45 protein-coding genes, 1 pseudogene and 1 riboswitch (2 of these 47 running past the window's edge) are annotated in these 57671 nt (G+C 42.3%); of the genes and pseudogenes, 28 read left to right on the top strand and 18 right to left on the bottom strand.

From position 1 onward, the window contains the following. The 5 genes from K8P02_RS11360 to cdd all read right to left on the bottom strand — a co-directional run. On the bottom strand, positions 1-213 hold the 5' end (the start) of the coding sequence (locus tag K8P02_RS11360; RefSeq protein ID WP_025867199.1) for a GNAT family N-acetyltransferase. It extends 324 nt beyond the left edge of the window; only the first 213 of its 537 coding nucleotides appear in the window; it begins with the start codon at positions 211-213; the stop codon falls past the left edge of the window. 75 nt (positions 214-288) lie between these two features. Beyond that, entirely contained in the window at positions 289-1665 is a 1377-nt protein-coding gene (locus tag K8P02_RS11355; protein ID WP_002561375.1) for an FAD-dependent oxidoreductase, read from the bottom strand. Between the two features lie 66 nt (positions 1666-1731). Beyond that, positions 1732-2319 carry a DUF417 family protein gene (locus tag K8P02_RS11350; protein WP_002561376.1) on the bottom strand — a complete coding sequence of 196 codons (588 nt, stop codon included), beginning with the start codon at positions 2317-2319 and terminating at the stop codon, positions 1732-1734. A gap of 88 nt (positions 2320-2407) precedes the next feature. Continuing rightward, the gene (locus tag K8P02_RS11345; RefSeq protein ID WP_025867200.1) at positions 2408-3247 is read right to left on the bottom strand and encodes an AraC family transcriptional regulator; all 840 of its coding nucleotides are present in this window, start codon (positions 3245-3247) and stop codon (positions 2408-2410) included. Further along, positions 3247-3729: a cytidine deaminase gene (gene cdd, locus K8P02_RS11340; protein ID WP_007486568.1), complete on the bottom strand. Its 483-nt coding sequence runs from the start codon at positions 3727-3729 to the stop codon at positions 3247-3249. The genes K8P02_RS11345 and cdd overlap by 1 nt, the downstream gene beginning before the upstream one ends. Positions 3730-4064: 335 nt before the next feature. On the opposite strand from cdd, the gene K8P02_RS11335 reads away from it, so the two are divergent. The 4 genes and pseudogenes from K8P02_RS11335 (at position 4065) to K8P02_RS11320 (ending at position 11182) form a co-directional block, all read left to right on the top strand. Then, on the top strand, positions 4065-4925 hold the full coding sequence (locus K8P02_RS11335) for a glucosaminidase domain-containing protein (protein ID WP_002561379.1): 861 nt from the start codon (positions 4065-4067) through the stop codon (positions 4923-4925). Positions 4926-5083: 158 nt separating this feature from the next. Next, the gene (locus tag K8P02_RS11330) at positions 5084-6331 is read left to right on the top strand and encodes an efflux RND transporter periplasmic adaptor subunit (RefSeq protein ID WP_002561380.1); all 1248 of its coding nucleotides are present in this window, start codon (positions 5084-5086) and stop codon (positions 6329-6331) included. A 270-nt stretch (positions 6332-6601) separates the two neighbouring features. Next, positions 6602-9662: pseudogene (locus K8P02_RS11325) on the top strand (SusC/RagA family TonB-linked outer membrane protein). A 32-nt stretch (positions 9663-9694) separates the two neighbouring features. Further along, complete coding sequence (locus tag K8P02_RS11320) at positions 9695-11182, top strand: RagB/SusD family nutrient uptake outer membrane protein (protein ID WP_007486574.1); 1488 nt, start codon at positions 9695-9697, stop codon at positions 11180-11182. 652 nt (positions 11183-11834) lie between these two features. On the opposite strand, the gene K8P02_RS11315 is transcribed toward K8P02_RS11320, so the two are convergent. Together K8P02_RS11315 and K8P02_RS11310 are read right to left on the bottom strand one after the other, a co-directional pair. Next, complete coding sequence (locus K8P02_RS11315) at positions 11835-13571, bottom strand: T9SS type A sorting domain-containing protein (RefSeq protein ID WP_025867202.1); 1737 nt, start codon at positions 13569-13571, stop codon at positions 11835-11837. Positions 13572-13675: 104 nt separating this feature from the next. Then, positions 13676-15490, bottom strand: coding sequence for a T9SS type A sorting domain-containing protein (locus tag K8P02_RS11310; protein ID WP_025867203.1), 1815 nt, complete (start codon positions 15488-15490; stop codon positions 13676-13678). 500 nt (positions 15491-15990) lie between these two features. Here K8P02_RS11310 and K8P02_RS11305 point away from each other — a divergent pair, with 500 nt between their 5' ends. From K8P02_RS11305 to K8P02_RS11260, 10 genes are all read left to right on the top strand, one after another. Continuing rightward, positions 15991-16656, top strand: a complete 666-nt coding sequence (locus tag K8P02_RS11305) for an ABC transporter ATP-binding protein (RefSeq protein ID WP_002561385.1) — start codon at positions 15991-15993, stop codon at positions 16654-16656. Between the two features lie 77 nt (positions 16657-16733). After that, positions 16734-17342: a GIN domain-containing protein gene (locus K8P02_RS11300; protein WP_025867204.1), complete on the top strand. Its 609-nt coding sequence runs from the start codon at positions 16734-16736 to the stop codon at positions 17340-17342. 158 nt (positions 17343-17500) lie between these two features. Beyond that, positions 17501-18793: an ABC transporter permease gene (locus K8P02_RS11295; protein WP_002561387.1), complete on the top strand. Its 1293-nt coding sequence runs from the start codon at positions 17501-17503 to the stop codon at positions 18791-18793. A 12-nt stretch (positions 18794-18805) separates the two neighbouring features. Beyond that, positions 18806-20047 carry an ABC transporter permease gene (locus K8P02_RS11290; RefSeq protein WP_025867205.1) on the top strand — a complete coding sequence of 414 codons (1242 nt, stop codon included), beginning with the start codon at positions 18806-18808 and terminating at the stop codon, positions 20045-20047. 144 nt (positions 20048-20191) lie between these two features. After that, positions 20192-21481 (top strand): ABC transporter permease, encoded by a 1290-nt coding sequence (locus K8P02_RS11285; RefSeq protein ID WP_223382360.1) that lies wholly within the window; start codon positions 20192-20194, stop codon positions 21479-21481. 5 nt (positions 21482-21486) lie between these two features. Then, on the top strand, positions 21487-22737 hold the full coding sequence (locus K8P02_RS11280) for an ABC transporter permease (protein ID WP_025867206.1): 1251 nt from the start codon (positions 21487-21489) through the stop codon (positions 22735-22737). 85 nt (positions 22738-22822) lie between these two features. Further along, on the top strand, positions 22823-25426 hold the full coding sequence (locus tag K8P02_RS11275) for a sensor histidine kinase (RefSeq protein ID WP_025867207.1): 2604 nt from the start codon (positions 22823-22825) through the stop codon (positions 25424-25426). Between the two features lie 139 nt (positions 25427-25565). Then, entirely contained in the window at positions 25566-27044 is a 1479-nt protein-coding gene (locus K8P02_RS11270) for a TolC family protein (protein WP_025867208.1), read from the top strand. 446 nt (positions 27045-27490) lie between these two features. Next, positions 27491-28837, top strand: a complete 1347-nt coding sequence (locus tag K8P02_RS11265; protein WP_025867210.1) for a sigma-54-dependent transcriptional regulator — start codon at positions 27491-27493, stop codon at positions 28835-28837. Between the two features lie 133 nt (positions 28838-28970). Continuing rightward, positions 28971-30263, top strand: coding sequence for a sensor histidine kinase (locus tag K8P02_RS11260; protein WP_025867211.1), 1293 nt, complete (start codon positions 28971-28973; stop codon positions 30261-30263). A gap of 118 nt (positions 30264-30381) precedes the next feature. Here the strand turns inward: K8P02_RS11260 and aspD are convergent, their stop codons facing one another. After that, complete coding sequence (gene aspD, locus K8P02_RS11255; protein WP_025867212.1) at positions 30382-32022, bottom strand: aspartate 4-decarboxylase; 1641 nt, start codon at positions 32020-32022, stop codon at positions 30382-30384. Positions 32023-32115: 93 nt separating this feature from the next. After that, entirely contained in the window at positions 32116-33810 is a 1695-nt protein-coding gene (gene aspT, locus K8P02_RS11250; RefSeq protein ID WP_195448803.1) for an aspartate-alanine antiporter, read from the bottom strand. Between the two features lie 701 nt (positions 33811-34511). Between aspT and K8P02_RS11245 the strand changes: the two genes are divergently transcribed. The 9 genes from K8P02_RS11245 (at position 34512) to K8P02_RS11205 (ending at position 42367) form a co-directional block, all read left to right on the top strand. After that, positions 34512-35801, top strand: coding sequence for an inositol-3-phosphate synthase (locus K8P02_RS11245; RefSeq protein WP_007486587.1), 1290 nt, complete (start codon positions 34512-34514; stop codon positions 35799-35801). A gap of 129 nt (positions 35802-35930) precedes the next feature. Then, positions 35931-36404 carry a phosphatidylglycerophosphatase A family protein gene (locus tag K8P02_RS11240; protein WP_002561399.1) on the top strand — a complete coding sequence of 158 codons (474 nt, stop codon included), beginning with the start codon at positions 35931-35933 and terminating at the stop codon, positions 36402-36404. After that, complete coding sequence (locus K8P02_RS11235) at positions 36389-36895, top strand: GtrA family protein (protein WP_025867213.1); 507 nt, start codon at positions 36389-36391, stop codon at positions 36893-36895. The genes K8P02_RS11240 and K8P02_RS11235 overlap by 16 nt, the downstream gene beginning before the upstream one ends. Before the next feature lie 21 nt (positions 36896-36916). Beyond that, entirely contained in the window at positions 36917-37570 is a 654-nt protein-coding gene (locus K8P02_RS11230) for a CDP-alcohol phosphatidyltransferase family protein (RefSeq protein ID WP_002561401.1), read from the top strand. A gap of 9 nt (positions 37571-37579) precedes the next feature. After that, the gene (locus tag K8P02_RS11225; RefSeq protein WP_025867214.1) at positions 37580-38515 is read left to right on the top strand and encodes a phosphatase PAP2 family protein; all 936 of its coding nucleotides are present in this window, start codon (positions 37580-37582) and stop codon (positions 38513-38515) included. Between the two features lie 54 nt (positions 38516-38569). Further along, positions 38570-39562: a lysylphosphatidylglycerol synthase transmembrane domain-containing protein gene (locus K8P02_RS11220; RefSeq protein WP_223382358.1), complete on the top strand. Its 993-nt coding sequence runs from the start codon at positions 38570-38572 to the stop codon at positions 39560-39562. 6 nt (positions 39563-39568) lie between these two features. Beyond that, the gene (locus K8P02_RS11215; RefSeq protein ID WP_025867215.1) at positions 39569-40741 is read left to right on the top strand and encodes an iron-containing alcohol dehydrogenase; all 1173 of its coding nucleotides are present in this window, start codon (positions 39569-39571) and stop codon (positions 40739-40741) included. 293 nt (positions 40742-41034) lie between these two features. Further along, the gene (locus K8P02_RS11210; RefSeq protein WP_025867216.1) at positions 41035-41400 is read left to right on the top strand and encodes an MmcQ/YjbR family DNA-binding protein; all 366 of its coding nucleotides are present in this window, start codon (positions 41035-41037) and stop codon (positions 41398-41400) included. A 514-nt stretch (positions 41401-41914) separates the two neighbouring features. Further along, complete coding sequence (locus tag K8P02_RS11205) at positions 41915-42367, top strand: hypothetical protein (protein WP_155921438.1); 453 nt, start codon at positions 41915-41917, stop codon at positions 42365-42367. A gap of 118 nt (positions 42368-42485) precedes the next feature. Here the strand turns inward: K8P02_RS11205 and K8P02_RS11200 are convergent, their stop codons facing one another. Both K8P02_RS11200 and K8P02_RS11195 read right to left on the bottom strand, forming a co-directional pair. Continuing rightward, positions 42486-44060, bottom strand: a complete 1575-nt coding sequence (locus K8P02_RS11200) for an Rne/Rng family ribonuclease (protein WP_002561407.1) — start codon at positions 44058-44060, stop codon at positions 42486-42488. A gap of 274 nt (positions 44061-44334) precedes the next feature. Continuing rightward, complete coding sequence (locus tag K8P02_RS11195; RefSeq protein WP_002561408.1) at positions 44335-44610, bottom strand: HU family DNA-binding protein; 276 nt, start codon at positions 44608-44610, stop codon at positions 44335-44337. A gap of 266 nt (positions 44611-44876) precedes the next feature. Here K8P02_RS11195 and mutY point away from each other — a divergent pair, with 266 nt between their 5' ends. The 5 genes from mutY (at position 44877) to K8P02_RS11170 (ending at position 49442) form a co-directional block, all read left to right on the top strand. Next, a complete protein-coding gene (gene mutY, locus K8P02_RS11190) occupies positions 44877-45917 on the top strand; it encodes an A/G-specific adenine glycosylase (RefSeq protein WP_025867218.1) in 1041 nt (346 codons plus the stop codon). Between the two features lie 63 nt (positions 45918-45980). Continuing rightward, positions 45981-46436, top strand: coding sequence for a single-stranded DNA-binding protein (locus K8P02_RS11185; protein WP_002561410.1), 456 nt, complete (start codon positions 45981-45983; stop codon positions 46434-46436). Between the two features lie 115 nt (positions 46437-46551). Next, a complete protein-coding gene (locus tag K8P02_RS11180) occupies positions 46552-47895 on the top strand; it encodes a gliding motility-associated protein GldE (RefSeq protein ID WP_025867219.1) in 1344 nt (447 codons plus the stop codon). Positions 47896-47897: 2 nt separating this feature from the next. After that, positions 47898-48527, top strand: coding sequence for a 4'-phosphopantetheinyl transferase family protein (locus K8P02_RS11175; protein ID WP_007486604.1), 630 nt, complete (start codon positions 47898-47900; stop codon positions 48525-48527). A gap of 18 nt (positions 48528-48545) precedes the next feature. Beyond that, positions 48546-49442 (top strand): M23 family metallopeptidase, encoded by an 897-nt coding sequence (locus tag K8P02_RS11170; protein ID WP_195570633.1) that lies wholly within the window; start codon positions 48546-48548, stop codon positions 49440-49442. A gap of 158 nt (positions 49443-49600) precedes the next feature. On the opposite strand, the gene K8P02_RS11165 is transcribed toward K8P02_RS11170, so the two are convergent. The 7 genes from K8P02_RS11165 to K8P02_RS11135 form a co-directional block, all read right to left on the bottom strand. Next, on the bottom strand, positions 49601-49822 hold the full coding sequence (locus K8P02_RS11165) for a (4Fe-4S)-binding protein (RefSeq protein ID WP_025867220.1): 222 nt from the start codon (positions 49820-49822) through the stop codon (positions 49601-49603). A gap of 13 nt (positions 49823-49835) precedes the next feature. Continuing rightward, entirely contained in the window at positions 49836-50138 is a 303-nt protein-coding gene (locus K8P02_RS11160; protein ID WP_002561415.1) for a GNAT family N-acetyltransferase, read from the bottom strand. A 112-nt stretch (positions 50139-50250) separates the two neighbouring features. Continuing rightward, positions 50251-51627, bottom strand: coding sequence for a tryptophanase (locus K8P02_RS11155; RefSeq protein WP_025867221.1), 1377 nt, complete (start codon positions 51625-51627; stop codon positions 50251-50253). A gap of 170 nt (positions 51628-51797) precedes the next feature. After that, a complete protein-coding gene (locus K8P02_RS11150) occupies positions 51798-52538 on the bottom strand; it encodes a DUF4465 domain-containing protein (protein ID WP_002561417.1) in 741 nt (246 codons plus the stop codon). A gap of 39 nt (positions 52539-52577) precedes the next feature. After that, entirely contained in the window at positions 52578-54542 is a 1965-nt protein-coding gene (locus K8P02_RS11145; protein ID WP_025867222.1) for a YncE family protein, read from the bottom strand. A gap of 11 nt (positions 54543-54553) precedes the next feature. After that, the gene (locus tag K8P02_RS11140) at positions 54554-56602 is read right to left on the bottom strand and encodes a TonB-dependent receptor plug domain-containing protein (protein ID WP_223382356.1); all 2049 of its coding nucleotides are present in this window, start codon (positions 56600-56602) and stop codon (positions 54554-54556) included. Positions 56603-56772: 170 nt separating this feature from the next. Next, positions 56773-56981: riboswitch (cobalamin riboswitch) on the bottom strand. Positions 56982-57112: 131 nt separating this feature from the next. Beyond that, on the bottom strand, positions 57113-57671 hold the 3' portion of the coding sequence (locus tag K8P02_RS11135; RefSeq protein ID WP_025867223.1) for a DUF5106 domain-containing protein. 371 nt of this gene lie beyond the right edge of the window; 559 of the gene's 930 nt are visible here — the last part of the coding sequence; its start codon lies beyond the right edge, outside the window — the gene reads right to left on this strand; the stop codon is at positions 57113-57115.

Raw genomic sequence — 57671 nt, 5'->3', positions numbered from 1 at the left:
CTCATTACATAATACGAAGGCATAACCGTTCCGAATGTCACTGGCTATATTTTCGGGTAGGGGATAGGTCTCGTCCCATTGTTGCTTTTGTTGCCGAAGCATTTGTTCTTTGGCTTGCAGGATGATTTCCCATATTCTGGCTGCATCATCGGTGGTGGCTTTTCGAAAAGTAAATGGCATAATCTTTGATTGATAAGTTTGATTTTCTTTCATTTTGAATTTTACTCTTTATGGGCAATGTTGTTACAAAAGTAAGAAAAATATAGATAAAAATCAGAACTATCTATTTCAATCAAATGTGAATAACTGGTTTAATACTTCACTCATACTTGGGTGTGTGAAAATAAAGTCCCGTAAGAAGCTGTAATGCTGTCCGGTTTTCATTGCCATATTGACAATGTTTATAATTTCTGATGCTTCGGCACAGAACAGGGTACATCCCATGATTCTTCCGGTATGTGTATCAATGATAGCCTTCAGCATGCCGTCTGTTTGTTGCAAAGTACGGGCACGTGCTACAGCTGTGGCCGGTAAACGGGATACTTTGAAGGAATATCCTCTCTTGATAGCTTCATCTTCCGTCAAACCGACATGGGCAAGTGGCGGGTCAATAAATACGGAGTAAGCTATCGGATCACGGTCTTCGGTGGTGCGCTCTTTATCACCAAACAGTTTATTGCGGATAATTCTGAAATCATCCAGAGATACATAAGTAAACTGCGGTCCTCCCTTTACATCGCCCATTGCCCAGATGTGTGGAGTAGTGGTGTGCAGGTGTACATCCGTAATAATAGCACCGTGTGCATCTACTTTTATGCCTGCTGCTTGTAAGTTCAGGCCCTCTATCATTGGTTTTCGGCCTGTAGCCAGTAGGATAGCATCGCCTTCAACAAAGCAAGGGATGTCATCAGCGGTGTTTGTATATGTCAGAGTCACCCCATCTGCTGTATCATGTATGGACTGTGCACGGGCATTCAGACGAATTTCTATTCCCTTCTTTTCAAGTACCTTACGTACACTGTCTGCTATATCACGGTCTTCACGCGGAATGAACGCACTTCCTCCTTCAAGTATGGTTACCTTACTTCCGAATTCTGCATACATGGAAGCAAATTCCAGTCCGATGTATCCGCCGCCTACAATAATAAGGTGGCGTGGGAGTATGTCCAGATCCAGTAGGTTGGTACTGGTGTACACATGTTTGCTTTCTTTAACTCCATCGATGGCAGGGATAATACTTGTAGCTCCAGTGTTAATAAAAATTTCTTTACCCTGAAGTTCTATCTCTTCGTCGGGAAGAACAACTTTCACCGTGTTGGGTGAAGTGAATGAAGCCATTCCCGTATAGATCGTAACATTGGGCCGACCATCCAGATCGCTGAAGTTCTTTTCTCGGAGAAAAGAGGTCAGTTCATTTTTACGGGCAATAGCCTGTTTATAAAAGTCACTTTGTTGCTTATAGTCTTCCTTGTACATCAGTCCGGATATCCCAGCCTCATGTACCAATGCTTTGGTAGGGATACAGGCTATGTTGATACATGTACCTCCATACATCTTATCAGACCGTTCGATGAGGGCGACTTTCCAGCCACGATTGGATAATTCGGCAGCCAATGTTTTTCCACCTTTGCCGAAACCTATGATAATAGCATCATATTGTTTCATATCTATATTCTTTTTAAAGGGTTATTCTGTAGGTTTATAACATCCGAAGCGGGAGATTTGTTTCGGTTACCGGGTAGTAGCTGTCAAAGATTCCAATACCCGTTGTGAGGAGTCGGATAGTAATACTACTGCGCCAGCCAGGATTACAATGTCTTTAATAACCAGTCTGCCGGCACCCGAGAGCAAGGGAAACCCATATTCGCCACTTCCCAAGTTGGGTACCCATACTTCGGGGGTAGTGACAAGAAAAGATAATGTGCCGAGTGTCATGATAATGGCGAGTGCATCTCCTATAATACCGACTTTAGGGAAGAAGATACCGAGAAAAACCAGGATACCGATACTCATAATGAGCGCACCCAGTCCGTAAGAGAATGTGTATGTATTATTGGCTTCGTGCCATTCGCGATTTTCTGGAACATATGCACCTTCGGCATTTTTATGTTCCTTGTATTCCGGAGCTCCCTTAGCGTAGAAGAAACTCATAAACGGACTGTTTGCCACGAAAGGTACGATGCCGTCTGCCTCGTAGTGAAAATATTTCAATCCGCCAATCCAGACGAATACAACCAGAATGGCTACACGGATAAATATGATACCGAAACTTTTAAGACCGGAGGTGAAGGTCAGAAGAGTGATTAATTTTTCTTTCATTGCTATAACTTTTTATGGGTTTAACTTATAGACGCAAAGGTCGGGGTTTTCCCATTTGCCGGAAATAGCAATTTAGCTTTATCGCTTGTCAATTTTTCCCTTCGGATGAATTTCGGAATTGTACAGTACTTTGTCCGGTCATGTTCTTGAAGAAACGGCTGAAAGAGGACTGGTCTTCAAATCCCAACAGGCCGGCTATTTCTTTAGAACTTTTATTGCTGTATAGTAATAATCGCTTGGCTTCGGCTTCCACACGCTCATGAATGACGCGCAATGGGGAAGGGAGTTTGCAGGCTGAAAAAATATTTGATAATGTTTTAGGAGATTTATGCAGCATATCGGCATAGTCCTGTACTTGTTTTTTCTCCCGGTAATGTGTATCTACCAGAATAAAGAACTGACGAATAATTTCAAAACTGTATTCCTTTTCCTGTGTGATGTTCAGGCGCCGGCGTGCGATACGGGTAGACTGGATTATGAAGCGTTTGAGCTGAATGCGGAGCATCTCTTCCTGTAAATTGTCCGATACGCAGAATTCTTTGCTGAGTGTATCGGTTATGTCGTTTAGTAGTTGCTGTTCGGTGTCATCCAATACGAACCGGATCACATGTGAGGAACCATTGAAGAGGAAACCGCTGCACGATACTTCGTGGTCGTTGCCATAAATACAATAGAAATTACTATTGAACAGTAGTGTCAGGTAGTCTCCGTCAATGGATTTGAATTCCAGATGTTGCAGGTTGGACAAAGAGATAACTTCATTCGGCACAAGTATTACCTCCTGATGATCTATTTCCAGCGTAATACTGCCATTTCGTACCCAGATAAATTTATAAAGGCTCTTTTCCTTTTGCAAGGCTTTGTCTGTATGGTAAGAATCGGTAAGGACGAGCTTTCCTTTTAGTTTGGTATTATATTGTTGTATCATTATTCTTTCATGGCTGAGGCGTCAAATGAGAGCGGTAACAGATCGCAAATACTTTTCACCTCATAAATTTCTTTCTTTCCGTAGAGCAGAATGCGGATGGGCTGTTTGTAGCGTTTCTCCGTTTCGAGTATTACCTGGCGGCAAGCACCGCAAGGAGGGATAGGGAGATCGATGAAGTCCTTTTCCGTACGGGCAGCGATGGCAAGGGTCAGCACCGGCTGGTCGGGATACTGAGAGTTGGCATAGAACAAGGTAGTGCGTTCTGCACATAAACCAGACGGATAAGCGGCATTTTCCTGATTGGTTCCGGTTACCACAATTCCGTTGGCAAGCAAGGCGGCAGCTCCTACTGAGAATTTCGAATAGGGAGCGTAACTACGTGTAGTTGCCTCCATTGCACTTGTCATCAGATCCTGTTCCGCTTTATTAAGTTCATCAAATGTGTATACTTTGATAATGCTGGTAATCGTCAGGTCTTTCATCTTTATCAAGGGTTTTTGTTCTACAATTAATGTTACAAAGTTAGGAAAGAGATTGATAATCCCAATTATTTTTATGATTTTTGTGGCATTTAACTCACATTTGGACAATAATGAATCAAACTCACCACAGAGTACCACTGAGTCTCACAGAGCTTTCTTTATCAGATGAAACGCGGATAAACGCAGATAAACGCAGATTAAAATACTGTTGTTCTTTATCTTATCCTTGTTTTTCTTTGCGAAAATCTGCGTTCATCTGCGTTTCAATTAATCATCTCTTGGTGCACCTCCCTGTGCGGGAAACACTTAGACTTGTCGTAATAACCCTTGCACTTATGCTTTCTGTGGGTACACAGGCTCAACGCAAAAATTCCCGTTATGTAGATTATATTGATAAGTATAAAGATCTTGCCATAGAGCAGATGAAAGAGCATAAGATTCCCGCCAGTATTACGCTGGCACAAGGATTGCTTGAAAGTGGTGCCGGAATGAGTGAACTGGCACGTAAGAGTAACAATCATTTTGGTATCAAGTGCGGGGGAAGCTGGAAGGGGCGTACGGTGCGGCATGATGATGATGCCCGCCAGGAGTGTTTCCGGGCTTATAAAAATCCAAGAGACTCTTATGAGGATCATTCTACGTTTCTGACTCGTGGGGCACGCTATGCTTTTCTGTTCAAGCTCAATATTACCGATTATAAAGGATGGGCACGCGGTTTGAAAAAGGCAGGGTATGCCACAGATCCTTCCTATGCCAACCGTTTGATTACTATTATAGAGGATTATGATTTGTATAAGTACGATTCCAAAGGTATTTATTCGGAACGTAAGTTGCGTAAACATCCGTGGTTGTTGAACCCGCATCCGGTGTATATAGCCAATGACATTGCTTATGTGGTTGCCCGTAACGGAGATACTTTCAAAGAGCTGGGTGATGAGTTCGATATCAGTTGGAAGAAGTTGGTGAAGTATAATGACCTGCAACGCGACTATACTCTGACGCAGGGTGACATCATCTATCTGAAAGCAAAGAAGAAGAAAGCTCCCAAACAATATAACGTGTATATTGTGAAAGATGGTGATTCTATGCATACCATTTCTCAGAAATACGGTATCCGACTGAAGAATCTTTATAAGATGAACCGTAAAGACGGTGATTATATCCCGGAAGTGGGAGATCGTTTACGGTTGAGATAACCTGAGTGTTTGTAACATTTCATTTGCTAAATTCGTACAGGGTGTTCGTTTTCGGACACCCTTCTTTTTTGTCTTATTCCTTGTTTTCAGCACTTTAGTACTTTGGCACAGATTTAGTATCTCCAATCGTAAATCGCTAAATCGTAAATAGAAATAAGATGGACAGAGAAATTCCGAAAGAAGTACGTAACAAAGAACGTAATAAAAAGATTATTCGCTATTCAGCCATTGGGGTTACGGCCGTTGTGGTTATCAGTGTACTTGTTTCCCTGATGCGTACAGGGGTTCAGAAAAAGGATCTTGTACTTTCTACTGTTGACAAAGGTACAATTGAGGTCAGCGTCAGTGCATCGGGAAAGGTGGCACCGGCTTTTGAAGAAATTATAACTTCTCCTATCAATAGTCGCATTGTAGAGGTTTATCGCCGGGGGGGAGACAGTGTGGATGTCGGTACTCCTATTTTGAAACTGGACCTTCAAAGTACTGAGACGGAATACAAGAAATTGCTCGACGAAGAACAAATGCGCCGTTACAAACTGGATCAGCTTCGTGTGAACAACCAGACCAAACTTTCTGACATGGCCATGCAGATAAAGGTGTCGGCTATGAAGCTGAACCGTATGAAGGTGGAACTTCGCAACGAACATTACCTGGATAGCCTTGGTGCAGGTACTACCGATAAAGTACGCCAGGCGGAACTGAGCTATAATGTTGCCCAGTTAGAGTATGAACAACTCAAACAACAATATAATAATGAGAAACAGGTTGCTGCTGCCGAACTACAGGTACAGGAACTTGATTTCAACATTTTCCGTAAGAACCTTGCTGAGATGAAGCGTACATTGGACGATGCACAGATTCGTTCTCCGCGCAAGGCTATTCTTACTTATATTAATAATCAGGTGGGTGCGCAGGTACCGCAAGGCGGGCAATTGGCCATTATTTCCGATTTGAGTCACTTCAAAGTGGAAGGTGAAATTGCCGATACTTACGGTGACCGTGTGGCTGCCGGCGGAAAAGCAATTGTGAAGATTGGTACGGAAAAGCTGGAAGGAGTGGTTAGCAGTGTGACACCGCTGTCAAAGAACGGGGTTATCTCTTTCTCCGTACAATTGGTGGATGATAACAACCGTCGTTTGCGTTCAGGTCTGAAAACAGATGTGTATGTGATGAACGCTGTGAAAGAAGATGTGATGCGGATTGCCAATGCTTCTTATTATGTGGGTCGTGGCGAGTATGAATTATTTGTAATGACTGCAGAGGATGAGATTGTGAAACGGAAAGTACAGTTGGGCGATTCCAATTTTGAATATGCAGAAGTGGTAAGTGGTTTGCAACCGGGTGACAGGGTAGTGGTGAGCGATATGAGCCAATATAAGAACAAAACAAAACTAAAACTAAAATAGTGCTTCCCGCACGGGGAAGTACGGCAGGCGATGTTCGCTATTTTTAGATAGTATTGAATTATTAGCCTTTTACAGAACGGGCTGTAGAATTATTCCACAAATATGTGGACCAATTCTACAGCCCTTTTTTCATTTCTTAGCTTTCCTTGAATAATTAATGTTTTTATTTACTGCTGTTTAGAATTAATTTGTTTCTTCAACGCTTTTAAGGTACGATTATTGGGGTATACAAGTACAAATAGGTATTTGTAGATTTAAAATAATTAACCAATGAGAAACTTTAAAGTAGTATTGTTTGTACTGGGTTGCCTGTGTGGTATACATATTCAGGCACAACAATTGGAAATAAAAGGTGTAGTGACATCATCGGACGACAAACAGCCACTTATCGGAGCTACCGTTTCTGTAAAAGGAGCACCAGGCCGGGGAGTGGTGACAGATATGGATGGCCGTTATTCCTTGCACGTGGAGGCATCGGATAAATTTCTGGTTGTTTCCTATGTCGGGATGAAAACGGTTGAGGTGAAAGTGCCGAAGAACGGTGTTTTAAATGTGATGTTGCGCCCCGAATCATTGAGCTTGGATGAGGTAGTGGTGACCGGATACGGGAACTTTTCAAAGTCATCCTTTACCGGATCGGCCAATACACTTCGGGCTGATATGCTGAAAAACGTTCCGGTACTTTCTGTTGAACAGAAGTTGCAGGGTATGACAACGGGAGTGAACATCACTTCCGGTTCCGGCCAGCCGGGAGCTAATCAGAGTATCCGTATCCGTGGTATGGGTTCGTTCAATGCATCCAATGAACCTCTTTTTGTCATTGATGGTGTACCGGTTACTTCCGGTAGTATGGGGGCCGGTACGGGTGCCGACGCTGCCTATATGAATAATGCCAAAACCAATGTGATGAGTACGCTTAATCCTGCTGATATTGAGAATATCACAGTGATAAAAGATGCTGCCGCCGCTTCTCTTTATGGGTCGCGTGCTGCCAATGGAGTGATCCTGATTACTACTAAGAAAGGAGCAGTAGGACGTACTAAAGTTACTTTGAGTGCCAGCGGAGGTTTTTCGAATGCAGCTGTCAACTTCCGTCCTACATTGAACGGGGAGCAACGTCGCGAAATGATTTACGAAGGTCTGTACAACTCTGCCGTAGACAAAGGGTTGGAATCACCCGGGGAGTATGCCAACGCCAATATTGATACGTATGCAGGGATACCGGAACTGGGATATACCGACTGGCGGAAAGAACTGATGCGTACCGCTCATAATCAGAATTATGAAGTATCTGCTTCAGGAGGTAACGAGCGTACTACTTTCTACGCTTCCCTCGGTTTTAACCGTCAGGAAGGATTGGTGGAGAATTCCAGTCTGGATCGTTATTCTGCCCGTCTGAACATGACGCAGAAGATAGGTAGCCGGGCCGAAATAGGGGGGAATATGATGTTCACTCAGATGAGTCAGGAGATGAATGAAGAACGTGGTTCTAACATTAACCCATTTCTTTGTGTGGCTGTGTCTGCCACGCCTTCTATGCCGGTGCGCGATGCTTCGGGCAATTATGTGGGCTCTTATGCCGGCACCAATGTGAATCCGCTTCGCGACATCCGTACCGATTATAACCGTAGCCGTATGACGCGTATGTTCTCTACCGGATATGCTTCCGTAGATATCATCAAAGGGTTGAAACTGAAAGAGACCCTGAGTTATGATTATACTGTACAGAAAGACTCCCGTTACTTGAATCCTCTTAGCGGAGCAGGACCGAAAAGCGGAAGCGATGCCCAGACTTCAAAGGGATTTACTGAATATGGTAAGCTATTGTCATCTACTTCGTTAAACTATGCCCGTACATTTGCCGCCAAACATCACCTTGATGTGCTGGCAGCTTATGAACTGGAAAGCTATCAGAGTGATAAAGCGATGGGAGAGAAATCCAAGCTCCCTTCGGATGTGTTGCTCGAACCGGACAATGCGGCTGTGCTGAAAAGTTTCGCTTCTTCTACGCAGGCATACAGGATGATTTCTTTATCTCTCCCGTCTGAATTATGATTATGACGACCGTTACTACATTGCAGGCAGTTACCGTCGCGATGGTAGTTCCCGCCTGGCACCGGAAAGTCGTTGGGGAGATTTCTGGTCTGTTTCCGGTATGTGGCATCTGAGCAATGAGTCTTTTATGGATGCTGTGAAGCCGGTATTGAATGATGTGAAAATCCGTGCTTCCTATGGTGTCAATGGTAATCAACCGGGAGCTTTTTACGGATATATGGGGTTGTACAGTTACGGACAGAACTATATGGGAGCCGCAGGTTCGTATGAATCTGCTCAGGCTAATCCCGGTTTGAAGTGGGAAAAGAATTACAATCTCAATATCGGTCTTGATCTGGCTTTTATCAATCGTATTTTTGTGAGCCTCGAATATTACAACCGTGATACTAAAGATCTGCTTTACAATCGACCTATCAGTGCTACCACCGGTTTTCTGAATTATCTGGCAAATATCGGGCAGCTCAACAACAAGGGAGTGGAATTTGAACTGCGTACCATCAACTTTGCCAGTCCGGATTTTAACTGGACATCGGTGTTGAACCTGACGCACAACCGTAATAAGATTGTAACACTGGATGGCGATATGACGCAGTCTATCGAGGGTTCCTGGTTTATCCATAAGATCGGCCTTCCTTACAATAGTTTCTACGTGAAAGAGTTTGCCGGAGTAGATCCGATGACCGGAAAAGCCCTTTACTATCTCAATACGCAAGATGAACAGGGAATTTACAGTAAAGAAAAGACCGATGATGCTTCTAAGGCACAAGCTATTCCGTATAAGTCTGCCGATCCGAAGATTTCGGGAGGATTTACCAATATCATCTCATACAAATGGTTTGACCTGGGACTTACCTTTACCTATTCATTAGGTGGTTATTCTTTTGACAAAGGAGGTACGCTGATAGAGACTGACGGTAGCAAAGAAAAGTCATACAATTTGCCTGTATATGCCTTAGACCGTTGGCAGAAACCGGGAGATGTAACCGACGTACCCCGTTTCGTATTGGAACAAGGTGCCGGTCCGCAAAATTCTTCCCGCTATATTCACAGTACCGATCATATCCGCCTCAAGAACCTGACAATCGGTTTCACACTACCGGGACAGTGGACGCAGAAAGCACTGATAGAGAACGCACGTATCTACTTCTCGGGCAGCAACCTGCTGACGTGGGCCAAATGGAAACAATATGATCCGGAAGTACCGGTCAACGGTGAGGTGTTCTGTGAAGCTCCCGCCATGCGTACCTTCAATTTTGGAGTTGAGATAACTTTCTGATTTTACTCATTTATATTATAATACTCAGATATATGAAACGTACATTGATATATATATTTGCTGCCACATCGCTTCTTTGTTCTTCCTGTTCCGGCGACTGGCTGAACCTGAATCCGTCTACTTCTGTGACTACTCCGCAGGCTATCCGTACACTCGAAGAGGCACAAATAGCCCTGAACGGTATCTATCGTATTGCCGCTTCGCACAGTTACTATGGCGATAATTACCTCTATTATGCCGATTGTCGTGGCGAAGATGTTCAGGCACGTATCAGCAAAGGAGCCGGAAAGCGTGTATCGCCTTATTATGAATTTAACGTTACGGCAGATGATGCCTTGAACATCACGCGTGTATGGAATCAGCCTTACAGTGTGATTCACCAGGCAAATAGTCTGTTGGAAAGAATCGAATCCGGTGCAGTGGCGACGGATGATGTCACTGCCCTCAACTGTATCAAAGCCGAGGCGCTTGCTTTGCGCGGACTGGCTTTGTTCGATCTTACCCGCCTGTTTGCTATGCCCTATACATTGGACAACGGTGCTTCTCTGGGAGTACCTATCGAGATTAAAACGACACTGCCTACCCATCAGCCTGCCCGCAACACCGTAGCCGAGTGCTATCAGCAGGTGATAGACGATATGACGGGGGCGCTGGATCTTTCGGCCCTCTCTACTGACAAGAAGGACGGTTATCTCAATGTGTGGAGTGTCAAAGCATTGCTTTCGCGCGTGTATCTTTATATGAATAATAATGAGCAGGCACTCGCACTGGCCAGAGAAGTGATAGATAACGGAGGGCTTTATAAACTGTTCACACACGAAGAATATCCCACCGTATGGGGAAAAGACTTCAGTTCTGAGTCGCTGTTTGAGTTTTACTATACCCTTTCCGAACCGGATGGCGGAACGGGAGGTGAGGGTGCTCCGATGGTGTATGCCGATAATGTGAAGGATTGGAATAATCTTGTACTCACCAAAGCCTTCCTCGATCTGTTGGGAGAAGACCCGGATGATGTGCGCCACGTGTTGAACCGTTTGCCCGAAAATCCGGCGGAAGATATACTGCCCGAAGGTTCTGCCGGCTATCCTAAGTATCTGAATAAGTATCCCGGCAAGACGGGGGATAATCCGCAGGACAATGACATCTGCATTATCCGTCTCTCCGAAGTATATCTGAATGCTGCCGAAGCTGCCTTTAAGCTGGGTGGGGCAGAAAACCTGAAATTCTCTCTGGATTGCCTCAATGCCATTGTGAGCCGTGCCAATCCCGTGAAGTCGGTGGGAGAATCAGAATTGAGCCTGGAACGTATCCTGAAGGAGCGTCGCAAGGAATTGGTAGGAGAGGGGCATGCTTTCTTTGATGCCATGCGAAATGGTTTGCCGGTGAGTCGTACCGGTGGCTGGCATTTACCTTCCGTATCCGGGGCTGCGGTTATTACTCCGTCTGATCTGCGGGTAGCATTGCCTATTCCGCAAGCAGAGATAGATGCCAATCCGAATATGGTACAGAATCCACGTTAAGTGTTTTCCGTACAGGGGGGAAGATGGTTATGGAGTTAGATGGTTATAGAGTTGTAAGGCTATAAAGTGGTAGGGGAGAAGATTATCTGGTGGAAGTAAAAAGAGTAAGATAGAGATGGAGACTTTTTGGAAGCAAAAAGATAGGAATATCTGAAATCGGCTAACTAAACTTTTTGTTGAAGCCCTCCATCTGAGAATACTTTACACGAAAACACTGCATGAATATGCAGATAAATAGGCTTTTCTGGTAGAATATACGTATATTCTTACCGGAAAAGTTTGTTTTTATTGGTGAGAGATGACCTGTCCGGCACCGGGGAGCAGTGTGCCCGGCTCCGGGGAGCAACATGTTCGGCTCCGGGGAGTGATTTGTCCGGCTCCGGGGGAGGGCTTCGGATGCTCCTTTGATGTGCTTATTTGACTTATTAGGCAACTGGAAATGACCGTGGAGAAAATAGCATAATGAACTGTTCTTTATCTGCTTTTGATCATAAGGGTCATTACAGAGAAAAATAGTGTTTGGCGCTGATACAAAAAACAGTCAAATGCAAACTCTTTGCATTTGACTGATGCGTTTGTGATGCCTTAAATTCTATCAACCGGGGTTGGTTCCGCTATTGCGCCATAAAAAGGGTATAGAAAATACAATTTGTCAATCTGTCAGAATCTTCTTTACGCTTGTAGTATGAGCGGTTGCTACCCGGACAATATAATTTCCCGAAGGCAGACTGAATGACGTATCCGCAGTATTTACCGCTATTTGACGGATCTTTACACCGTTATACGTATACACTTCTATACTGCTCTTTCCTGAAAGCCCGTTCACAATTACAGTATTGCCCGATGTATATACTGTAATTGTATCTTCGGACTCCTTTCCGATACCGGTTCCACTTCCATCAGCGTTTTGCTTCTCTGTGATATCGGCTACAAGGCTGTTGAGGTATACCTCCAGATTGGTGTATCCTTCCTGACTCAAAGTCGTTGCTTTTCCGTCGGTGGCATTGTTCGGGTTGAGGCCATTGGCTATCTCCCATACATCGGGGATACCGTCACCATCCGTATCTTTCAGTTGGTCGGCAGTAACTCCTCCCTTACTTAAATCCGGCCAGGGACTGGAAGCTCCGGCGGGCATTACGTCGGTGGGCAGATCGATAAGACCGGGCTTTTTGGCGGCGTCATTAGATACGCTACCTTTGTAAGTCGCCGTTCCGGTTTCTGTCTCTTTCACGATGCGCTCATCTATAATATCTCTTTCTTTGGAGCAACCGGCATAGAGCAACACTTGTTTGAATGCCTGTTCGGCGGTATGGGTAGTGATGACATCGGTTTCAAGCGGAGCATCCAGTTTCATTTCGGCTTTTACCTGATCATTGAAGGTGTTGTCGCACTCTTTATTATTGATCTGTTCATAGATACCTTTTGTCCAGTTGTCGGCAGTGACGGCTGCATTGCCCTCTATCACATTGCCGTCTACGTAGAACTGTCCCCATACATGTTCCATTGGCTTCCATACATTAGGAGTGCCGTCGGCATTGGTACAATATGCCGTAGTTCTTACGCCGATCTTGGCGATACGGTAACGTACTGCACTCTGAGGGGTTGCGGGACCTGGTTTGTAGTAGTTGTTTACGATGTTTACTTTCATACCTTCACCACCATAACATCCATTGCCTGCCCAGTTGTAGAATACATTGTTGCGCAGGTCCATATACTCCCGTTCCTGTGTTCCCGGACGCGGGCCAAGGCGGGGTACACGGCTTTCGTGGTGAGCCATCAGGTTATGATGATAAGATGCATGGGCACCTCCCCAGTTACCGCCATACCCGTGTTTCCCTTTGCTGTGTCCGGAAGTGCGCAGGCTTTCGGAGATAAGACACCATTGTACCGTTGTGTTTTCAGAACCATATACGGACAGGCATTCGTCAATAGACCAGCTGACCGAACAGTGGTCTACAATGATATTCTTTTTATCCATACCTCCCAGGCCATCCGGTTCTCCACCTGTAGCTATGCTTGCTGTTCCTACCCGGAAGCGCAGGTAACGGAGAATGACGTCATTGGCCGAGATGATAACCGGATAATCCGCCAGGCAGATTCCTTGTCCCGGGGCACTCTGTCCGGCAATGGTAATATTGTCATTAGAGATTTTCAGATCACTCTTCAGGTAGATGGTTCCAGCTACATCGAAGACAATGGTACGTGCTCCTTTCTGCTTTACAGCATAGCGCAAGGTACCTTTTGCCTCACTGTCCTCAAGAGTTGTTACGTGATAGACGTTTCCTCCCCGTCCGCCTGTTGTGTAGCGGCCATGTCCTTCGGCACCGGGAAAAGCAGGAAGCTGTTGTGCAACCAGCCGGGTAGAGACTGGCAGGCATATTAGCAGCATCAGAAGATAGATTACTTTACATGTTTTCATTTTAATATCTATTGAGTAAGTAAGAGTTTGTTTCAACTTTAGTCTATGATAAAGTTGAAAGAGGCTCTCAGGCGTTAGTTTGTAACTATGATTTTCTCGTTTTCTCTGTTTCCGTCGGCCAGGATATAAGTGATAATGTATACGCCTGGTTGTAATGCCGGCAGATTGATTTCATTTTTCTTGGCCTGTGGATGTGAAGAGTATACCTGTGCACCCGTTAGGCTGGTGATATACAGTGCAGTCACTTCACTGTTGGTTGCGTAAGGACGTTCGATAGAAGTACCGCCACCTCCTGTCAGGTTGTTCAGGTAGTTTTCCAGATTGGAGTAGCCATTCGCACTGATTGCGCCTCCGTCTGCGGGATTGTTCTTATCCAACCCGTTGGCATCTTCCCAACTGTCGGGGATACCGTCGCCATCTGTATCTATAGGGGCAGATTCACCGTTCTTTGGAGTAAGATCAGGCCAGGGAGTCCAGTTTTCATCAGCATCGGCAGGTTTCAGATCGTCCTGAGAGTTGATCATACCAACAAATTTTACGGTGGGAGATGCCGGTTCTGTCTTGTTCCATTTGATAGCACCTCTGTCTACGGGTGCCGATTCTCCTGCTGCTTCGGCCAGAATACGTGTGTCTACTGCGTCGAGTTTCGGCAGTTGTGCTCCGGCTTGCTTGATGACTTTATAGTAGGCTTCTTCTGCCGTTTCTATATGGAGGTCGCTGCTTGCCGAGGGGGTAGTCAGCTTTATATCGTTGATAAGGTTTGTACCCGCACGCAGGTTGACTGCTTTCTTTGAGTTGCTTCCGTCTGCATAGATCCAGTTGTCGGCGTTCACCTGCGAGTGGTCTCCTTTGTTCTTATCGTTTTTGTATTCATTGGTCTCAAATAAGTTTCCGTCAATAAACCATTCTCCTAACCCGGTAGCGCTGGAGGCGTCGTGAGAGCAATCGGCAAACCAGCGTTCCTGGAATGTATTGGTGGCAGGCCCTGGCTTATAGTAATTGTTGATGAGATTGGTGCGTGAATAAGCTCCTTCGATAATTGAATGCAGTTGCCCACCGTATAAAGCGCCTTTGTTTCCCCAGTTGAAGTGTACGTTGTTGATAATCTCCGTGTCTACAAAAGCATCGTGTCCGCTGGCAGCTTTGTCACGGGCACCATTCACCAGCGGAGTACGGCCTACACAGTGTGCAAACAGGTTGTGATGAAACGTAGAGTGTTCGCCCCCCCATTGTGCACCGTAACCGCGTGCGCCCTTATCATGTTTGGATACATAGAGCGGTTCGCTCAGGATACACCATTGCATGGTGGTGTACTTGTTATCGTACATCGTCACGTTTTCTTCCATTGACCAGCTAAAGGAACAGTGGTCGATGATAACGTTCTCCGTATTCTCAATTCCTAATGAGGAGTAGTTTTTACCCGACAAATCACCGGCACGGAAGCGTATGTAGCGTACAATAAAGTTTTTGCTGTGAATGTAGATATTGGCTCCCGAGATACAGATACCACCACCCGGAGCAGATTGCCCCGCAATGGTTACATTGGGTTTGGGGCATTTCAACCGCTCTTTCAGGATGATTGTGCCACCTACTTTGAAAAGAATGGTTCGCGGGGTATCGTCTCCTGTACTCAGTGCCCAGCGGAGGGTTCCTTCGATGGGCTCTTCGGTTGATAGATAGTCCTCTAAGCTTGTCACATAATACACCTTACTACCTATGGCAGGATCTGTAGCCCGTCCGCCGGTTGCGAAGCGCCCCCAGCCTTCGGCACCCGGAAAAGCAATTTGTTGTGCACTTGCCTGTAAGCATACAGACGAAAGAGGAAGTAGCATAAGACATCCGAGTAGGGCATGCTGCCGGAGGGTTTTCCTGAGAATAATGTTCTTCATTCTATATTTGGATTAATGATTTAATATTGGCTTTCAATGATAGCGCACATTCCTCTAATCAGTGGATGTTTGCGCTAATATGCGTTTCAATTATTGCTTATCCGAATTTCTTTGCAATATTACGTGCTTTATAATGAACGCGTGTGTAATATCTGTTGTAAGTAGAGAATGACCAATATTTTCCATTCATGATCAATTATTCCACATCCCTTTGTTTGCATATTTATCGGAATCCGAAAACGTTGGTTACATTCTCTGTGTTTCGAAAGATGGAAATCTTGAAAATACAGTCTGCTACAACAAGTACCATGAAACAATCGGTCTGTTTATGTTCGCTTTTGTATCTCCTGATAGTTCGTCTTTGGGCAAAGTGTTCATTTTCGGACAATTGAATTTTTATTTAATTATCAGGAAATAAGTGATTTACTTCTTTGGCATACGATTTGACTATATTCCACTGATAAAATGCGAAATAATTAATACCATTAAATACTTAAGTTATGATAACATTGACTTCTCTTTCCAAAATCTATCGTACGAATGAGATTGAAACGGTAGCCCTTGAAAACGTGAATCTGACCGTGGCCCGTGGTGAGTTTCTTAGCATTATGGGACCTTCCGGATGTGGAAAATCTACACTACTGAACATTATGGGGTTACTTGATACGCCTTCTACCGGTACGATTGAAATTAACGGTACTCATACAGAAGGGATGAAGGATAAAGAACTGGCGGCATTTCGTAACAAGACCCTTGGGTTTGTTTTTCAGTCTTTCCATTTGATAAACTCGTTGAATGTACTGGATAATGTGGAGCTTCCGTTGCTTTATCGCCGCGTCAACAGTAGCGAGCGTAAACGTTTGGCAAAGGAAGTGCTCGAGAAAGTGGGGCTGAGTCATCGTATGAACCATTTTCCTACGCAACTTTCCGGTGGTCAGTGTCAGCGGGTAGCTGTAGCCCGTGCTATAATCGGCAATCCTGAGATTATCCTTGCGGATGAGCCTACCGGTAACCTGGACTCAAAGATGGGAGCTGAAGTCATGGAGCTTCTTCATCGTCTCAACAAAGAAGATGGACGCACCATCGTGATGGTTACTCATAATGAAGAACAAGCTAAACAGACTTCCCGTACGGTTCGCTTCTTTGATGGCAGACAAGTGCAATAGACATTATAATGATATTGAGACTTAACTAAATATTCTGCATTCTCACTTTTTATAACTTAAAGAAATCATATACGACAATGAAAACAAGTCTATCCATATTTACTATCGCACTCATGCTGGGGATTCTTTTTTCTCCTTTACGGGCACAGTCTAATAAAAAAGTGATCCGCAATGAAGCGGTTACCGACTTCTCTTCCATCCGCCTGCAGGCAGTGGGCGATATCTTTTTTACCCAGTCAGATGATTACTCTCTACGTGTTGAAGGCCCGGAGGAGTATGTGAAGAAAGTTACTGTTACAGTAAAGGATGGTAAGCTCGTCCTCAGTTATAAGCAAAAAAACAATGATTCAAAGAAGCTAAAATATTATATCTCTGCTCCGGACTTGTCTCGCGTTGACGTTGAGGGTGTTGGATCTTTCCGCTGCGAGAAGAAACTAAAACTGAAGAATCTGGAGTTGAATATGACTGGTGTTGGTTCTATAAATATAGCTGATCTGGAATGCAAAACCCTTCGTACCCGTCTTGAAGGAGTAGGAAAGGTGAATGTGCATGTAAACTGTGTTAACCTCATAGCCAATGCTGATGGTGTAGGGCATATGATTTTGTCCGGATATGCCAAAACTACTAAAATTACGAAAGACGGTATTGGTGGGGTAAATACCCGGAATCTGGAAACAGGAGAATAAGAGATAAGGAGATTTACGATTGGACGATTGACGATTTACGATTGAAGAGTTACTAAGTAAATGGTCGACTGTCTGATTAATAAAAGTAATTTCAATCGTAAATCGTCAATCGTCCAATCGTAAATCTTTTAATTTGTCTAATCGTAAATATCTTCAAGATGATTAAACTATATTTCAAACAAGCGTTGGCACAATTGCGCCAGCAACCTATTATAAGTCTGGTCAGTGTACTGGGTACGGCGCTTGCTATTTTCCTCATAATGCTGGTGGTGATGATTCAGCAGGTGAAGGTAGCCCCTTTTTCTCCGGAAAGCAACAGGGATCGTTTCCTGCACTTTGCCTTTATGAGTATCAGTAACAAGGAGTGGGGAGACGGTACCAGCAACGGACCTATGAGCGAACAAACTGCAAAAGCTTGCTTTAAGTCACTTACCACCCCCGAGGCAGTTACTGTTTATTGTTGTGCGGCAATAACTACTCCCGCTTCTGTGCCGGGTAGTCCTGCCGTTAGTATTGACTTACGACAGACTGACAATACTTTCTGGCAGGTGTTCGATTTTGCATTTGTTGCCGGTAAGCCTTATGACCAGGCTACTTTTGATTCCGGCCGGCCTGTGGCTGTGTTGACAGAGAGTGTTTCCCGTGCTCTGTTTGGGACAACTGAGTCCGTTGGATATGAATTTCTTTTAAATCATGCTCCCTATAAAGTAGTGGGGATAGTGAAAGATGTTTCTACTTTGGCAAGTTCTTCATACGGACAAGTGTGGATCCCTTATACTTCGACAGATTTGGCCAAAGATACATGGAGTGATAGTCATATGGGAATGATGAGTGTAACGATTCTGGCACAAAGCCGGGATGACTTTGAGCGCATTCGTGAAGAGGTTAAGAAAATGCAGCAGCAGTATAATCATTTGTTGGCCGAAAGTGGTTATGAGTTAATTTATCGCAATCGTCCGTACGATCAGGAGAAGCAGGCTATAGCTTTTGCTGCCAACTGGGAGCCTGATGTAAAGGCTGCCCGCCGACAGCGAATTATTATTTTCGTTATCCTGCTGTTGGTGCCTGCCATTAATCTAAGTAGTATGACTCAAAGCCGTTTGCGTCAGCGTGTTTCTGAAATAGGTGTACGTCGTGCTTTTGGAAGTACACGTACGGAGATGATGGGGCAGATTGTAATGGAGAACCTGATAGTAACTCTGTTTGCCGGTTTGGTAGGTTTACTTTTCAGTGTATTGTTTGCCTATCTGGGAAACAGTTTACTATTTGCCCAAGCTTATAGTACTACGCTCAATCCACCCGAAGTAAATGCCTCTATCCTGCTACAACCTTCTACATTTATGTATGCTTTGCTTTTCTGTTTTATACTTAACTTCCTGAGTACCGGCCTGCCGGCATGGAAAGCGTCACGTACCAGTATTGTAAATGCTTTGGGAGGTAGAAATCATTAAACCGAATGAACGATGAATAAAAAACTATTTACACAAATAAAAAATGAGTGGCATTCCAATCTTTGGATAGCTACAGAGTTACTATTGGTAAGTGTGGTGATGTGGTATGTTGTGGATTATATCTATGTTCAGTATCGTGTGTACAACGAGCCACATGGGTTCGACATCTCTCATTGTTATCTCGTAAGCATGGGCGGACTTACAGATAAAAGTCCTGACTTTATTCCGAATGATACATTGATTGCCGATGAAATAGAAGAGTTGGTGAATCGTATCGCCCGTCGTCCGGAGGTAGAAGCTGTAAGTTTGTCCCAGAATTCTTATCCTTATAATGGAAGCAATAGCGGCATTTATGTAAGGTATGATACACTTCAATCCTACGGATACGTAGTGCGCCGTCTGGTAACTCCGGATTTCCTACGGGTATTCCGCTATGAGGGGACACGCGGAGAAACACCGGAGCAATTGGCAGAAATGCTGACTAAAGAGAACTTTCTGGCATCTGATAATCTATATGAGAGAAAATATAATATTAAATTAACCTCATTGGTAGGTAAACAGTTTTATTTGTGGGGTGATACTACGAAAACTTACAATCTGGCTGCTTCTTTGAAACCGATACGCTACTCGGATCACGATCAGGCTTTATTCTCCTACTGTATGCTTTATCAGTTATCGAGGAGTTGGTATGATACTCATTTAGAAGTATGTATACGTGTAAAGGAAAATCAGGATATAGACTTTATCAATCGTCTTAAAGCTGACAGTGAGAAGCAGTTGCGTGTGGGAAATGTTTTCATAGCCGATATTCGTTCTTTTGCAGACATTCGCCGCAATTTTGAACAGAGCTCTATGAGTGAGTTGCGTAATTATGTTTCTGGTATGGTTTTTCTGCTACTGAATATCTTTCTGGGATTGTTGGGTACCTTCTGGTTCCGTACGCAACAACGCCGGAGTGAGATTGCTTTGCACAAGGCTCTGGGAGGAACAAACCGTACCATCTTTAATCGTCTGCTGACAGAAGGATTGCTGCTGCTTGTGATAGCTACTGTACCTGCCATTGTTATCGACTGGAATTTGGCGCATGCCGAACTGAACTCATGGATGAATGGTACTACCCTTGAAACCGGACGTTTCATAATTACCACAGTTCTTACATTTGTTCTCATTACCTTAATGATTGTGACCGGTATTGGTATTCCGGCGCGTAAAGCGATGAAGATACAGCCGGCAGAGGCACTGAGGGAAGAATAAAGGGATTTACGATTGGACGATTGACAATTTACGATTAAAGTTACTGAATAAATTGTTTAATCGTCTGATTCCCCTCCCTATAACTGAAAGTAATCCCAATTGTAAAATCGTCAATCGTCTAATCGTCTAATCGTCAATTATTTCATGTTTAAACAACATTTCAAACAAGCCTTTCATTTGCTGCTGGAGAATAAGCTGCTCTCTGCAATCAGTATTGCCGGTACGGCACTTGCTATTTCAGTGGTGATGGTGATTATCATTTTGTTGTATGCTAAGACAACAAATTATGAACCGGAAACAAACCGTGATCGTACGTTGTATGTGAAATGGTCCAGTGTTTATGAAAAAGAGAATAAAGATGCACGTAATTATAGCCGGGTATCTCTCTATGATATACAACAACTATTTTATCCGCTGACAACTGCAGAAGCAGTAACAGCTATTTGTGAATATGGACGTATGTTGGCTGCTGTTCCGGGTGGAGGAGAGGAGATTAATTGTCAGTCACTTTATACCGATGCTGCCTTCTGGCGTGTATTTGAATTTGGTTTTCTTGCCGGAAAACCCTATGATGAGGCTGCTTTTAAGTCCGGATTGAAACAAACCGTCATATGTGAAAGTGTAGCCCGCCGTTTGTTTGGTGGAGTAGAAGAAGCTGTGGGACGTCGTCTGGAACTAAACTTTGTAGAGTTCGCCATTTGCGGGGTGGTACGCGATGTGAGCAAGTTTGCTGAGCAGAGCTACTCTGAAATATGGGTACCTTATACTACTAATAGTGATATTAGCCGTATTGATCTTTCGGGATGGACAAAGGGGCATACAGGCGGTTTTCAGTGTTTTATTCTGGCACATTCCTCTGCCGATTTTCCTGAGATACTCAAAGAAGTAGACGTGAACCTGGCTAAGCTGAATAGTAATGATCGGGAGATGCAACTGGATTTATTGGGACAGCCCGATACTTTTTTCGTTCAGATGCTTCATAAGTATGCAAATGGTGGTGTTCCGGGGCAGGAGGTCATAATCCGCTATATTATTATTGTGATTGTCATTCTGCTTGTTCCCGCCATTAATTTGTCAGGACTGACACAGAGCCGGATGCGTAAACGTCTTTCGGAGATTGGAGTACGAAAAGCTTTCGGGGCTACCCGTTCGGGATTGCTCTGGCAAGTTCTTACCGAGAATTTGCTACTTACGCTGATCGGGGGATTAGTAGGATTGTTGTTCTCTTATTTTGCTCTTTGGCTACTGGCAGACTGGTTGTTGGCATCTGAGTTGTCGGATGGTGGAACGGCAACAATGAATGCTTCTATGATAAGTCCGTGGATATTCTTTGTGGCACTTCTTTTCTGTCTGGTTCTCAACTTACTTTCTGCAGGGATTCCGGCAGAGCGGGTGGCTCGTACAACCATTGTCAATGCATTAAATGAAAGGTAATCAATATGTTCAAGCACATCTTTACAATAATATGGAACAATCGGCGGCATAATGGATGGTTGATAGCCGGGTTGTTTGTTATTTCCACTTGCATGTGGTATGCGGTAGATTACGTTTATGTTATTACCGTTAATCAAACCCGTCCTTTGGGATTCAACTGGCACAATGTATATGCTCTCAATATCGGTGTACTCACTCCCGAAAGTGCAAAATTTCTTTCGGACAGTCGCCATACAAAGAATGCTACAGATGATTTTTATGCATTCATAGACCGTTTGGAACACCATCCGGCGGTGGAATCTGTTTGCTATACAAACATGCATAAACACTATGTCTGGATGAACCAAACAGCTTCACTTGTGCATGATACAATTACCTGTAATAGTTATATGCGTGGCGTTAGTTCGGATTATTTCCGGGTATTCGGAGTGAAAGGAGCTGATGGGAGTTCTCCGGAACAATTGTCTGGTAAAGCAAATTTTACGGATATTATTATAACGGATAATCTGGCCAGGAGACTTTTTCCGGATCGTCCTGCTGTGGGCGAATGGGTAAAGAATAATTTGAACGGAGACAGCGTACGTATAGCGGCTGTATGTGAAAGCCAAAAGTACAATGAATTTACTGCCCATCAGTCGGCTACTTATATTCCGTTGATTTACACGAAAAAAAATCCTTTCTATTACCTGAATGCTCCTTATTTAGGTGTTTACATCCGGGTACGTCCTGATTCCGACGGAGAAGATTTTATTCGTAAGTTCCGTAAAGAGATGCGCGAACAATTGATGATAGGAAATTTCTATCTTGGAGATATGCGCTCGATGAGTGATTATAGAAATATACAGTTGAAAGAGCCTCGCAATGATTTGTATACCTACCTTTCAGTGGCTATATTCTTTTTGATGAATGCTTTTCTTACTGTGCTGGGTACTTTTTGGTTCCGTACCCAACAACGCCGTTCGGAACTGGGGTTACGTGTAGCATTAGGCAGTACCAGGGTAAGTCTGCGTAAACTCCTTTTAGGTGAAGGATTGTTTTTATTGACTTTGGCGTTTATTCCGGCAATAATCGTGGGAGCTAATTTAGGCTTTGCGGAAATTGTTTCCGATTATCCTGTAGAGTTTACGTTACTTCGCTTTCTGGCAGGTATGTTTGTTACTTATATCTTGTTGGCTATTACCGTATTTATAGCTGTCTGGCTCCCTGCCCGGCAGGCAATGGGTATTCAACCGGTGGAAGCTTTGCGTGAAGAGTGAAAATTAAATTATATATCTGCGTTGCTTTCAAGATAATAGCGTATATTTGTGCGCACAATCGTGAAACAACGCAGTATTTAATTCTATGACTCAACGATTTTATAACACACTTTTATTCCTGTTATTTACAGTATTTCTACCGATAACTGCTGCCGGACAGAATTATAATGTCCTTTTTATACAGTCTTATACTAATCAGACTCCCTGGCATAGTGAACTAACCCGTGGACTTCGTGATGGCTTTGGTGAAGAAAAGCTGAAGGTTAATATTATTACCGAGTATCTGGATGCTGATTACTGGGCATATCGTTCTGAAAAACTGATTATGAACCGTATTTGTGAACGAGCAAGAAAACGCGGAGTAGACTTAATTGTAACTTCAAGCGATGAGGCTTTTCATACATTGTTTGCTTGTGGTGATTCTTTGCCACATCAGGTTCCGGTTGTTTTTTATGGTATTAAATATCCGGATGAAGCTCTTATGGCTGCTTTACCTAATATTTGCGGTTTCACTTCGAATCCCGATTTTTTTCTTTTACTGGAACAGGTCAATAAAATATTTCCCGAACGTAAAGAGGTTGTTTGTGTGAATGATAACAGCTTTTTAAGTTTGAAAGGAAAAGAAGATTTTATGGATGAGTGGGGACAATTTGTAAAACGTCATCCTGATTATAAATTGCAGACCTACAATGTACAAACCGGAACTACAAATAGCATTATCTCTTCTGTATGTTATCCACGTAATAGTCACGGACGTATTGTGGTAGTACCTAAGTGGTCTCCTTTTATGGCATTTATCGGTAAGAACTCTAAAGCACCTTTCTTTTCCTGTCAGAGTCTGGCGTTGACTAACGGAGTTTTTTGTGCTTATGATGCTGATCCGTATGCTTCTTCGCGAATGGCAGGAGTGAGGGCAGCTAAAGTGCTGAAAGGTACTTCTCCGGCCGATTTAGGCACTACTGAAAGTCCGATTGATTTCTACTATGATTATAAGCAGCTCGATTTTTTTCATGTGGCAAAAGATCGCGTGAAGCCTGGGATTATACTTAATGAGCCACATTGGGAGAAATATAAGTTCTTTTTCATCTTACTTTATGCTTCCATATTGGGGTTATTGGTATTTATTGTTGTTTGGCTGATACGTGCTAACCGTCGGGAGGCACGCCGGAGAATGCATGCACAGACTCGTCTCTTGGTGCAGAACCGTTTGGTGGCCCAGCGTGATGAGTTTGATAATATTTTCCATTCTATTCGCGAAGGAGTGATAACGTATGATACTGATTTTCGTATTCATTTCACTAATCTTTCTTTGCTACGTATGTTGCATCTTCCGGTGGATGTTACTGTCCGGCCTTATGAAGGACTGCCAGCCGGTTCTATCTTCAAAATATATTCTAAGGGTAAAGATGTATTGCACGATATGCTGAAAGAGGTGATTAAAGAAGGTAAAAGCTGTATAATTCCTTCCAACTCTTTTATGCAGGAAGTGCATAGTGGTAATTATTTTCCGGTTTCCGGAGAAATGGTTCCTATTCATTCACGTGGGGAGATAACCGGAGTTGCCCTTTCTTGTCACAATGTATCTGATGAAGAGATGCGGAAACGTTTTTTTGATTTGGCGATAGAGGATAGTTCTATCTATCCGTGGCAATTCAATATTCGTACCCATATTTTTACTTTTCCATTGGGATTCCTCCGGCAATTTGGCTTTGATGAATTGGAAACGACTATTACGCGTGAGGATATGGAAAAAACGGTGTATCCGGAAGAGCTGGAACACATCAGTTCTTTATTTGATGCCGCCCTCACAGGAGTGCGTCAGAATACCCGGATGAGCTTCCGTCAGCGCAATGCAGATGGACATTATGAGTGGTGGGAATATCGTACTTCCGTACTTAATGGATTGACATCAGATGAGCCTTATAGTATTCTTGGTGTTTGTCAGAGTATTCAGCGTTATAAAAGTACAGAGGAAGAGTTGACCATAGCCCGCGATAAGGCATTGCAGGCTGATAAACTCAAATCGGCCTTCCTTGCCAATATGAGTCACGAAATTCGTACGCCTTTGAATGCTATTGTCGGTTTCTCCGACTTGCTGAGTGATACGAGTGCTTTCACAGAAGAAGAGGTTTCACAGTTTATTACTACAATCAATAAGAACTGTAGTCTGTTGCTGGCATTAATCAATGATATTCTTGACTTGTCCCGTATTGAATCGGGAACGATGGACTTCCAGTTTGCTCGTCATAGTCTTCCTTTACTGTTGAAGAATGTGCATGACTCCCAACAATTGAACATGCCACCGGGAGTGGAACTTAAGCTTGAAATCCCGGCAGGTAGTAAAAAATATATGGTGACAGATAATGTACGCTTGCAACAAGTAGTGAATAATCTTATAAACAATGCTGCTAAGTTCACAACAAGCGGATCGATTACTGTGGGATATACTGAAGATGAAGCCGGCTATACTTCTTTATTTGTGGAAGACACCGGTAAGGGAATTTCTCAGGACGGGTTGGATCATATTTTCGAACGTTTCTATAAAGTGGATAATTTCACGCAGGGAGCCGGATTAGGACTTAGTATTTGTCAGACAATCGTGATGCGGCTTAATGGAACGATCCGTGTTACATCTGAGGTAGGAAAGGGAACACGTTTTACTGTGCGTATCCCGGACGTATGTGAATAATAAGGTGTTAAAAGGCGTTCATTTGTGTACAAAGTGTTCGTTTTCGGACACTTGTCGAATGAATTAATTATCGGAGAATTAGTAACTTATCTTTTTGGCACGTCGTTTGACTTCTTAAATCGTAGAAAATAATACTTTTATGAGAAAGAAGAATATACTGCTTGTTTTAGCGATTTTTGCCTTTTCGCAAATACTTACGGCACAGAATGAACGGGAAATAACTCTTAATGAGGCTATTGCTTTGGCACGTACTCAATCCGTAGATGCGGCGGTGGCCTTGAATGAACTGAAAACAGCTTATTGGGAATATCGCACTTTTCGTGCCGATCTCCTGCCGGAAGTGAATCTGACAGGAACATTGCCCAACTATAAAAAATCCTACAGCTCTTATCAAAATTCGGATGGTACTTACGGGTTTGTCCGTAACAATTATCTGGAACTATCCGGTGACTTGTCCATTGACCAGAATATATGGCTGACAGGAGGTAAACTCTCTCTTTCAACTTCATTGGATTATATCAGGCAGTTCGGGGGAAATGGGAAAGAACAATTCATGTCCGTACCGATCAACCTGGAGTTGACCCAACCTATTTTTGGCGTGAATAAGCTGAAGTGGAACCGTCGTATAGAACCTGTACGCTATGAAGAGGCAAAAGCTGCTTTTATCTCTGCCACAGAAGACGTGACACGCAAAACCATTACTTACTTTTTTCAGTTGCTGTTGGCAAAGGAAACGTTGGCTACTGCCCGGCAGAATGAACTGAATGCCGAACATCTGTATAAAGTAGCCGGAGCCAAACGTGAGATGGGGCAGATATCAGAAAATGAGCTGTTACAACTGAAACTTTCTGCCCTGAATGCCAAGGCTGCTACTACAGAAGCGGTGAGTAATCTGAATGCCAATATGTTCCAGCTTCGTGCTTTTTTAGGATTGGATGAAAACGTAAAACTGGAACCGGTGGTTCCCGAATCGGCACCGGACATACGAATGGAGTATAACGAAGTGCTTAGCAAAGCTTTGGAGCGTAACTCTTTTGCACAAAACATCCGTCGCCGGCAGCTTGAATCGGACTATGCAGTAGCTACCGCACGCGGCGATTTGCGTAGTGTAGACCTTTTTGCCAGCGTGGGTTATACGGGGCTCGACAAAGAGTTTACCTCTGCCTACAATCATCTGCTCGACAATCAGATCGTACAGGTGGGGGTGAAGATACCTATTTTGGATTGGGGAAAACGTCGTGGCAAGGTACGTGTGGCGAAGAGTAATCGTGAAGTAGTACTTTCTAAAATTCGTCAGGAACAGATGAACTTCAATCAGGATATCTTTTTGCTTGTGGAGCACTTCAATAATCAGGCACAACAGCTAAGTATAGCCAAAGAGGCGGATATTATTGCTCAGCAGCGTTATAAAACCAGTATTGAGACTTTCCTGATAGGCAAAATCAATACGCTCGACTTGAATGATGCACAGAATTCAAAAGACCAGGCACGGCAGAAACATATATCAGAACTGTATAATTATTGGTCTTATTTCTATCAGATTCGTAGCCTTACCCTTTGGGATTTCGAGAGAGATACGGAACTGGAAGTAGACTTTGAGGAAGTGATTAGTGATTAATCATGCGAATCAATAGTCGAAACTCTATTCTAAACTTAATCAGTTTCTATCTGAATAACGTCTGTCGTTACCATCTATCTCTTTCTCCGGTATTGATAATGCTCTCTCTCGTAGAGTAACGTATGCAACCTCGGTGTGTAACGTTGTTTTAGATGTACATGTAAAGCAGTACGACATGTACATGTGGGACAGTACGACATGTGCATCTCATACAGCTTTACATGTACATGTAAAACAAGACTCTGCACCGGGAAAAGGAGCGTTCCTTTCTGAGATAGGCAAAGCACAATACCGGGCAAGAGTAGTAATATCGCCAGGGGTACTTCCGGTACTCAAAGATACGTCCGGCAAACTTCATTATTTTCAGGTTTGAACTAAATATCCAACCACTGATTCGTACTAATCATTATTTATTCTTATTTTTGCGATCATAAAAACACACGCTTATGATATTGATCATTGACGACGACAGTGCTGTCCGTTCTTCTCTCAGTTTTATGTTAAAACGTGCCGGTTATCAGGTGCAAACAGTTCCCGGACCTCGTGAGGCTATGGAGGTGGTACGCTCTGAAGCTCCCGCTCTTATCCTGATGGATATGAACTTTACACTTTCCACAACAGGGGAAGAGGGTTTGACTTTGCTCAGACAAGTGAAAATATTCCGTCCTGATGTTCCGGTTATTCTGATGACCGCATGGGGAAGTATTCAATTGGCAGTACAGGGAATGCAGGCAGGAGCCTTTGATTTTATAACAAAGCCCTGGAATAATGCTGCCTTGTTGCAACGCATTGAAACAGCTTTGGAACTGACTGCTGCGCCTGCAGAAGTACCACAAGAGCAGAGTGATGCTTTGAAACGCGACCATATTATTGGTAAGAGTCAGGAGTTGACAGATGTTTTGAATACCATTGCCCGCATTGCCCGTACCAATGCTTCTGTTCTGATTACCGGAGAAAGTGGAACGGGTAAAGAATTAATAGCCGAAGCTATTCATATAAATAGCCAGCGTGCCAAACAGCCATTTATCAAGGTAAATTTGGGTGGAATCTCTCAAAGCTTGTTTGAAAGTGAGATGTTTGGCCATAAGAAAGGGGCATTTACTGATGCCAGTGCTGATCGTATCGGACGTTTTGAAATGGCGAATAAAGGTACTATATTCTTGGATGAAATAGGAGATTTAGATCCTTCCTGCCAGGTGAAATTGCTTCGTGTCCTGCAAGATCAGACGTTTGAAGTTTTGGGTGACAGCCGTCCCCGTAAGACTGATATCCGGGTGGTATCTGCCACCAATGCCGATTTGCGTAAGATGGTAAGTGAACATACTTTCCGGGAAGATCTATTCTATCGCATCAATCTTATAACAGTTAAGCTTCCGGCTTTGCGCGAAAGGAGGGGAGATATTCCGTTACTTGCCCGTTATTTTGCCGATCGCCAGGCCGAAGCTAATAATTTGCCCCGTACTGAATTTTCTGCTGATGCACTTCAGTTTCTCAGCCGTTTGCCCTTTCCGGGGAATATCCGTGAACTGAAAAATCTGGTGGAACGGACCATACTGGTCAGTGGAAAAGCCATTCTTGATGCTTCGGATTTTGATGCACAATATCTTCGTCAGGATGATCCGAAGGCTACTGGCGCTTCGCTTTCCGGAATGACACTGGATGAAATAGAACGTCAGACAATTTTGCATACTTTGGAACGTTGTAAAGGGAACCTCAGTCAGGTAGCTACCGCTTTAGGCATTAGCCGGGCTGCCCTCTACCGGAGGTTGGAAAAATATGGAATCAATTATTAGTGATGAGTGGTTAGTGATAAGTGATTAGTGCCATGCGGATTATAGCGCAGCCCACTAACTACTCATTACTTATCACTACTCACTCATCACTAATCGTTAATCACTCATCACTACTCACTAATCACTATTTATCGTGCGTCTAAAAGGATATTTTTTTATACTGGCTTTGTTTCTGGCTGCTCTTGGTGGAGTGATACTCTACTTTGGCGGATGGGTGTATAAGCCTTTGCTATATATTTCGGAAGTCCTGATCGTTTTTCTGCTGGTATATTTGATCTTGTTTTATCGAAAGATTATAAAACCGTTGGACACGATTGGTAGTGGTATGGAGCTATTACGCGAACAGGATTTCAGTAGTCGTTTGACTCTTGTTGGGCAGTATGAGGCCGATCGCGTGGTCAATGTTTTCAATAGAATGATGGAGCAGTTGAAGAATGAACGTCTCCGGCTTCGGGAACAGAATCATTTCCTCGATCTGATGATTAATGCTTCTCCGATGGGAGTGATTATTACTACCCTTGATGATGAGATATCGCAATTAAATCCGATGGCTATTAAAATGTTAGGTGTCCGTCCTGAAGAGGCTCAGGGGAAAAAACTGATTGCTATTGATTCTCCGTTGGCTGCGGAATTGGGGCGTGTTGCTAAGGGAGAGACGGTAACTGTCCGTTTGAATGACTCGAATATTTATAAATGTACGCACTCTTCATTCATCGACCGGGGATTCCAGCATCCTTTTTTTCTGATAGAAAGCTTGACGGATGAAGTGATGAAGGCCGAGAAAAAGGCGTATGAGAAAGTGATTCGTATGATTGCGCATGAAGTGAATAATACAACAGCAGGTATTACTTCTACGTTGGATACCGTAGAACAGGCACTTTCCGAGTCGGAAGGGATGGAAGATATCTGTGAGGTGATGCGTGTATGTACAGATCGTTGTTTCTCTATGAGCCGTTTTATTACCCGTTTTGCAGATGTGGTAAAAATACCTGAACCTCACTTGGTTCCGGTTAATCTCAATGATCTTGTATTCTCTTGTAAACGTTTTATGGAAGGTATGTGTGCCGACCGTAATATTACCATTACACTGGATATTGATGAGGAATTGGGAGAAGTGAAACTTGACGTTGCTTTATTCGAACAGGTATTAGTGAATATCATAAAGAATGCAGCTGAGAGTATTGAGCAGAATGGAGAAATCAAGATACGTACTTATTCTCCGGGCGGGATTGAGGTGGCAGATAATGGTAAAGGTATAACAAAAGAGACTGAAGCTAAACTCTTCAGTCCCTTCTTTTCTACCAAGCCGAACGGGCAGGGAATCGGCCTGATATTTATCCGTGAAGTTCTGATGCGTCACGGATGTTCGTTCTCACTCCGTACGTATACAGACGGGTGGACGAGATTTAGAATGTTATTTAATTGACAGTTGACAATTGACAATTGACAGTTAGCTGCGCTGTAATACTGTATAGTAACTGTCCATTGTCAACTGTCAATTGTCAACTGTCAATTGTCCACTGTCAACTGTCCACTGTCAATTGTCAATTGTCAATTGTCCACTGCTTATAGTATTCATCCAGTATTCTCTTAATACCTTTTCCGATTGTTACATAATCGGCTTCGTTAAGATTGGCAAGAGAAACGCGGACACTCCATTTCGGACCGGCAAATCCGCCGCCATTCAGTAAAACGAGTGAGGTTTCGTTAGCCAGGCGGAATACTATATCCAATGGATTATAGGTCTTTTTCAGATAGGCTACAAACTCGTCTCCGTAAAATTTATGTGCCCATACGAGCATATCGATTTCCGAATAATATCCTGCACGTAAGGGATCTTCTACCAATGAGAAACCGGTATTGTCCCACAATGCATTCAGGCGGCGGCGAATAATATTCTGCATCTTTGTTTTATAATAATCACCTTTATCGAGCAGGGAAAAGGCAGAGAATAAACTCATCTGCATTTGTTGTGGCAATGAGAGTCCGGCAGTATGGTTTAAGGCTACTTGACGGCTGTCTGCTACCATACGGTCAATAAACTTCATCTTCTCCGGATGAAGATCAAGGCTGGAATAACGTTTATTTAATATCGCTTTCTGCTCTTCCGGGAGGCGGGCTATCATTTTATCGTAGATATTATCCTCATGCAAGGCTATGACAGCGAGTCTCCATCCGGTTGCTCCAAAGTATTTTGAGAAGGAGTATACGCATAGGGTATTGTGTGGCAGCTCCGCCATGAGTGAACGGAAATGAGGGATGAACGTTCCGTATACATCATCGGTGATGATCATTAGATTCGGATTATCATTCTTTACTATGTTAACAATGCGTGCGGCAGTCTCCGGACTCAATGAGTAGCTGGGGGGATTGCTCGGATTGGTAATAAAGAGTGCTTTAATTTTCGGATCTTTCAGTTTATCAATATCTTCATCTTTATATTGCCAGGTATGCAATCCGTCTTCCGTCATTTTATCGGCTGATATTTCGGTGACGTTGAACTGGTATCGGCGTAATTCCGGGATCTCTAAATACGGTGTGAATACCGGAACCAGTAGGGCAATGTTGTCTCCCTGATTCAGTAAAAAGTTCTCTTGCAGAGAGTCAAAAAGGTAACACATACCTGCTGTTCCACCTTCGGTAGCAAATAGATCAAAAGTTCCTTTCGGAGGGCGACGGTCACATAATTCCTGTGCCAGGTAATCTTGTACAAGGAGTTCGGTGAAATGTAAGATACGGTCGGGGACAGGATACTGATCACCAATGACGGCTTCTGCCCATTCGTGAACAAGTGTATCCGGGTCTGCGGCATGCTCCATGAGCAGGTAGTTGTAACTGTCTTTTAATAATCTGGAACCCGGTTCTTTGATATTGTCTTTCAGAAAGGCTTCAAAACGTGCGGCAATTCCTTCTTTTTGGGGGATGCCGGCTATTCCTTCCGGAAGAGAGGAAACACGGGTACATTCACTGAGCCCGAATTTTCCTAATAGGAAGAATGCTTCACGAGGTTCTGTAGCAATCCAGTTTGGGTTGCCACGTCCGGCGTTTAGCATTGTGTGGGCCATTCTCTTTACGCTCTCGTCCGCCATGTCGATCAGGCGATTTTTTAATTCAAAGGGACTGATGCCCTCCATCTTTTTTGCAAAACTTTTGGTTATGGCTATGCCATTTGATTTCTTTTCCATAATTAAATAATTTAGATAATATGCCAATGTGTCAATGTGCCTGCCATGCGGATGATAGCGCAACCAATTGGCACATTATTCATTGACATATTATTACATCATTAATACAATAAATACTCCCCAAATAATAAGTAGTGTATTACCTACTGCATAGGTTACAGTATATCCCAGTGCAGGGGTTTCACTTTCCACTGCATCTTGTACAGCTCCCAGTGCTGCAGTGGTAGTTCTTGCTCCGGCGGTACATCCTAATGTTAATGCGGGATGGAATTTAAACAGATATCTTCCCATCAATAATCCGCTGATAAGCGGAATAGCCGTAGCCAATGCACCGACGATAAACAGGCTGGCACCTACTTCTTTGAATCCGGTGACAAAACTTGGTCCGGCAGCAATACCTACAACGGCAATAAACATATTCAGACCTACATTATTCAATACCCATAGAGAGGGCTCGGGTATACCTCCGAAAGTAGGGTGCTTGCTGCGAAGCCATCCAAAAAGTAAACCTGCAATAAGTGCACCTCCACTGGTGGACAGGCTTATTGGAATACCTCCCAAATGGATGGTTAATGCACCTACTAAACCTCCGACGAGGATGCCCAGACCAACGAATATCATATCTGTTTGATTGGTTGGACGATCTACGTATCCCATTTGTTTAGCGGCAAGTTCTACTTCACGTTTCATACCGGTGAGTTCAAGCATATCACCTGCATCTACTACGGTCTGTGCCAGTACGGGGACGTTGATACCCGCACGTTTGATGCTGCGAATACTTACCCCGTGCATACACTTTTGTGCCCGGATGGTATTTATTGTTTCTCCGGCGAATGTTTTTCGTGTGATCATTACCGGTAGTGTCTCGGCAGGAAAGTCGAGTAATTGTGCATCTATTACTTCGGGACCTATCCAGTCTTCTTCGCCTATAACGAATTCGCGGCGACCACTGAGTACAACTTCGTCATTTTCTTTCAGAATGAGATTGGGAGTAACTTCTTTTATGATTCCTCCTTGGCGAACGCGCTCTACAAAGAGACGTTTTCCTTGTTCGTACAGGTAACTTTCAAGATCGGTGATACGTTTTCCTTTTCCGAACCATTCATTGGTTATCTGATAGGCACGGAATACAACAGGACGCAGAGCAGGAGCAAAGCCCGGTTCGTCTGCTTCCGAACTTCCCATTTTAGATTCCAGTTCTTTACAGTCTGCTTTTACCTTTTCCAATCCGCCAAGAAATTTCGGTCCCAGTGAAGCTAGAATCCAGGCAGAACCGGCTGTACCGAAGATGTAAGTTACCGCATAGGCTACAGGAATGGCATTAATGAAAGTTGCTTTTTGTGCATCGCTGATGCTCAGTCCGTTGATGGTGTCTTCTGCTACACCGATAACGGCAGAGATGGTTTGTGAACCGGCGAGTAGTCCGGCAGCTTCGCCTACATGATAACCCATTATTTTGGCAAGTGCCCAGGCAGATACAAGGCTGACGATACACATTAATACGGCAAATCCCACTTGCGGCAGACCGTCTTTCTTCAATCCGCGAAAGAATTGTGGTCCTACTTTATAGCCTACGGCAAAAAGAAAAAGCAGGAAGAATACAGCTTTCATCGGACCGTCTACCGTGATATTCAATTGCCCAACCAGTACACCCACTAACAGTACACTCGTTACTGTTCCGAGGGAGAATTTGCCTATTTTTAGCCGGCCTATCCAGAATCCCGCGAAAAGCGTCAGAAAGATAGCTAATTCGGGATGCTCTCTTAGTTGATTTATAATCCATTCCATAATTAAGTTGTTTAGGTTTATATCTCTATTTTGTTCGTTTATTGTTTAATACAACAGCATTCAATGGAAAGTGTTTTGTTAAAACCCTGTTTTAGCATGTTAAACTTTCTGTCATCTTTTTCAATTTTGCAAGAGTATGCGTTGTTGTACCATACAAAATAATCTCTCTCTTTCTTGCTGTGAGTGTAATTATTTAAGAATGATAAATGCTGTTTGGAAATGAGAAAACGATAGATATGTGTGATGAAAAAAGAAGACAAATGTGTATTTTGTAAATTGTTGATCTTCAAATTGTTATATATTGGTTTTTTTCTCGTAGAGGATCGGGTCGAAACTCTACGGAGATCGGGTCGATTCTCTACGAGAAAAAGGGTGTTTCTCTACGAGCAACGAAAAGAAGATTTATAAGATTTGACAAAGTGTACTAAGAGGGCATAAACCATCTCTCCTGATTTGTAAGAAAAAAAGCTTGTGTGGTTTTGCGTTGATCTTATTCCGAAGTTTTGTGGTATATTATCTTCCCATGATTTATTCTGAATCTATTCGGCATAGATGAATATGATTCGCGTATTGCCCTCTATATGAGCTTGTAAATAGGATAATACATCAAATGGAACAATTAATCCGACTATTAGAACTTCTTTGAGTATAGAGTAGAGCCTAACTTTGTAGGCAATTTTAATTTATCTAAAACAACAGAAATGGAACAAGAAATTAAACCGGCATCAGGCCGTCTCGGCGTGTTGGTGGTAGGCGTTGGTGGCGCAGTTGCTACCACTATGATTACAGGAACACTGGCTTCTCGCAAGGGATTGGCAAAACCAATAGGTTCTATCGCAGAAATGGCAACAATGCGCATGGAAAACAACGAGGAAAAACTTATTAAAGACATAGTGCCTTTAGCTAATTTGAACGACATTGTATTTGGTGGCTGGGACATTTTCCCCGACAACGCTTATGAAGCTGCTATGTATGCCGAAGTTTTGAAGGAAAAGGACTTGAATGGAGTGAAAGATGAATTGGAGGCTATCAAGCCGATGCCTGCTGCTTTTGATCATAATTGGGCAAAACGCTTGAACGGTACTCATATTAAACAGGCTGCTACCCGTTGGGAAATGGTAGAACAGTTGCGCAAGGATATCCGTGACTTCAAAGCTGCTAACAATTGCGAACGTATTGCTGTGTTATGGGCTGCAAGTACAGAGATTTATATTCCTCTGTCAGACGAGCACATGTCACTTGCCGCTTTGGAAAAAGCAATGAAAGAAAACAACACGAATGTTATTTCTCCAAGTATGTGTTACGCTTATGCTGCTATTGCAGAAGGTGCTCCGTTCATCATGGGGGCTCCTAACTTATGCGTAGACACTCCTGCTATGTGGGAATTCTCTAAAAAGATGAATGTGCCTATCGCCGGTAAGGACTTCAAGAGTGGACAGACTTTGATGAAAACTGTTTTGGCTCCGATGTTCAAAACCCGTATGTTGGGTGTAAGCGGATGGTTCTCTACTAACATTCTGGGTAACCGTGATGGAGAAGTGCTCGATGATCCCGATAACTTTAAAACAAAAGAAGTAAGTAAGCTGTCTGTAATCGACAATATCTTCGAACCGGAAAAATATCCTGACCTGTACGGCGATGTATATCATAAAGTTCGTATTAATTACTACCCGCCCCGTAAAGACAATAAGGAAGCGTGGGATAACATTGATATCTTCGGATGGATGGGTTACCCGATGGAAATTAAAGTAAACTTCCTGTGTCGCGACTCTATTCTTGCTGCTCCTATTGCACTTGACCTTGTATTGTTCAGTGACTTGGCTATGCGTGCCGGAATGTCTGGCATTCAGACCTGGTTGTCATTCTTCTGCAAGAGCCCGATGCATGATCTGGAAAGTCAGCCTGTACACGATCTGTTTACTCAATGGAGAATGGTTAAGCAGACATTGCGTGATATGGTTGGTCAGAAATCACCAAGTTATCTGGATTGATAAAAACATATTAGTTACTAAAGAGAAAGAGATGATCTGACTCTGTGAGTACATCCATAAAACTTTCCTCTTATAAAAAAGGGGAAAGTTTTATTATTTTTATAACTTTGCATATATTTTATCTGAGTGATGAAAAAAGCTTCCCTTTTTCATATAATGATTGCTACTGGTTTTGGAGCGGGATTTTCTCCTTTTGCCCCAGGTACGGCAGGAGCTTTACTGGCTACTGTGGTGTGGTGTATTCTACTGTATTTCTTTCCTTTCAATTTTGTGTGGCTATTGACCCTTGCCCTGATTATCCTTTTTACTATCGGTGGTATCTGGTCGTCTAATAAACTGGAACCATTCTGGGGGGAAGATCCTTCGCGGGTGGTTGTGGATGAAATGGTAGGCGTATGGATTGCACTGCTGGCAGCACCCGAAGGTAATTTCTGGTATCCGGTAGCGGCTTTTGCATTGTTTCGTCTTTTTGATATTTTCAAGCCATTAGGCATTCGTAAGATGGAGAGTCTGAAAGGAGGAGTGGGAGTCATGATGGATGATATCCTGGCAGGTATTTATAGTTTTATTCTGTTAGCAGGTGTCAGATGGCTGATTGGATGAAACAACTGATTACAGCATTTTCGGAGAAAGGGGGGATTTTCATGTTTCTGAGAGCCCAGCTTTCGGCACAACTGGCCACGGTTACGGATTTTGTGATAACGATTGCGTTGGCACAATTTTTCGGAATGTATTATGTATATGCCACTTGCATTGGCTCGGTTTGCGGAGGCATGTTCAATTGCTTCGTTAACTATGAATGGACTTTCAAATGTCACGAATGCAAGAAATCACATGTGATTATAAAGTATACATTGGTGTGGGCAGGTAGTGTTTTTTTGAATACATACGGGACGTATTATCTTACGGAATGGATAGCAGGTATTTCATGGGTCAGAGATACATTAAGTCTTTACTCCAAAGACCTTTTTATTGTTCCGAAAATAGTGGTTTCCATATTGGTCGCACTGTTCTGGAATTACTACCTGCAACGTGTGTTTGTATATCGGAACGTGAATATGAAGAATCTTTTTAAGAGAGAAAACAAACTATAAAATAATAACAAAAGAATAGAAATGAATTACAGAGACTGGTTACAACAGGTAATTTATAAAATAATCAATCCCGTTGTCAGAGGGATGATTAAAATAGGTATCACGCCCAACTTTATTACTACCACCGGACTGGTTTTGAATATTGTAGCAGCAGGCGTATTGATTTATGGCGGTATCAACGGAGAGCGGGGAGACCTTTCTTATGTAGGCTGGGGAGGCGGTATTATATTGTTTGCCGGGCTATTCGACATGATGGATGGGCGTGTGGCCCGTCTGGGAAATATGAGTTCCACTTTCGGTGCACTCTATGACTCGGTGCTCGACCGTTACAGTGAGCTGATCACTCTGTTTGGTATCTTTTATTATCTGATACTGAAAGGGTATATGTGGGGATCAATCATTGCTTTCATTGCCTTAATTGGTTCATTGATGGTGAGTTATGTGCGTGCCCGTGCCGAAGGTCTGGGTATTGATTGCAAAGTTGGCCTTATGCAGCGTCCGGAACGTGTTGTACTGATCAGTCTGGGAGCTATTTTCTGTGGCGTTTTCGATGATGTCACTTCATTTGATCCGATTCTGATATTAATGATTCCCGTAGCATTGGTAGCTGTGTTTGCCAATATTACGGCATTTGCCCGTTTGAACCATTGCCGTAAGGTGATGAAAAATATGTAAACTCTGATTATGAGATATACTTTTAATATGCCTTCGCGGAAAGAAACGCTGACTGTTGTAGGTATAACCGCTCTTTTCTTATTACTTACGGCTGTATGCCTCGGACTGCGTCCGGAGCATTTGCTGATGGCGTTTATCTTTCTGGCTCTGTTCTTTGCCGGTATACCCACCCGTAAGTTGGCAGTAGCCCTGTTACCTTTCTTTATTTTTGGTATTTCGTATGACTGGATGCGTGTATTTCCCAATTACGAAGTAAATCCTATTGATGTGGCAGGAATCTATAATCTGGAGAAATCCTGGTTTGGTATCAATGATAATGGGAATCTTCTCATTCCCTGCGAATACTTCACATTGCACAACTGGAAATTTGCAGATTTCATGGCAGGTATCTTTTACCTGTGTTGGGTGCCTGTACCTATTGCATTTGGCATTTATCTCTATCTGAAAAAGGAGAGAAGTTTGTATCTACGTTTCGCTATGGTGTTTTTATTTGTCAATCTGATAGGTTTTGCCGGTTATTATATTCATCCGGCCGCTCCCCCCTGGTATGCTATTAACTATGGGATGGAAGCGATTCTGAATACTCCGGGCAATGTGGCGGGGCTGGGCCGTTTTGATGAACTGACCGGTTTGTCTGTTTTCCAGTCTATCTACGGGCGCAATGCCAATGTATTTGCTGCCGTACCTTCTTTGCATGCTGCCTATATGGTAATTCCGCTCTATTATGCTATCGTGCGGAAATCCAGTAAAATGCTGATTGCTCTTTTTGCCATTATTCTGGTAGGTATCTGGTGTACGGCTGTCTATTCGTCGCATCATTATATTATTGATGTATTATTGGGAATCTTTTGCGCTTTGCTTGGTATCTTTGTTTTTGAAAAAGGACTCATGAAGATAGGAGGGTTTAAACGCTTCTTTGAACGATACTATAACTATATCAAATAAAGAAGATGTAATCTGTAGTGGATAAGTTACCGGCACATAGTCACTGAAACTCAAATGAAAAATAAATATCGTAATATATTTCTTGGTTTCGGCATTATTGCTGTTGTCATTATGCTTTTCACTTTCGATATGTCTTATGAAGAACTGTGGAGCAGCTTAAAACGTGCCGGTTATTATCTGCCGCTCGTTTTGCTGCTCTGGTTGTTTATATACCTTATCAATACCCTGTCATGGTACATCATCATACGTAGTGGTGGTGAGCGGGGAGGGCTTACTTTCACCCGTTTGTATAAGTTTACGGTTTCCGGTTTTGCTCTTAATTATGTTACTCCTGTGGGATTGATGGGTGGTGAGCCTTATCGTATTATGGAACTGACTCCTTATATTGGTGTAGAGCGTGCTACCTCTTCCGTGATTCTGTATGTAATGATGCATATCTTTTCTCATTTCTGCTTCTGGCTCAGTGCTGTCCTTATTTATGCTTTATTTTATCCGGTGGGTTGGGGAATGGGAATTGTGCTTACTCTGATCACTTTATTTTGTGTGTTGCTTGTTTCTCTTTTTGTGAAGGGGTACCGGCACGGGATGGCAGTGGCATGTGTTCGTATCGGTAGTCATATCCCTTTTTTGAAAGATAAAGCCATTCGCTTTGCCGAAGTACATCAGGATAAGTTGGAAAATATTGATGGTCAGATAGCTCTGTTACATCAACAACGGAAAAGCACTTTTTATAGTGCATTATTCTTGGAATATACAGCCCGTATCGTTGGTTGTCTTGAAGTATGGCTTATTTTGAATGTACTCACCACAAATGTTAGTTTTATGAGCTGTATTCTTATTATGGCTTTCTCTTCTTTACTTGCTAATTTACTGTTTTTCCTACCTATGCAGCTTGGAGGGCGTGAAGGAGGGTTTGCACTGGCGGTTGGCGGACTTTCTCTTTCGGGAGGATATGGCGTTTATACGGCTTTAATAACCCGTGTGCGGGAACTTGTGTGGATTATAATCGGCCTTGTGCTGATGAAAATAGGAAATTCTAAAAAATAAAATGCAATGAATAATTTCATCTTTTACAGTCCTACCGAATTTGTATTCGGCAGAGACACAGAGGCACAAACCGGTGCTTTAGTGAAAAAGCAGGGTGCTAAGAAAGTAATGATTGTTTATGGTGGTGGTTCAGTGATACGTAGTGGATTGTTATCGCGCGTAGAGTCTTCACTCAAAGAGGTTGGGATTGAATATTGTATGCTGGGTGGTGTACAACCTAATCCTGTCGATATCAAAGTATACGAAGGCATTGAGCTTTGCCGGCGCGAGAGGGCAGACTTGTTACTCGCAGTAGGTGGTGGTTCGGTGATAGACACTGCCAAAGCCATTGCAGCAGGTGTGCCTTATAAAGGTGATTTTTGGGATTTCTATATTGGTAAAGCTAAGGTGACAGAGGCGTTGAGAGTGGCGGTTGTTCTAACCATTCCTGCTGCAGGAAGTGAAGGTTCCGGCAATACGGTAATTACAAAAATAGATGGTTTGCAGAAACTCAGTCTCCGCGTACCGGAATTATTACGTCCTGTCTTTGCCGTGATGAATCCTGAACTTACTTATACACTTCCTCCTTTCCAGACAGCTTGTGGTATTGCTGATATGATGGCCCATATTATGGAGCGCTATTTCACCAATACAAAGGAGGTGGAAATTGGTGATCGTCTTTGTGAGGGGACGCTTCTTGCTATTATAAAGGAAGCGGCTATCGTCATGAAAGAACCGGAGAATTACGGTGCCCGTGCCAATTTGATGTGGTGTGGGAATATAGCACACAATGGCACGTGTGGGGTAGGGTGTGAAGAAGACTGGGCATCTCATTTTCTTGAACATGAAATCAGTGCCATTTATAATGTGACACATGGTGCGGGACTTTCTGTTGTTTTTCCTGCCTGGATGACCTGGATGACTGAGCACAATGTAGATAAGATAGCACAGTATGCCGTTCGCGTATGGAATGTTTCCGAAGCGGATGATAAGAAAGCGGTTGCTTTGGAAGGTATTGCCCGGTTGAAATATTTTTTCAAATCCATCGGATTGCCTGTTACTTTTAGTGAGTTGGGTATTGAGAATCCCGATATCGACCGTTTGGCAGATAGTCTGCATCGGAATAAAGGAGAACTGGTAGGCAATTATGTGAAGCTGACGAAAGAAGATAGTAAAGAGATTTACCGGTTAGCTTTGTAAATAAAATGCCAATATACTTAGTATCCCGTTACATATATTCTAACCCATCATTAGATATATTGTAACGAGATACAAAGTATATAGTAATAAGAGAGCTATCGTTATTAAAAAACGATTTTTTAACAATAGAAAGTCTCAGTTTTAAAAGTACGTACTTTATAACTATAAAAGTACGTACTTAACAGACTGTTAATTAGTATTTTAACAGATACTTAAATACGTACTTTTATAATCCTTGTTACGTAAGAGTGGGAGGAGTTACAAAAGATATATGATATAAATATACCGGACTTATGAATGTTGAAGAGTTTAGAGAATATTGCCTTTCATTGAAAGGTGTTTATGAAAAAATGCCGTTTTCCAATGTCGTAGATAAATATAGCCGGGATGTTCTTTGCTTTTATGTGGGAGATAAATGGTTTTGTTTTGTAAATATCGAGGTATTCGATTTTTGTTGTATCAAGTGTGATCCCAATGAATCGGTAGAATTGCAAGCCCAATATTCAGGGATAACTCCCGGTTGGCATATGAATAAGAAATATTGGATTAGCGTTTATTTCAATCAGGATGTACCGGATAATAAAATAAAAGAACTCGTAAAACGGTCGTATGATATTGTATTTCTTTCTCTCTCTAAAAAAGAGAAAGAGAGGTTGTAGAAGGTGCTCGTTTTACATATAAAATGCCAATATATGTACAGCCCGTTACATCTATTCTAATCGGATATATTGTAACGGAGCTGTAAGTGATGGAATTTTTATTCTCGCCAGTGTTCCGGTTTGAATAATGCATCTGCACATTTAATTCTGCCTTTTGCCAACTCTTTATCTGTCAGCGCCTGCATCATCCAATATTCGGCATATTCTGCGGGTGTCGGGTTCGGGTATGGTGTGGGATAACCCCTATAGCTTATATATCAGATTAGTGGATGAATTTCTTAAGCTATTATAGTTGTTAAAAACAGTAGTTATAAGAATCCATTAAAAGAAAGTGTAAGTTAGAATATGAATATTTATATCTATGTGATCATTTGATTTATAGCGAATATTAGTGAGGTTTGTGTTATTAATTAATAGATATGTTTTTTATAAGAAGTGGGATGGTATTTAGGGTAATAAATAGTTCTCTTTCAAACAAGTTTACCTTTATATATGATTTTAAAGTTAAGGAGAAATGAAAAGAAAAGTTTTGGGTGTGTTACTGAGTGTTGTGGTTATTGGAGCATTTTATTGTTTACTTATAGATAGTGACTTATGCTTTCGTTTTTTTCATAATGCAGTGACCAAAGAAATAAGAAGCAGAAATAGTGCTTGGTTCAAATATAGTAAGATAGATTCTCTTTATGAGCAGAAGCACTATAAATACTTTTGGTTTGTCCGGTATGGAAATGAGAGCACAATAGATATTGATACAGTATTTTTTAAGAAAAATGAAGTACTTATGATATTGAGTGATAAGAGCACTTTGGGCGATTCGATAAAGGAACTTGATATGATCTGCCTTCCTGAGAGTGCTTTCTTCTATTTACTCAATGAAGGGCAGAGTACGTCTTTATATCATGTCGATTCTATTATTGTTGGCGATACTAATCAATATCAGATTTCGAAATATAAAAAGATATATTGACTATAGTGAAGGTATAAAGTATTTATTGATTTTTTTATATCTTCTCGTGAAGTAGCATATTTATTTGTTTTGTTATCCAAAAGAAAAGGCGACTCGTTTTCCGCGTCGCCTTTATCTTTTACTTAATCTCGATTTCTTCCTTCATGTCAATCTCTTCTCCATGGGAATCGTAGAATACGTATTCCAGAAAAGCGAGTTTTTGACTCGGAATAATCTTAATACCAAATCCATACTTCATCTGCCATTTGCGTTTCAGAGAAACGAGTCCCTGATTGATGTATGCAGCGATATACGGATGGATGTGTAACGAGAATTTCTTTATCTTCAGTTTATTGACCAGATAATCAATTTTACTCTCCAGAGTGTCCGTGAATAGGATGGACGACTTGATAGTTCCTTTGCCAAAGCAGGTAGGGCAGGTTTCCATCGTGTTTACGTCCATAGCGGGACGTACACGTTGCCGGGTAATCTGCATCAGACCGAATTTGCTGAGCGGCAGAATATTGTGGCGTGCCCTGTCTTTTTGCATATTGGCACACATACGTTCGTAAAGCTTTTGACGGTTTTCGGCTTCATTCATATCAATGAAGTCTACAACAATGATACCACCCATATCTCTTAGTCGCAATTGGCGTGCCAGCTCATCAGCGGCTCCCAGATTTACTTCGAGTGCGTTACCTTCCTGCCCGTTGGCATTCTTGGTGCGGTTACCGCTGTTCACGTCTACTACGTGAAGCGCCTCAGTGTGCTCAATAATCAGGTAGGCACCACTCTTGTAAGAAATAGTTTTACCAAAAGATGACTTGATCTGCTTGGTGATACCGAAATTGTCATAAATGGGAAGCTGCCCCTTGTACAGCTTTACGATCTCTGCCCGGTCGGGGGCAATGAGAGTGACGTAATCTTTTATTTCGTTGTATACCGCCTCATTGTTGACGTAGATGTTTTCAAAAGAAGGGTTAAAGAGATCACGCAACAGCCCTACGGCACGGCTTGTCTCCTCATAAATCAACGTCGGGAACTTGGTAGCTTTCTGTACCTTGGTGATTGCGTCTTCCCAGTGTTTAATCAATACTTTAAGCTCTCCGTCGAGTTCAGCAACGCGTTTCCCTTCGGCTACAGTACGAACAATGACACCGAAGTTTTTCGGTTTGATGCTCATTAACAATTGCTTGAGGCGTGCACGCTCTTCGCTCGATTTAATTTTTTGTGAAACAGAAACCTTATCATTGAAAGGAATTAATACCAGATATCTTCCTGCAAATGAAAGTTCGGAAGTTAATCTTGGTCCTTTGGTGGAGATAGGTTCCTTTACGATCTGCACCACTACTTCTTGTCCTACCTTTAATGTGTTGGCTACTGTGCCATCTTTATCAAGATCGGGAAGCAGGGTTGCTTTAGAAATGGAGTTGAGTTTTTTCTTATCGCTTAAAGTTTGTTTTACGAACTTTTCGAGTGAATTGAATTGAGGACCCAGGTCTAAATAATGAAGGAAAGCATCTTTCTCGTAACCAACATCTACAAAGCAGGCATTTAGTCCGGGCATCAATTTCTTGACGCGGCCCAAATACATATTACCCACAGAAAAGGAAATGTTTCTTCCTTCACTTTGAAGTTCCACCAGGCTCTTGTCCTCGAGCAGGGCGATGGAGACCTCTTTGGGTTGTACGTCTACTACTAGTTCGCTTGTCACAATTGTTTCCTAATTATTTATTTTTAAAAAATGAACAAATAAATTGAGCTCTTGTTCATTGGAATCGGGCATTTAAACAAAGAACAAACTCGAAAGACATTTGCTTCACAAGTTTGTTCTTTATTTCTGTCCGATACAGACTAAAAATTACTTTTTGCTTTTATGTCTGTTCTTTCTTAGTCTTTTTTTACGCTTGTGCGTAGACATTTTATGTCTTTTTTTCTTCTTTCCGCTTGGCATAGCTTCAAAATTTTATGGTTAATACTCTTGTTTATTATTTCTTTACCGCGATTGTAAATGTCTTCGCAGGCTTAAATGCCGGAATATTATGTTCTGGAATAATAATTGTAGTATTTTTAGAAATATTACGAGCTGTTTTCTGAGCTCTTTTCTTTACTACGAAGCTACCAAATCCACGAAGGTAAACATTCTCATCTTTCGCCAAAGAATCTTTTACTGCGTCCATAAACGCTTCAACAGTTGTCAATACTGCTACTTTGTCAATTCCGGTGTTCTTTGCAATTTCGTTTACAATATCTGCTTTAGTCATTTTTCCTTAAAAAAAATATTATTACTATGTTCTTTCTAATTTTTTGGACTGCAAATATATAGCTTTTTAAGCTCTCAAAAAAATATATTCTGAACAATTTTATAAAAAAGTCTCTTCCTTAAGTTTTGTTAGATTTAAAAAGAGCTACTTTTGCATACGAATTGCGGTTCTGATGTACCAATATGCCAATGTATTGGTTGGCTATGAGGTGCATTAATAAGGCAAATAACGTATTTTTTACGTTGCTATATTAATACATTATTTTAATGAATAACTTCAGCGAAACACTAATAAACTGGTATCACGAACATAAACGTGAGTTACCCTGGAGGGAGTCTTCCGATCCTTACCTGATATGGATCTCAGAAATCATTTTGCAACAGACAAGGGTTGTACAAGGGTATGATTATTTTGTGCGTTTTATTGAACGCTTCCCTGATGTGAAGACACTTGCCGAAGCTGATGAAGATGAGGTGATGAAGTTCTGGCAGGGACTGGGATATTATTCCCGTGCACGTAATCTTCACGCTGCTGCCCGTAGTATGAATGGGGTATTTCCTAAAACATATTCTGGAGTACTGGGCTTGAAGGGGGTAGGAGAGTATACGGCAGCTGCCATTTGTTCCTTTGCTTATAATATGCCTTATGCGGTGGTTGATGGTAATGTATATCGGGTATTGTCGCGTTATCTTGGGATTGAGACTGCTATAGACTCTACGGAAGGGAAAAAGCTATTTGCTTCGTTGGCTGATGAATTGTTGGATAAGGCTCAGCCGACTGTTTATAATCAGGCTATTATGGATTTCGGGGCGATACAATGTACTCCGCAAACTCCCGCCTGCCTGTTTTGTCCATTGGCCGATAGTTGTATGGCACTGGCGAAAGGGAAAGTCCAGCAGCTTCCTGTAAAACAACATAAGACAAAGACCACAAACCGTTATCTCAATTACATATATGTACGTGCGGGTGCATATACTTTTATTAATAAACGGATGGAAAATGATATCTGGAAAAATCTCTTTGAATTGCCGTTGATAGAAACAGCAGAATCTATTACAGAAGAGGCGTTACTGGCTCTTCCGGAATTCACTGAATTATTTGTTGGAGGAGAAGTTCCTAAGGTTCGTTTGGTCTGCCGGGATGTGAAACATGTGCTGTCTCACCGGGTGCTTTATGCTAATTTCTATGAAGTTAGCTTGCCGGAAGAGACTGCTTCCTTCTCTTCTTACCAGAAAGTGAGGATTGATGAGTTAGAGCAATATGCCGTCCCCAAATTGATACATGCCTTCCTGGAGAAATATGTATAAAAACTTGTTTTGTGTTGTATTTCTATTTAATTTTGGCACAAAATAATATAAATATAGAATGATATGTCAGTAAATAAAGTGATATTGTTAGGAAATGTTGGTAAAGACCCGGAGGTTAGATATCTGGATACAGGTATTGCTGTGGCAACTTTCCCTTTAGCTACTACCGACCGTGCATATACTCTGGCTAACGGAACACAAGTGCCCGAAAGAACAGAATGGCACAATCTTGTGTTGTGGCGTGGACTGGCAGAAACGGCAGAGAAATATGTTCACAAAGGTGATAAGCTTTATATTGAAGGAAAAATAAGAAGCCGTTCTTATGACGATCAGACAGGTGCCAAGCGGTATATTACAGAAATATTCGTGGATAATATGGAGATGTTGACTCCTAAGAATACTGCACCGGGTGCTTCTTCATATACTCCGGCAGCTCAGCAGGGTGCACCAATTGTGCAGCCACAGCAATCGCAAGCTAACCCTATACAGAATAATCCGGCAGATGATTTGCCGTTCTAAATTGACAGTTGATAATTGATAATTGACAATTGGCTGCACATCATGCTGCATTATAACTGTCAATTATCAATTGTCCACTGTCAACTAAATAATTGTTTAACTAAAACCCAGGATTTTGGACCCAGACGCTTATTTATGCCATTTGGCAGACATTTTTAACGGTATAACCGTAAACCCACCTTCCTTTTCGGCAATTGTAGCTATTATTTTGGCTGGTGTGCTTTTGCTCGCCTCTGGTTTTGCTTCTGCATCAGAAATAGCTTTTTTTTCATTATCTCCTTCCGACCTCAATGAAATAGAGTCACGTAATCATCCCTCGGATGAGAAAATCAGTAGTTTGCTCGGAAATTCAGAGAGCTTGCTGGCAACCGTACTGATCACCAATAATTTTGTTAATGTGACGATAATTATGCTCTGCAATTTCTTTTTCATGAATGTCTTTATCTTTCATTCACCTGTTGCGGAGTTTTTGATATTAACAGTAATCCTTACTTTTCTGTTGTTACTTTTTGGCGAGATTATGCCAAAGATCTATTCGGCACAGAAGACATTGGCTTTTTGTCGTTTTGCCGCTCCGGGTATTTATCTGTTGCGCAAAGTATTTAGTCCGATTTCTGCTGTTCTGGTACGTTCTACTACTTTTTTGAATAAACATTTTACGCGTAAGAATCATAATATCTCGGTTGACGAACTTTCACAGGCATTGGAATTGACTGATAAAGCCGAACTTTCTGAGGAAAATAATATACTCGAAGGTATTATTCGTTTTGGAGGTGAGACTGCAAAGGAGGTGATGACTTCCCGTCTGGACGTGGTAGACCTTGACATACGTACTTCGTTTAAGGATGTGATGAAGTGTATTGTAGATAATGCTTATTCGCGCATTCCTATTTATTCCGGTTCTCGTGATAACATAAAGGGAGTGCTTTATATAAAAGATCTTTTACCTCATGTCAACAAGGGTGATAATTTTCGTTGGCAGTCTCTGATTCGTCCGGCTTACTTTGTGCCTGAAACAAAAATGATAGATGATCTTTTACGTGATTTTCAGGCTAATAAGATACATATTGCCATTGTAGTTGATGAGTTTGGAGGAACCTCCGGCATTGTAACAATGGAGGATATTATCGAAGAGATTGTAGGTGAGATTCATGATGAATATGATGACGAAGAGCGTACTTATGCTGTGCTGAATGATCATACATGGGTTTTTGAGGCCAAGACCCAATTGAGTGATTTCTATAAGATCACAAAACTTGATGAAGATGATTTTGAAAGAGTGTCCGGTGATGCTGATACATTAGCGGGGCTTTTACTTGAGATAAAAGGGGAGTTCCCTGCACTTCATGAAAAGGTTTCTTATCTGAACTATGAGTTTGAAGTACTTGAGATGGATAATCGCCGCATTTTGAAAGTTAAATTTATCATCAACCAACCTCAAACAGAAGAGGATGCATAATTATGGCATTATTTCTGCAGCATAGAGAACCTTCTTTCCAATGGGGAATCTGGAAGATGGAGGAACCGATAGATGTTTTACTTGGTTTACTTCCAGAGAGAGCGTATTACGAAGAGGAGCTGCAACGTTTTAATGCTCCGCACCGTAAACAAGAGTGGCTTTCTGTTCGCGCGCTACTATTCCGCTTGTTGGGTATGCATAAAGAGGTGTGCTACGAACCGAGTGGAAAACCTTATCTGGCAGATAACTCTTATTTTATCAGTATCTCACATACTAAAGGTTACGTAGCTGTTATCTTGAGTGAAGAAAAGCCGGTAGGCATTGATATTGAACAATATAGCCGGCGTGTACATAAAGTGGCGCATAAGTATATGCGGGAGGATGAACAGTTCGTTCCCTATGGGGAAGATGATACCTGGAGCCTTCTGTTGCATTGGTCAGCCAAAGAAGTCATGTTCAAGTGTATGAATACTCCCGAAGTAGACTTTCGGGAACATCTGCATATCGAACCTTTTACAACAGAGCAGCAAGGCGTCTTTCTGGCTCATGAATATAGAACGGAGCAACAGCGTAACTTCCGGATTCATTATCTGATTCATCCTGAGTTTGTGATGACCTGGCAGATTGATTAAATATAAAAACAGAATACTATGAAACTAAAATACTGCTTAAGTACTATTCTTTTCCTGATACCCATTTGGGTTGTAGCTCAGAATAGTCCGGTTACGATTACTTACGAACGTTCGGGAAAAGGAGAAGTGACCTTCTATGCTGATAACATATCATATACTCCCTATACGGTTGCTTTGACTTTTACCCGTTTGAGTGGTACCCTCTCTCTTCAGGAAGGAGATACCCACAAGGCAACCGCATTCTCTCGTAGAAAAACACGATTACTGACCTTGAAGCCGGTTACAGAAAATGCAGGTATAGGTTTCTCTTATCGCTCTAATATCACTAAAGGCGACTGGCACGCTAAAACGGATACTAATTTTGTATATCTCTTTCCGCTTACAGAAGGCAAACGGGTACGTATGAACCACATGGTCTCTTTGGAAAAGGTTCTGGGCAGTGATGATAAATCCCGGCTTACAGGTATCTCATTTCAGACTGCCGATGGAGATACCATTGTAGCTGCTCGTCGTGGCATAGTAACCGAAGTACAAGATAATTCAGCTTCAGAAGCAGAGCATAAGAGTTTTAGTGCAAAAGAGAATTTTGTAGAGATATGCCAGGATGATGGTACTTTTGCCCGTTACATCTTGTTTCGTGATAATAGTATTTTTGTCTCTCCGGGAGATCAGGTTATCCCCGGACAACCTCTTGGAATCATTGGCGGGAGTAATTATGAACGAGGTTCACATCTGCGTTTTAGTATCTATTGTCCTGACATGCGTAAGTTCACGTTTGTTCCCTGTTTTTATCTTTCTTCGGGGAAGACGGGTAAACCGGCTGTTGGAGAGCTTTATGTTTCAGAACACCCTCAAGAGATTATCATGCAGGAGATGAGTAAGAAGGAGAAGAAAAAATATATGGAAAAGCATTAAAGGACAGAGTCTGCTGAAAGTAAAATTAGCTATTCATAAAACGCAGATTTACTCAGATTTACGCAAATGTTAATTGGATTTGCGATAATTTGCGTAAATCTGCGTTTCTAAAAATACACATTAGTTACTTTAGCAGACTTTCTATATCGTTTCCTTTTCTATTTATCTTTATTCATTTTATAACTTAATGCTCCCGAAGGGCATTTTTTGATCTGTGCAATCAACTCTTCTGTGGTTGCGTTTTCAATTTGTACCCATGGCCTTTCTTTGGGATGGTATACATTAGGTAACATTTTAACACAAATACCTGCGTGCTGGCAAAGTTCAGGTTGCCATATAATGGTCATTTCACCATTTGAATATTCTATTTTCTTTCCCATGTCTTTTTAAATTTTATTGAATGTGAAAACCTTTCATTACGATACGTCTCCATTCCGGATGTTTGTGAATATATCCGGCTACGAACGGGCAAAGTGGCACCAGACGCAAGTCTTTTTGTTCGATGTCTTTAAGTGTTTTCTCTACTAACTGAGAACCTATTCCCTTGCCTCCCAAAGCTCGTGGAACTTCAGTATGAGTCAGGTATATTTCTCCGTTCGGGGTCTTTATATATTCTATTTTGGCGATGTGGCCATCAATGCGAAACTCGTATCTTCGATTTTCTTCATTGTCAATGAGTTCATAAACTTCTGCCATTTTCTACGTTAATTGTTTAATATATATCTTATAAACAGATTATCCGAAGTTTTTGTTTGTTGCTTCTATCGAACATAGTAGCATATTGGACATTATTTTATTGGCACATTATTTATTCTAATCTTTCCAGTTGTACAGTGAAGTGCCTCATTAATGGGGCTTCCCACGTGATATGTACTCCGCGTGTTACGCTTTCTCTGCGATCGTATACATTTTTTAATGCGGCTGCAATTACATCCATATGATTGTCAGTATATACACGACGGGGGATAGCAAGGCGTAACAGATCCAATCCGTTGAAGCGATTCTGTCGGGTTATCGGATCACGGTCTGCCAGCAGGTATCCTATTTCGCATCCACGGATACCGGCTTCCAGATATAATTCAATCGTTAGTGTTTGCGCCGGAAACTCTTCTTTCGGTACGCAGGTCAGTACCTTCGGAGCATCTACAAAGATGGCATGTCCTCCGGCAGGACGTTGGTAAGGGATACCATATTCATCCAGTTTCTTTGCGAGGTATTGTACCTGATGGATGCGTGTTTCAAGATTATCGAATTCAGTGTTCTCATCCAGACCAATGGCAAGAGCATTCATATCGCGTCCGTTCATTCCTCCGTACGTAAGATATCCCTCATATTGTACACAGAAGCCTTTTGCTCCTTCATACCATTCTTTACGACGGGTGGCAATAAAGCCTCCCATATTTACGATACCGTCTTTCTTGGCACTCATGGTCATGCCATCTGCTAAGTCAAACATTTCGCGTGTGATTTCTTTGATTGTTTTATTGCCATATCCCTCTTCACGTGTTTTGATAAAGTAGGCATTTTCGGCAAAGCGGGCTGAATCGAAAAGTACCGGTTTATTGTATTTGTCGGCCAGAGCACGTACTTCCCGTAAGTTTTGCATAGAAACGGGCTGTCCGCCGGCTGTGTTATTGGTGATGGTTACTATGATAAAGGGAATTTGGTCGGCATGTTCCTGTAAGGCTTTCTCTAACTTGGCAGGATCCACGTTCCCTTTGAAGGGAATTTCCAGCTGTGTTTGCTTCGCTTCATCAATCGTGCAATCCAGTGCGAGGGCTTTACGTCCTTCTATATGACCTTTGGTGGTATCGAAGTGTGAGTTTCCCGGTACGATATCTCCTTCGTGTACAAGATAAGAGAATAGTACATTTTCAGCAGCACGTCCCTGATGGGTAGGAATAATATATTCGAATCCTGTTAACTGGGTGATTTTGTCTTTTAGCTTGAAGAATGAGGAAGCTCCGGCATAGCTCTCGTCTCCTAACATCATTCCTGCCCATTGGCGATCACTCATAGCTCCGGTACCAGAGTCAGTGATGAGGTCAATATAGACTTGTTCGGCTTTTAGTTGAAATACATTGTAGTGTGCCTCTTTTATCCATTGCTCACGTTCCTGACGGGTACTTTTGCGGATGGGCTCTACCATTTTAATTTTCCATGATTCAGCAAAAGGTAATTTCATTTCCTTAGATATTTGGTTTTGCTCGCCTAATTTACTGTTTTACTTTGATATGAGCAATAAAATACTGACTTTTTGATAGGGTGGGGTAATAAAAAGTGCCTGTTGCATTTGGAGTGAATGCAATAGGCACTTTAAGGATATGCAACCGGCATTATGCCGAAGTGATTGTTTTATTTTTCGATGAGGGTGATACCATCTAAACAAATGTATTGAGCTGTATTCATATAATCACCGCTTTTGTCATTGCAATCGAGTGCAAATTGCACTTTTACAGCATTGTTTAGTGGAGTAAGATCAAACCATATCCAATCTTTTACAGGAAGATCATTGTCTGTTTTGTAGTCTGCAAGCATGATTTCAGTTTTGCCTACTTCATTATCTTTTGCATCGTACCCTATGGCTATAGCTTTGTACCAGTTTCCTTTCTTAAATTTGTTTGCACTTGCATCACCTACAGTCATACCCATATATGCCCATGTACTGTTAGTGATCCATGTACCTTTTATTTTGTATTGATCAGGTTGATTAATAACTAAAGTCGCGTTAGTAAAGTCGGTTGGATTAGCCGCAATGTATACTTTTCCTATTTTAGCTTTCCCGCAGATAGGGGCCGGACTGTTTGCTGTTGTATTGTCAGTTTTATTCATATAAGTAAATCCGGAGAAACTATATCCGCTTCCCCAATCGGCATAATAGTGAGAGAATGTAGCTAAGTTCTTAGGATCTTTAAAAGTATCTTCTTGGAAGCCTTGGTTATTCGGTTCGCCTGCCTTAGAAATAAATTCACTATTTTCTTCTGTTAACAAATTCTCAAAACTGAGTGTTACCTCGTTTTTTACTTCGTCATCGTCATTACTACATCCCCAAAATACAAATACTGATAACAGCATTAATAAAGATAGTTTTTTCATTTTGTTGTCTTGATTTAAAAATTTATTAATTGAGTTTATTTAATTGTCGAAATGTAAATCTTCCACCGTCATTATTTCTGTGGAGATTTCTCCCATTGGCCCTGCATTCTGATTGATAGCGGTATATATCTTCACAAAATCTATTTCGTCCAGCACTACTTTGTTACCATCGGCATCCACGGCCCAGTCTATTTTAAACTTAGACATTTCCGTACTGTTCGGATGGTTGTCTGCATATCCCCAGGCATAGCAATAACCTATCCACATACCGTTTTCATTCACTGCATTGTCTTTCAGGCGCGTTCCCCGGAAGGTTATTTCATTTTCTGTTATCCATGCAGGATAGTATGAGGCTTGCGTGTGGAAACTATTTCGGAGAATGAATCCGTCCTTTCCTTGATTATCCGTCCATCGTATATCTGTGTTTTCTACTTGAGGGCGATGATAGGTAATTTCATATCCACGCGTTTCCGTATCTGTGCCATACTCACTTCCTGCCAGTTCGTACCATTCATCATCCGGCAGGCCGTTACCGTTCACATCTTTCGACACCAGTACAATGCCCGGTTCAGCGCTGCCACCCGGCTTACCTGTACCTGTGCCATACATGTTATAAGAAGCATTACCATATACTTTGAAATCGTACTCGCCTGTTATATTGCGAATGGGCTGCTTGAATCCCACTATGATATTTCCTCCGAATCCACCTAATGAGAGCATAAGACGATCCTGTATCCGCTGGGTAGCATATTCCAATACCTGTTCGTAGGTGAATCCTTCTTTGTAAGCGGTGGTGCTGGTATTCATGTATTGTGACGGAGCCGGGCGATATTCCAATACCTTATTAGCAAAAGCGGCAGCGCGTGGATCTTCGGTTGAACCGCCGCCACTACTTTGTGAACTTTTGTCAGAGAAGGCCACTGCATTCGGATTTTGCCCTACGCCTTGAAGGCGGTATTGTAGTTCCCCTTGCGGATTGAAGCAGAGTACATCTCCTCTCACCTGATAGTTATAGGCTTCTGTGATATAGACATTCCCGCTGTATGGATTGATACAAATACTGTAAGGAGTATGTATTTCCGTACCGTCTGCAATAAAGTTTTCACGCAGCGTTGTTCCTGTTTGCAGATTGAATACTTTTATCTGCGAAGTCTGTGTCTCGTAGTTGAAGTTATACAAATAGGCAAGCTGGTCATTGATGGCAAAACTCATAACTTTTTCGTTGTAGATTTGTGCTACTTCATCAGTGGTGGTATTTATCTGTACAAAGTTATAGTCTCCTGTACTGATTTTCTCTCCGCGTGTAGCTACATACACATGTCCGTATTCGTCTGCTGCTATTTTACCGGGGTTGGGACCCACCTGTATCTTTTTGATTTCTTCAAATGGTTCCGTACTTACCACTGATACCGTATTGTCCACACCGGTTCCGTCCCAGTCGAGCCCTCCGGAATTGGATACATAGAGCTTATCTCCCTGTACACAGATGCCATCCGGGTTTCGTCCTACTTTGGCATAACCTTCAATAGTTAGTGAGGTGGTATCTATCCGTGCTACTGTTCCGTCATACGAACATACATACGCCTTATCCTTGTGGAACGTAATAAATCGTGGTTGCCGTGAACTTCCGTTTTCTGTTAGCATTGGAATCTGCTTTAGTGAAAGTCCCGATTGTAAGTCTATCACCTCTATCTGACTCGAAACATTGACTACAATGTAGAGCTTTTCTCCGTAAATAGCCATGTCATTGGCGGTATCACCCAGTCCGCGACGATTGAGGCTACGGAAATAATTCATATCCATCCGGCTGTCTTTAAACGAGTAACGCATCAAAGTACTGTTGTTCAGATTGAAAAGTCCTTCGTTAAGTACATACATCTCGGATGTTCCGGTTTCTATGACATTTCCGTTACTGTTTCCACCGGGTATGTCCTGATCCACCATGTCATCACAGGCATGTAGTAGCAGAGAGAAGAGCAGATATATGAGATATTTATATTTCATCATAAGGTTATTTAATAGGTAACTTTCAGTGTAGCACGTACCGAACGTCCCGGCATGGGGAAGTTTTTGATGATTTCATAATTCTTATCCAACAGATTGAGTACTTCTAAACTGAGTGACGTATTTATATTTCGGATTTTAAAATCACGGCTTGCCGAAAGGCTATGATCGCTATAACCATCCAGACGGTTCGTACTTATATTTTCTCCTTGTGTGTAGCGTTTCCCGGAAAAGAGTAATGCGTACGAGAAATTAATCCAGGGTGTTTCTATTCCCGCTTGTCCCGAACCTGATACACGGGGCGTATAAGCAATCTGGTGCTTGTAAGTTCTTTTTTGAGGTTCATTTACCGGATCGGTCACATCCAGTGCGCGCTGGTAAGTATAGTTTCCGGAGAGATTGATACGCAGTTTCTCCATCGGTTGTAATACTATGTTTCCGGTGACATCCACTCCTTTTATTTCTACTTTTCCCAGATTGGTCATGCTCCACACAAAGATATCTTTTGTGGGGGTAGCGATGATCTTGTCCGACACCTTATTATAATAGGCATCTATGGTTACAGAGAGATAGGGGAGGAACTCAGAGATAGCTCTGTTATATGTAACGCCGATATTGTATTGCCGGGTATTCTCCGGGCGTAAATCGATATTGCCTACTTCGCCATAATATAAATCGTTGAAGTTGGGCAGGCGGAAAATGTCCTTATAGAAAAAGCGAATTCGGAATTCCTCGCTGCTGAGAGGCTTGAATGAAGCACTTACATAGGGAGTTAGTTTACGGTGATTGCCTGCACTGGCTCCTTGCTGAGTTTTTTCATTAATCACTGTAGCGAGTGCCGAAGCTGAAAGCGTCAACCATTCATTTACGTATTTTCCGGCTATTACCGTCAGCCATGAGTAACGTGTAGGATAGGCGAATTCGTGCAGGTTGGCATTAAGGGTATTGATACTTCCGTCTGTAGAGAGTGAAAACGAAAGATTGTCCAACGCCCGGAAGAGTGCCGATGCTGACAGATAGTATTCCTGCTGATAATAACTGTTATCCTGTTTACCTTCTGAGTTATTGTAAGTAGGGTCCAGATAACGCTGGTAACTCCAGTTCCATTTTGCTGAGGTCTGGAACACCCATTGGCGGTTAAATTCCTTTTTGTACTGGCTTTGCACAAAAACGTTCTTATCCCATAAGTGCTGTGCCGCGTAGTCATAATACAGTGAAGTGGCATTGGGCAATCCGCGTGATGATTGATAGTAATATGCTTTCATCCGCCACTGTTCTGTTGCAGAGAAGTTTCCGAATAGTCCGGCTTCGGCACGTAAGTTTTCCACCTGTGTATTCCTTCTTTTCTCGCGGGAAGTCATGTCATTTTTATCACCATAATAGAGTGTGAAAGGATATTGCCCATCTGCTGACATCCATTCGCTATTGGCAGAGAACGCCCATTTCTTACTTATTTTTTGCTCTATCATCAGAGAAGGATTGACCAGCCCCCACGAGCCGGTTTTAAAAGAACCACTGATGTTTGTTTTTTTATTGTCATTGAATCGTGGAGTCAACGTCTGGATATTCAGTAACCCTGCGGATGCAAAAAAGCGTGCAGGTTGGAATATGTTGTCGCTTTGTCCATTGCTGAGCGATAACCGGTCTACATTGTCTAATGAGAAACGTCCGATATCAATTTGTCCCGTTTGACAATCCGTTAAAGTAATACCGTCATATCCTATGGCTGTATGCTGTGCTCCCAGGCTACGTAGAGATATGGTTTTCAGTCCTCCGATACCACCATAATCTTTGATGGTTACTCCTGCGAAATGTTTCACTGCATCAGAAACCTGTAATGCATGCAGGTTTTTAAGTTCTTCTTTAGAAAAAACTTGTATGGGAGCTGTCGAACGTATTTCCCGTGTCTGGTAGCGGTCGGCAACAATCACTTCGGGGATCGAATAAATATGTGTGGTATCCACTTTTTGCTGCTGCGCAGAAAGCAGAGGAATATAGAAAAGGTAGCAGGTAACTGTACCCCAGAGTTTATACTTAATGATCTGTCTCAATTTGTTCATCTCATTAGTTTTGCATTAAAATGTCCGGGCGAAATCCCTTCGGCCGGACATATAAATAAACTTGGCAGAGTTTATTAAAAAAATATACTTTCTCTGAATCAGAGTGGTGAATGAAATGATGGATAGAACTTATCCGGCTCATTAGACTCAACGCTTTTTCCTCGAAAGCAATGAAAAAAGATAGCATGGCAGGTCTTCTGACTTGTTCCTGTTACGAACGCCTTCCCAGGATTTCCCCAGTGGCTAAAGTGGTAGTTGTTCATAACATAATTCATTGGAACTTACAGCAGCGGGACTGTTCAGGATTTACACCTGATTCCCTTTTAATCGCATTCTTCCGAATAAGAAGAGGTTGCGAACCAATGCACGGCAAAGATAGGAAGAAAATTCAGAATAACAAAAATAATGTGGTAATATGCCAATGTGTCAATATGCCAATGTGCCAATTACCATGCGGCGTGGCAGCGCAGCCAATTGGCACATTGGCATATTAACACATTGGCACATTAATTATTGCATTGGCAAATTATCATAGATAGCCTGTATTGTAGCATCTTTCAGTAATACCTTTTTGTTGGCATCCAGTAGATAAAGGGTTGGAATGGCTTTCAGGTCGTAGAGATTTTTTGTTTTGATGGTGAATGATTTATCATATCCGTTAATCCATTCGGCAGGGAATTCACTACGGTGTTTTCTCCATTCATCCAGTTCCTCGTCAGGATAAAGAGAGAGAATGGTTAATTTTTTCTTTTTTATCAATTCGCTTACCATGGGAATACTTTTCAATGCTTCTATTGTTTCCGTACAGGCATGGCAACCGGGATTGTTGATGAATAGGAGGGTGTAGTCGGATTTTATCTGATAGAGCGTACCTTGTGCGCCCGATGCTAATGTATACGTAAAGTCAAGTGCTTTTGTACCTACACGGTTTTTTTGTGCGAGTTCCAATCGAGCCTGTGGGCGAATCTTTTCAGTTTCACTCAGGATAGGAGAGGCTACCATTGCTTCCAATACCGGAATATAAAACTCTTCATTTCGCAACGGTGAGTTTGGATCGTAGAGATATTTG

It is taken from the genome of Bacteroides nordii (assembly GCF_019930665.1).
GTDB lineage: Bacteria > Bacteroidota > Bacteroidia > Bacteroidales > Bacteroidaceae > Bacteroides > Bacteroides nordii.
The sequence above is the reverse complement of the archived record's forward strand: the minus strand, read 5'-3'. Positions and strand labels throughout refer to the sequence as shown.

Excerpts from the sequence above, each read along its gene's own strand:
- K8P02_RS11170 (WP_195570633.1), top strand. The coding sequence starts at position 48,546 with ATGAAACTAAAATACTGCTTAAGTACTATTCTTTTCCTGATACCCATT.
- K8P02_RS11220 (WP_223382358.1), top strand. The coding sequence starts at position 38,570 with ATGAAAAATAAATATCGTAATATATTTCTTGGTTTCGGCATTATTGCT.
- K8P02_RS11215 (WP_025867215.1), top strand. The coding sequence starts at position 39,569 with ATGAATAATTTCATCTTTTACAGTCCTACCGAATTTGTATTCGGCAGA.
- K8P02_RS11350 (WP_002561376.1), bottom strand. The coding sequence starts at position 2,319 with ATGAAAGAAAAATTAATCACTCTTCTGACCTTCACCTCCGGTCTTAAA.
- K8P02_RS11155 (WP_025867221.1), bottom strand. The coding sequence starts at position 51,627 with ATGAAATTACCTTTTGCTGAATCATGGAAAATTAAAATGGTAGAGCCC.
- K8P02_RS11225 (WP_025867214.1), top strand. The coding sequence starts at position 37,580 with ATGAGATATACTTTTAATATGCCTTCGCGGAAAGAAACGCTGACTGTT.
- K8P02_RS11240 (WP_002561399.1), top strand. The coding sequence starts at position 35,931 with ATGAAAAAAGCTTCCCTTTTTCATATAATGATTGCTACTGGTTTTGGA.
- K8P02_RS11315 (WP_025867202.1), bottom strand. The coding sequence starts at position 13,571 with ATGCTGCTAATATGCCTGCCAGTCTCTACCCGGCTGGTTGCACAACAG.
- K8P02_RS11300 (WP_025867204.1), top strand. The coding sequence starts at position 16,734 with ATGAAAACAAGTCTATCCATATTTACTATCGCACTCATGCTGGGGATT.
- K8P02_RS11285 (WP_223382360.1), top strand. The coding sequence starts at position 20,192 with ATGTTTAAACAACATTTCAAACAAGCCTTTCATTTGCTGCTGGAGAAT.
- mutY (WP_025867218.1), top strand. The coding sequence starts at position 44,877 with ATGAATAACTTCAGCGAAACACTAATAAACTGGTATCACGAACATAAA.
- K8P02_RS11335 (WP_002561379.1), top strand. The coding sequence starts at position 4,065 with ATGCTTTCTGTGGGTACACAGGCTCAACGCAAAAATTCCCGTTATGTA.
- K8P02_RS11290 (WP_025867205.1), top strand. The coding sequence starts at position 18,806 with ATGAATAAAAAACTATTTACACAAATAAAAAATGAGTGGCATTCCAAT.
- K8P02_RS11310 (WP_025867203.1), bottom strand. The coding sequence starts at position 15,490 with ATGAAGAACATTATTCTCAGGAAAACCCTCCGGCAGCATGCCCTACTC.
- K8P02_RS11275 (WP_025867207.1), top strand. The coding sequence starts at position 22,823 with ATGACTCAACGATTTTATAACACACTTTTATTCCTGTTATTTACAGTA.
- K8P02_RS11160 (WP_002561415.1), bottom strand. The coding sequence starts at position 50,138 with ATGGCAGAAGTTTATGAACTCATTGACAATGAAGAAAATCGAAGATAC.
- K8P02_RS11185 (WP_002561410.1), top strand. The coding sequence starts at position 45,981 with ATGTCAGTAAATAAAGTGATATTGTTAGGAAATGTTGGTAAAGACCCG.
- K8P02_RS11270 (WP_025867208.1), top strand. The coding sequence starts at position 25,566 with ATGAGAAAGAAGAATATACTGCTTGTTTTAGCGATTTTTGCCTTTTCG.
- K8P02_RS11145 (WP_025867222.1), bottom strand. The coding sequence starts at position 54,542 with ATGAAATATAAATATCTCATATATCTGCTCTTCTCTCTGCTACTACAT.
- K8P02_RS11195 (WP_002561408.1), bottom strand. The coding sequence starts at position 44,610 with ATGACTAAAGCAGATATTGTAAACGAAATTGCAAAGAACACCGGAATT.
- K8P02_RS11175 (WP_007486604.1), top strand. The coding sequence starts at position 47,898 with ATGGCATTATTTCTGCAGCATAGAGAACCTTCTTTCCAATGGGGAATC.
- K8P02_RS11245 (WP_007486587.1), top strand. The coding sequence starts at position 34,512 with ATGGAACAAGAAATTAAACCGGCATCAGGCCGTCTCGGCGTGTTGGTG.
- K8P02_RS11230 (WP_002561401.1), top strand. The coding sequence starts at position 36,917 with ATGAATTACAGAGACTGGTTACAACAGGTAATTTATAAAATAATCAAT.
- K8P02_RS11305 (WP_002561385.1), top strand. The coding sequence starts at position 15,991 with ATGATAACATTGACTTCTCTTTCCAAAATCTATCGTACGAATGAGATT.
- K8P02_RS11330 (WP_002561380.1), top strand. The coding sequence starts at position 5,084 with ATGGACAGAGAAATTCCGAAAGAAGTACGTAACAAAGAACGTAATAAA.
- K8P02_RS11345 (WP_025867200.1), bottom strand. The coding sequence starts at position 3,247 with ATGATACAACAATATAATACCAAACTAAAAGGAAAGCTCGTCCTTACC.
- aspD (WP_025867212.1), bottom strand. The coding sequence starts at position 32,022 with ATGGAAAAGAAATCAAATGGCATAGCCATAACCAAAAGTTTTGCAAAA.
- K8P02_RS11355 (WP_002561375.1), bottom strand. The coding sequence starts at position 1,665 with ATGAAACAATATGATGCTATTATCATAGGTTTCGGCAAAGGTGGAAAA.
- K8P02_RS11235 (WP_025867213.1), top strand. The coding sequence starts at position 36,389 with ATGGCTGATTGGATGAAACAACTGATTACAGCATTTTCGGAGAAAGGG.
- K8P02_RS11280 (WP_025867206.1), top strand. The coding sequence starts at position 21,487 with ATGTTCAAGCACATCTTTACAATAATATGGAACAATCGGCGGCATAAT.
- K8P02_RS11205 (WP_155921438.1), top strand. The coding sequence starts at position 41,915 with ATGAAAAGAAAAGTTTTGGGTGTGTTACTGAGTGTTGTGGTTATTGGA.
- K8P02_RS11295 (WP_002561387.1), top strand. The coding sequence starts at position 17,501 with ATGATTAAACTATATTTCAAACAAGCGTTGGCACAATTGCGCCAGCAA.
- K8P02_RS11210 (WP_025867216.1), top strand. The coding sequence starts at position 41,035 with ATGAATGTTGAAGAGTTTAGAGAATATTGCCTTTCATTGAAAGGTGTT.
- K8P02_RS11265 (WP_025867210.1), top strand. The coding sequence starts at position 27,491 with ATGATATTGATCATTGACGACGACAGTGCTGTCCGTTCTTCTCTCAGT.
- K8P02_RS11150 (WP_002561417.1), bottom strand. The coding sequence starts at position 52,538 with ATGAAAAAACTATCTTTATTAATGCTGTTATCAGTATTTGTATTTTGG.
- K8P02_RS11320 (WP_007486574.1), top strand. The coding sequence starts at position 9,695 with ATGAAACGTACATTGATATATATATTTGCTGCCACATCGCTTCTTTGT.
- K8P02_RS11140 (WP_223382356.1), bottom strand. The coding sequence starts at position 56,602 with ATGAACAAATTGAGACAGATCATTAAGTATAAACTCTGGGGTACAGTT.
- aspT (WP_195448803.1), bottom strand. The coding sequence starts at position 33,810 with ATGGAATGGATTATAAATCAACTAAGAGAGCATCCCGAATTAGCTATC.
- K8P02_RS11165 (WP_025867220.1), bottom strand. The coding sequence starts at position 49,822 with ATGGGAAAGAAAATAGAATATTCAAATGGTGAAATGACCATTATATGG.
- cdd (WP_007486568.1), bottom strand. The coding sequence starts at position 3,729 with ATGAAAGACCTGACGATTACCAGCATTATCAAAGTATACACATTTGAT.